The following is a 56658-nucleotide window of genomic DNA, read 5'->3' on the forward strand; positions in this document are numbered from 1 at the left end:
GGCGTCATGTCAGTCAGCAATAATGTCGACTGACATGACGCCTTCGCGGGCAAGCCTCGCTCCTACACAGAGGGGGTGTCAGCTCAGCGCTTTTTCGATCGCCTGGATGACAGCATGATCATCCGGCGCCGTTCGAGGCGAGAACCGCGCCAGCACGCGACCGTCCTTGCCCAACAGGAATTTCTCGAAGTTCCAGGTGATGTCGCCCGGGAATTCCGCGCCCTCGCCCGCCAGCAGGCGATACAACTGATGACGCTCGTGACCGTTGACTTCCAGCTTGCTGGACAACGGAAAGGTCACGCCATAGTTGAGGCTGCAGAACGCCTGGATCTCCTGCTCGGAGCCCGGTTCTTGCCCGGCAAACTGGTTGCACGGCAAGCCCAGCACACTGAAACCCTTGTCCTTGTATTGCTGGTAGAGGTTTTCCAGCGCCGCGTACTGTGGGGTCAAGCCACATTTGGAGGCGACGTTGACCACCAGCACGACACGCCCCTTGAAGGGCGCCAGAGGTAGCTCCTGACCATCCAGGGCTGTCAGTTTAAGGTCGTGAAAAGCACTCATGACGAACTCCAAATTCCTGTGTTCTTCTCAAAACAGCCACTTGGCGGCACCCACCCGGGACAGCCGCGGACTAAAAAGGCGCCCTCGGGCGCCTCTCCAGCTCTCGAAAGCTTAGCGCAGAAAATCAGTGGTGATGGCCACCTTCGCCATGGACGTGACCATGAGCGATTTCTTCTTGGCTGGCGTCACGGATATCGATGATCTTGACCTGGAAGTTCAGGCGCTGACCGGCGAGCGGGTGGTTGCCATCAACGGTGACATCGTCGCCGTCCAGATCGCGAATGGTGACGATCTGCATCTGGCCGTCCGGCGCGGAAGCGTGGAACTGCATGCCCACTTCCAGCTCGTCGACGCCTTCGAACATGCTGCGGCTCAAAGTGCTGACCAGTTCGGCAGCGTATTCGCCGTAGGCATCTTCAGGTTCTACAGCGACAGTCAGTTCGTCACCGACTGCTTTGCCTTCCAGTGCCTTTTCCAGGCCCGGGATGATATTACCTGCGCCTTGCAGGTAGACCAGCGGCGCGCCGCCGGCGGAGCTGTCGATGACCTCACCAGCGTCGTTGGTCAGGGTATAGTCGATGGAGACAGCCTTATTGGCGGCGATCAGCATGGGGCGAGACCTTTTGCATAAGAAAGATGAATGTCCAAGTTTAGCGAAGCAATCGTCCGAAAGCGAACACAACCCGGACAGACGGGGCGCAGCGAAAACTTCGATCGTCACAGGCTTTCATCAAGACGAGGATGGCCACTGGGTAGCCGAGCTTTCCTGCGGCCATACCCAACACCTGCGGCATCAGCCCCCGTGGCAATCCCGGGCCTGGGTGCTGGACCCTTCGCTGCGTAATGAAAAAATAGGCCAGCCCTTTGATTGCGGATGGTGCGCACAAGGCTCGGTTAGCGATAACCTTGACGACTGAATTTTGGTAGATCGTCAGATATAGATGATCACCTGGCGGCCACGGCTGCCCACATGCACTTCCAGAGAATCCGCATGCAAACTTTTTTTATCGCGCCCACCGATTTTGGTGTGGGTCTGACCTCCATCAGTCTCGGGCTGGTGCGTACGCTTGAGCGGGCCGGCCTCAAAGTCGGCTTTTTCAAACCAATTGCCCAGCCGCACCCGGGCGACACCGGCCCTGAACGCTCCACCGAACTGGTAGCGCGCACCCACGGTTTGAAACCGCCTCAGCCGTTAGGCCTGGCCCACGTCGAGCGGATGCTCGGCGACGGTCAGTTGGACGAGTTGCTCGAAGAAATCATCACCCTTTATCAGCAAGCCGCTGTCGGCAAGGATGTACTGATCGTCGAAGGCATGGTCCCGACCCGCAGCGCCAGTTACGCGGCCCGGGTCAACCTGCATTTGGCCAAGAGCCTTGACGCCGAGGTGATTCTGGTCTCGGCACCGGAAAACGAAGTGCTGACCGAATTGTCCGGCCGGGTGGAGTTGCAGGCGCAATTGTTCGGCGGGCCGAAAGACCCGAAAGTGCTGGGCGTGATCCTCAACAAGGTCAAGACCGACGAAAGCATGGAGGCCTTCGCCTCACGCCTGAAGGAGCACTCACCGTTGCTGCGCAGTGGCGACTTCCGCCTGCTCGGCTGCATCCCGTATCAACCGGAACTGAACGCACCGCGCACCCGTGACGTGGCCGACCTGATGGGCGCTCAGGTGCTCAACGCCGGCGATTACGAAACCCGGCGCATGACCAAAATCATCATCTGCGCCCGTACCATGCGCAACACCGTGGAGCTGCTCAAACCCGGTGTGCTGGTGGTGACCCCCGGCGATCGCGACGACATCATCCTCGCCGTCAGCCTCGCGGCGATGAACGGCGTGCCTCTGGCCGGCCTGTTGCTGACCAGCGACACCCTGCCCGACCCGCGCATCATGGATCTGTGCCGTGGCGCCTTGCAGGCCGGCTTGCCGGTGTTGTCGGTCAGCACCGGTTCCTACGACACCGCCAACCAGTTGAACGGTTTGAACAAGGAAATCCCGATCGACGACCGTGAACGTGCGGAGATCATCACCGATTTCGTCGCCAGCCATCTCGACGCCAACTGGCTGCACCAGCGCTGCGGCACGCCACGGGAAATGCGCCTGTCGCCAGCGGTGTTCCGCTATCAACTGATCCAGCGCGCCCAGGCCGCCAACAAGCGCATCGTGTTGCCCGAAGGCAGCGAACCGTTGACCGTGCAGGCCGCCGCGATCTGCCAGGCTCGGGGCATTGCCCGTTGCGTGTTGCTGGCGAAACCGGAGGACGTCGAAGCAGTCGCCCGCGCCCAAGGCATCGAGTTGCCACCGGGCCTGGAAATTCTCGATCCGGACCTGATTCGCGAGCGCTACGTCGAACCGATGGTTGCGCTGCGCAAGACTAAAAGCCTCAACGCGCCGATGGCCGAGCAGCAACTGGAAGACACCGTGGTGATCGGCACCATGATGCTGGCGCTGGATGAAGTCGACGGGCTGGTGTCCGGGGTCATTCACTCCACCGCCAACACCATCCGCCCGGCCCTGCAGCTGATCAAGACCGCACCGGGCTGCACGTTGGTGTCGTCGGTGTTTTTCATGCTGTTCCCGGAAGAAGTGCTGGTCTACGGCGACTGCGTGATGAACCCGCACCCGAGCGCCAGCGAACTGGCCGAGATCGCCTTGCAAAGCGCCGATTCGGCGGCGGCGTTCGGCATCACCCCGCGCGTGGCGATGATCAGCTACTCCAGTGGCGAGTCGGCCAGCGGCGAAGAAGTCGAGAAGGTTCGCGAGGCCACGTTGCTCGCCCACGAACAACAAAACTCGCTGTTGATCGACGGCCCGTTGCAGTACGACGCCGCCGCCAACGAAACCGTGGCCAAGCAACTGGCGCCGAACAGTCAGGTGGCCGGTCGTGCCACGGTGTTCGTGTTCCCCGACCTGAACACCGGCAACACCACCCACAAAGCCGTGCAGCGCAGCGCCGACTGCGTCAGCCTCGGGCCGATGCTACAAGGCCTGCGCAAACCGGTGAACGACCTGCCGCGCGGCGCGCAGGTCGACGACATCGTCTACACCATCGCGTTGACCGCGATCCAGGCTGCCAACCGACCTATGGATGTTTAAATGCTGGATTTTCTACCTGCACCCTTGCGCGGCGTAATCGCCTCGCTGTTGTTGGCGCTGAACACGATTGTCTGCTGCACGCCGCTGTTCGTGGTGGCGATACTCAAACTGCTGCTGCCCTTCCCCGCCGCCCAGCGTTTCACCGACTGGCTGATGGGCCATATCCACGAAACCTGGATCAGCAACAACAAGGCCTGGATGGACCTGCTTGGGCACACGCGCTGGCAGCTCAGCGGGCTGGAAGGCTTGGACTATCAGCACTCGTACCTGATCACCAGCAACCATCAGAGTTGGGTCGACATCATGGTGTTGCAGTACGTGCTCAACCGTCGCATCCGCCCGCTGAAGTTCTTCCTCAAACAGCAACTGATCTGGGTACCGGTGATTGGCCTGGCATGGTGGGCGCTCGGTTTTCCATTCATGAAACGGTACTCCAAGGCCTATCTGGAAAAGCATCCAGAGAAGAAAGGCAAAGACCTGGAAACCACCCGCAAGACCTGCGACAAGTTCCGCAATAACCCGGTGGGAATTTTCAACTTCGTCGAAGGCACGCGCTTCACCGAGGGCAAGCACGTACAGCAGAGCTCACCGTTCCGCTACCTGCTCAAGAGCGGGCGGTATTGCGTTCGTGCTGGATGCCATGGGCGATCAGCTGGAAGCCATCGTCAATGTGACCATTCACTATCCGGCCGGGCGTCCGGGTTATTGGGATTTGCTCTGTGGGAAGGTGAATGATGTGGTGGTGCATTTTCAGGAGCTGAAGATCCCACCGCAGTTCGTCGGCAAGAACTACGATCAGGATGGGGTGTATAGGCTCGAGTTTCAGGGTTGGATCAATCAGCTGTGGAATGACAAGGATGCGCTGCTGGGGCAGATGCACCGCGAGTACACCGCCAAGGTTTGAGGTGCCTGTACCGGCCTCTTCGCGGGCAAGCCTCGCTCCTACAGGTCAGGGGAACCTGTAGGAGCGAGGCTTGCCCGCGAAGGCGATCTCAAGAACACAAAAAAACCCGCAGACGATCACTCGTCTGCGGGTTTTTTATTTTCTGCTAACGCTTAGATCGCGCCACGCTGACGCAGCAGATCCAGCACTTGCTTGACGCTTTCGTCCACCGACAGCGACTGGGTGTCGATCACCAGATCGGCATTCAGCGGCACGTCGTACGGGAAGGATTCGCCCGGGATGTTGTCGTCACCCGCCGCGTACAGACCTTGCGGATCACGCTCGGCACAGACTGTCGGAGAAGCCTGGACGTAGACCGTCAGCAGACGCTCCTTGCCAATCAGTTCCCTGGCCTGCTCACGACCTTCAGCACTTGGCGCAACGAAGGCCGCCAAGGTCAGCAGACCGGCTTCGTTGAACTGCCGCGCAACGTGCGCCGCACGACGCCAGTTCTCGGTACGCCCGGCACGATCCTGCGGCAGACCTTTATTCAGGTCGTGACGCAGGTTCTGGCCATCGAGTACAAACACCGCACGACCCAGGTCGAACAGCTTGCGTTCAACGGCGTAGGCCAAAGTGCTTTTGCCAGCGCCCGACAGGCCGCTGAACAACACGGTGGCCGGTTGCTGACCAAAGCGCTGGGCACGCTCCTCGGTAGCCACGTGAGCCAGTTTGCCGTGGTGGGTACTGCTGCCATGGCTCAACGGCTGGGCGATGATCATGCCCGCCGCGACCGTGCCGTTGGTCAGTCGATCGATGACGATGAACGAACCAGTGGTGCGGTTGCTGTCGTAACCGTCCAGCGCGATAGCCGCGTCGAGGCTGATCTTGACCCGACCGATCTCGTTCAGCTGCAGCGAGCTGGCCGGCCCCTCGGCCAAGGTGTTCACGTCCACGCGATTGACGATGCTGGTGATCGAACCCGGCACGTAAGTGGTGGCGCGCTTGATGTCGTATTTCTTGCCCGGCAGCATCGGCTCTTCGGCCATCCACACCAGCATGGCGTCGAAGGCGTCAGTCACTTGCGGCTGGTTGTCGGCATGCACCAGCAAGTCACCGCGGGAGATGTCGATTTCGTCTTCCATGGTCAGCGTCACGGCTTGACCAGGACCTGCATGCTCCAGCTCGCCTTCGAAGGTGACAATGGATTTCACGCGGCTGCTCTTGCCCGACGGCAACACAACGACTTCGTCGCCCTTGTGCACGATGCCGCTGGCCAGGGTGCCGGCGAAACCACGGAAGTTCAGGTTCGGACGGTTGACGTACTGCACCGGGAAACGCAAATCGGTGTAGTTGCGGTCATTGGCGATTTCGACGGTTTCAAGGATTTCCATCAGCGACTGGCCGGTGTACCACGGCGAGCGCTCGGACTTGTTCACGACGTTGTCGCCCTTGAGCGCGGACATCGGCACGAACGCCATGGTGGTCGGCTTGAACGCGATGCCTTCGGCGAACTTCAGGTAATCGGCCTTGATCGATTCGAACACGCTTTCGTCGAAGCCGTTGAGGTCCATCTTGTTGATGGCGACAACGATGTGCTTGATGCCCAGCAACGAGGCGATAAAGCTGTGGCGACGGGTCTGGGTCTGCACGCCGTAACGGGCATCGACCAGGATGATCGCCAGGTCACAGGTGGATGCACCGGTGGCCATGTTGCGGGTGTACTGCTCATGGCCGGGGGTATCGGCGATGATGAATTTGCGCTTGGCGGTGGAGAAATAACGGTAGGCGACATCAATGGTGATGCCCTGCTCACGCTCGGCCTGCAAGCCGTCGACCAGCAACGCCAGGTCGATGTCTTCGCCGGTGGTGCCGACTTTTTTCGAGTCGCGGGTGATGGCTTCCAGGTGATCTTCGTAGATCATTTTGGAGTCGTGCAGCAGGCGCCCGATCAGGGTGCTCTTGCCGTCATCGACGTTGCCACAAGTAAGAAAGCGCAGCATTTCCTTGCGTTCGTGCTGGCCCAGATAGGCGAGGATGTCCTCGCTGATCAAATCAGATGCGTGCGACATGACAACCCCTTAGAAATAACCCTGACGTTTCTTTTCTTCCATCGAACCTGCGCCATCGTGATCGATGACTCGGCCCTGGCGTTCGGAAGTTCGCGTCAGGAGCATTTCCTGAATGATGTCGGTCAGGCTGGTGGCCTCGGACTCGACCGCACCGGTCAACGGGTAGTCGCCCAGCGTACGGAAACGGACCTTCTTCTTGACGATGCGCGCCTTGTCTTCGTCGCTCAGGTGATTGAGCAGGCGTTCGTCGTCGATCATGATCCAGGTGCCATTCATCTCGATAACGTCGCGCTCGGCGGCGAAATACAGCGGCACGATCGGGATGCCTTCGAGGTAGATGTACTGCCAGATGTCCAGCTCGGTCCAGTTCGACAACGGGAATACGCGAATCGACTCGCCCTTGTTGACCTTGCCGTTGTAGACGTTCCACAACTCGGGACGCTGGTTTTTCGGATCCCAGCGGTGCTTGGTGTCACGGAAGGAGTACACGCGCTCTTTGGCTCGGGACTTCTCTTCGTCGCGACGGGCGCCACCGAATGCCGCATCGAAGCCGTACTTGTCGAGGGCCTGCTTGAGGCCTTCGGTCTTCATGATGTCGGTGTGTTTGGCACTACCGTGGGTGAGCGGGTTGATACCTTGCGCAACACCCTCGGGATTCACGTGCACCAGCAGGTCCAGGCCGAGTTCTTCGACCATGCGGTCGCGGAACGCATACATTTCCTTGAACTTCCACCGGGTGTCGACGTGCATCACCGGAAACGGAAGTTTGCCCGGGAAGAATGCCTTGCGTGCCAGGTGCAGCATCACGGCGGAGTCTTTACCGACGGAGTACAGCATCACCGGGTTATCGAACTCGGCGGCGACCTCGCGGATGATGTGGATGCTTTCGGCCTCCAGCTGTTTCAGATGCGTCAGTTTGTCGACCATGGCTACTCACGAAAACGATCTTATGGACGGCCTGCGGGCCGTGTTCGAGCGGGGAATCCTAGCACAGCACCCTCTTCTAATCAGGACGCTGGCTAGATCGAAAGGGTATATGAATATACCCCCTCGTTTGGGCTATCCCCCCTGTAGGAGCGAGGCTTGCCCGCGAAGAACGATTACGCGGTGCATCAGGTATACCGCATAATCGTTCTTCGCGGGCAAGCCTCGCATCTACAGGGACCAGTTTTGAGATCAGATCGGATTCGGGCAATCGATGAAGATGTGCTCGAGAGCGAAACGTCGCGCCAGGTAATCGCCCAATGCCTGCACACCATAACGCTCGGTGGCGTGGTGGCCGGCGGCGATGAAGCTGATGTCGTTTTCCCGGGCGCTGTGGAATGTCTGCTCGGAGGCTTCGCCGCTGAGGTACAGATCGACACCCGCCAACACCGCCTGATCAATGTAACCCTGGCCACCACCGGTGCACCAGCCGACCCGACGAATCATCGCACTGCCTTCGATCAGCAATGGCTCACGCCCCATGACTTCCTGCACGCGACGGGCAAAATCGCGAGGGGTCATCGATTCGCTCAACGAGCCGACCAGACCAACGACTTTCAGATTGTCCGGATCCAGCGGGCCTTCAACCGTGATGTCCAGTTGCCGGGCAAGCTGCACGTTGTTACCGACTTCCGGATGCAGATCCAGCGGCAAGTGATAGGAAAGCAGGCTGATATCGTGCTTGAGCAGGGTTTTCAACCGACGCTGCTTCATGCCGGTGATGCACGGGTTTTCGCCTTTCCAGAAATAGCCGTGATGCACCAGCACCAGATCGGCCTGGGCTTCCACCGCCGCTTCCAGCAACGCTTGGCTGGCGGTCACACCGCTGACGATGCGCATCACTTGTGGCCGGCCTTCGACCTGCAAACCGTTGGGGCAGTAATCGGCGATCTTCGCACTTGCCAGGTAACGGTCGGCTTCTTCAACCAGGGTGCTCAGGGCGACGGCCATAAAAGACTCCTAAATATCCCGTTCAGAGGCGCGTGCGGCCTCGTATAATGCGCGACATTATGGGCGGTCTCACACCGCCTGCAACTTCTGTAGGACGTGCTTAATGCTCAAGGCGCTGCGTTTTTCCGGCTGGCCACTGTTGGCCGGCGTGCTTATCGCTCTATTGATTATGCAGCGTTACCCGGAATGGGTCGGTTTGCCGAACCTGGATGTCAATCTGCAACAAGCCCCGCAAACCCTCGGTCTGCAGCAGGGCCCGGTGTCCTATGCCGACGCGGTGACCACGGCCGCGCCGTCGGTGGTCAACCTGTACACGACCAAAGTGGTTAACAAGCCCAGCCATCCGCTGTTCGAAGATCCGCAGTTTCGCCGCTTCTTCGGCGACAACTCGCCCAAGCAGAAGCGCATGGAGTCGAGCCTCGGTTCAGGCGTGATCATGAGCCCCGAAGGTTACCTGCTGACCAACAACCACGTGACCAGCGGTGCCGACCAGATCGTGGTGGCGCTCAAGGATGGCCGTGAAACCCTGGCGCGGGTCATCGGCAGCGACCCGGAAACCGACCTCGCGGTGTTGAAGATCGATCTGAAAAACCTGCCGTCGATCACCGTCGGCCGTTCCGACAATATCCGCATCGGCGACGTGGCCCTGGCCATCGGTAACCCGTTCGGCGTCGGCCAGACCGTGACCATGGGCATCATCAGCGCCACCGGGCGCAATCAGCTCGGGCTGAACAACTACGAAGACTTCATCCAGACCGACGCCGCGATCAACCCCGGCAACTCCGGCGGCGCGCTGGTGGACGCCAACGGCAACCTGACCGGCATCAACACCGCGATTTTCTCCAAGTCCGGCGGCTCGCAGGGCATCGGCTTCGCGATCCCGGTCAAACTTGCGATGGAAGTGATGAAGTCGATCATCGAACACGGCCAGGTGATTCGCGGCTGGCTCGGCATCGAAGTGCAACCCTTGAGTCAGGAACTGGCGGAATCGTTTGGTCTGTCGGGACGGCCGGGGATTGTGGTCGCGGGGATTTTCCGTGACGGTCCGGCGCAGAAGGCCGGCCTGCAACTGGGCGACGTGATTCTCAGCATCGACGGCGAACCGGCCGGCGATGGTCGCCGCTCGATGAACCAGGTGGCGCGAATCAAGCCGACCGACAAGGTCACCATTCAGGTGATGCGCAACGGTAAAGAGCTCAAGCTCACGGCAGAAATCGGTCTGCGTCCGCCACCCGCGCCGGTGCCAGTCAAAGAAAAAGAAGGCGAGTAAACCGGTAACAGCTGCCGAAGGCTCGGCCCCGTTCGGACGATTATTTCGGGGACTTTGAAAGCCCAACAAAGAGCCGATCTTAACCGAACGTATTCTCATTAGGCATGTTATATTGTTTCTATATAACTATTGGAACAACATAACATGTCGTCTCGAACAATGGCTTCCCTGGCCGGCCTGGCCCTCGGTTTGCTGGGGGATCCGGTCGTCGCCGAAGAATCGCAAACCGTTGAACTGGACGCCATCAGCGTCACCTCCGAGTACGAATCCCCCACCGGCCCGGTCAAGGGTTACCGTGCCACGCGCTCTTCCAGCGCGACCAAAACCGATACGGCCATTCGCGATATCCCGCAATCGATCAGTGTGATTCCCGTCAGTGTGCTCAAGGACCTAGGCAGCACCAGCGTCGAGCGCGCCCTGGATTTTGCCGGTGGCGTGTCGAAGCAGAACAACTTCGGCGGCCTGACGCTCTACGAATACAGCGTGCGCGGCTTCACCACGTCAGAGTTTTACAAGGACGGTTTCAGCGCCAACCGAGGCTATCCAAGCACGCCGGACGTGGCCAATATCGAGCGCATCGAAGTGCTCAAAGGCCCAGCCGCCAGCCTCTATGGTCGTGGCGATCCGGGCGGTACGGTGAACATCGTCACCAAGAAACCCCAGCCCGAAGCCTTCACCACACTGCAAACCAGCGCCGGCAGCTGGGACCGCTATCGCACCGCCGTGGACGTCAATACGCCGCTGGATGATGAGGGCAACGTGCTGTCCCGGGTGAACCTGGCGGTCGAGGACAACCACAGCTTCCGCGATCACGTCGACAGCGAGCGTGTGTTTGTTGCGCCTTCCTTCAGTTGGCAACTGAGCCCGGACACCAGCCTGTTGGTGGAGAGCGAGTTCGTGCGTCACAACTCGACATTCGATCGCGGTGTCGTCGCGCCGAACAATAAATGGAGCGGCGTCTCCCGTTCGACCTTTCTTGGCGAGCCCAACGACGGCAACATCGACAACCACAATAATCTGCTGCAAGCCACCCTCGACCATCAGCTCAATGACAGCTGGAAACTGCGCCTCGCCAGCCATTACAAGGAAGGCAAACTCTGGGGCTTCGCCTCCGAAAATCGCCCCTTGAACGCTGACGGCCACACCGTCAATCGTCGCTACCGCGAGCGCGATACCAACTGGCACGACAGCATCACCCAACTCGAACTGCGCGGTTTGTTCGACACCGGCAGTTGGCAACACGAACTGCTGATCGGCAGCGAATACGAGAATTTCCGCAAGAACGAACGGGTCACGACCATTGCCGGCGCCCCTTACGCCATCGATATCTATCGACCGATCTACGGCCAGCCGAAACCCAATGGCGCACGCTCCGGGACCGACTTCTTCGAGCACATCGAAAGCCAGGCACTGAACCTTCAGGACCAGATCGTTTTCACCGACAAACTGCGCGGCATGATCGGTGCGCGCTTCGAACACTTCGAACAAAGCATCGACGACCACAGCCGTAACGCAACCAGCCACCAGCGCCACGACGCGCTGACCCAGCGAGCCGGCCTGCTCTATCAACTGACGCCCGAAGTGGGGCTGTTCGCCAACGCCTCCACCTCGTTCAAACCGAACAACGGGCTGGATGCCGCCGGCAAGTCCTTCGACCCGGAAGAAGGCGTCGGTTATGAAGTCGGGATCAAGAGCGAGCTGTTCGACGATCGCTTGAGCACCACCCTCGCCGCTTTCCATATCGAAAAGGAAAACGTCCTGGCGCTCGATCCGAGCACCGATTCCAGCCGCGCCATGGGCAAGGCCCGCAGCCAGGGTATCGACCTGCAAGTCACCGGGCAAGTGACCGATGCCGTGCGGGTAATCGGGGCTTTCGCTTACATCGACGCCGAAGTCACCCAGGGCGACAAGGTCATTCCCACCGGCAGCCGCATCCTGGGCGTGGCCAAACGCAGCGGCAGTCTGTTGGGCGTTTATGAATTTCAGGATGGCCATTTACGCGGTTCGGACCTTGGTGCAGCGTTCACCTATGTCGGCGATCGTTCGGGTGAATCCGGCAGCGATTTCGAACTGCCGGCCTATCACACCGTCGACTTGCTGGCCCATTACAAGGCCAGTGAAAACGTCACCGTGGGCCTGAACCTGAACAACCTCTTCGACGAAAAGTATTACGAGCGCTCTTACAGCAACTACTGGGTCAACCCCGGCGAGCCGCGCAATTTCACCGTCAGCCTGACACTCAACCTGTAAAAGGAAAGATCGCGATGCAACAAGCTAAATCATTGGTTCTGCTGGGTCTGTTCGGCGCGATGTTCGCCACTCACGTCTCGGCTCATGGCCTGTGGACCGAACAACGTCGCGGCAATATCGAAGCCATTTATGGTGATGGCGCCGAGGACGATGCCTTCAAGGCGCAGAAAATCAGCGGCGCTTGGGCCTATGATGCCGAGGGAAAGATGATCCCGGTTACCGTGCAACGCCTGGCCGACCACGCGCGCCTGCAGCCACTCAAACCACCCGCGGCGCTAGCAGTCGCACTGGATAATGGCATGTGGTCGCAGACCGCCGACAAAAAGTGGATCAACGAAGGACGCAGCAAAGTGCCGGGGGCCATTGAGTCGACCCAGACCTTCAAATACACCCTGGCGATTTACCAGCCGGGGGCGAAGCTGCCGAAGCTCGATCAGATGAAATTGCTGATTTTGCCAGAGGTTGATCCGCTGACCGTCGGGCCGGGCAAGTCGTTGCCGGTTCGGGTGCTGCTGGATGGCAAACCGGCGGCGGGCGTGAAGTTGGTGGGCGACTATCGCAGCGCGCCGAACACCTTGACTACCGAAACCGATGCGGATGGCCGGGCGCAGGTATTGGTGCGTAATGAAGGGTTGAATGTGATTGCGGCACAGGTGGAGATTCCGTTAAAGGATAATGCTGATGTAGCGACGCGCGGGCTGTTCACCTCGCTGACCTTCCTTGGTGAACCGCATCACGAATAACCCACCAAACTTCGTGGGAGCGTGGCTTGCCCGCGATGGAAACGCCGCGCTACAACAGGCAGACCGCGTTATCGTTCTTCGCGAGCAAGCCCGCTCCCACACTTGATCTTCTGTGAACACACTATTGGCGAGCAATGGAGATCCAGTGTGGGAGCGGGCTTGCTCGCGAAAGCGGTTTACAGGTCGCCGAGGCCGTCGATCAGTGCCTGATTCTGTTCTGGCGCGCCGATGGAAATCCGCAGGAACTGGGCAATCCGCTCTTGCTTGAAGTGCCGAACAATCACGCCCTGTTCGCGCAACTTCGCCGCCAGCGCTGCCGCATCGTGCTTGGGGTGACGCGCGAAAATGAAGTTCGCCGCCGACGGCAAGACCTCAAACCCCTTCGCCTCCAACTGCGCGACCACCTTCTCGCGACTCTCGATGACCAACCGGCAGGTCTTGTCGAAATACTCACGATCCTCAAACGCCGCCGCAGCCCCGACAATCGCCAGACGATCCAGCGGATAGGAGTTGAAGCTGTTCTTGATCCGCTCCAGCGCCTCGATCAGGTCCGGATGCCCCACCGCCAGACCTACCCGCAGGCCCGCCAGCGAGCGGGACTTGGACAGGGTCTGAGTCACCAGCAGATTCGGATAACGGTCCACCAGCGTGATCGCCGTTTCACCGCCGAAATCGATGTAAGCCTCATCCACCACCACAACCGAATCCGGGCTGGCCTTGAGGATCTGCTCAACCGCGTCCAGTGCCAGCAGGCAACCAGTCGGCGCGTTCGGGTTGGGGAAGATGATCCCGCCGTTCGGTCTGGCGTAATCGGCCGGGTTGATCTGGAACTGTTCATCCAGCGGCACCGCGTCGAATGCAATCCCGTACAACCCGCAGTAAACCGGATAGAAGCTGTAGCTGATGTCCGGGAACAGCAGCGGCTGCTCGTGCTGTAGCAGACCGTGGAAGATGTGCGCGAGCACTTCATCCGAACCGTTGCCGAGGAACACCTGATTAGTCTGCACGCCGTAGTACTTGGCAACAGCCTGCTTGAGCAGGTCGCTGTTCGGGTCCGGGTACAGACGCAGGTTATCGTTCAGTTCGGTTTGCATCGCGGCCAACGCTTTGGGCGATGGACCGTACGGGTTTTCGTTGGTGTTGAGCTTCACCAGTTTCGCCAGCTTTGGCTGCTCGCCCGGCACGTAAGGCACCAGGTTCTTGACGAAGGGACTCCAGAATTTACTCATGCTCAGTTGCCCTGCCCTTGAAAAAAGTCTTCGTCAACGATGCGGTATTCGGCGCTGCGGGCGTGAGCGGTCAGCGACTCGCCACGGGCCAGCACGGAAGCGGTTTTGCCCAGTTCGGAGGCGCCCTGCTCGGAGCAGAAGATGATCGACGAACGTTTCTGGAAGTCGTAAACACCCAGCGGCGAAGAGAAGCGCGCGGTGCCGGACGTCGGCAACACGTGGTTCGGGCCGGCACAGTAATCGCCCAAAGCTTCGGAGGTATGACGGCCCATGAAGATCGCGCCAGCGTGACGGATCTGCGGCAACCAGGCCTGCGGATCGGCAACCGACAACTCCAGGTGTTCTGGCGCAATGCGGTTGGCGACTTCGATGGCTTGTTCCATGTCGCGAACCTTGATCAGTGCACCGCGACCATTGATCGAGGTCTCGATGATTTCGGCGCGCTCCATGGTCGGCAGCAGCTTGGCAATGCTCGCAGCGACCTTGTCGAGGAACTCTGCGTCCGGGCTGACCAGAATCGCCTGGGCGTCTTCGTCGTGCTCGGCCTGGGAGAACAGGTCCATGGCGATCCAGTCCGGATCGGTCTGACCGTCACACACCACGAGGATCTCCGACGGGCCAGCAATCATGTCGATGCCGACCTGACCGAACACGTGGCGCTTGGCGGTGGCGACATAGATATTGCCCGGGCCAACAACCTTGTCGACCTTCGGCACGCTTTCGGTGCCGTAGGCCAGCGCCGCAACCGCCTGGGCGCCGCCGATGGTAAACACCCGGTCAACCCCGGCAATGCAGGCCGCGGCCAGCACCAGCTCGTTGATTTCGCCGCGCGGAGTCGGCACGACCATAACCACTTCGGTCACGCCTGCAACTTTGGCCGGAATTGCGTTCATCAGCACCGAGGACGGGTACGACGCCTTGCCGCCCGGCACGTACAGACCGGCGCGATCCAGCGGCGTGACCTTCTGGCCCAGCACCGTGCCGTCGGCTTCGGTGTAGCTCCAGGAATCCTGTTTCTGTTTTTCGTGGTAGCTGCGCACGCGGGCCGCGGCTTTTTCCAGGGCTTCGCGCTGAGGCACGGTGATGCGGGTCAATGCCAGCTCCAGGCGTTCGCGCGGCAGGATCAGGTCTGCCATGGAGGCGACTTGCAGACCGTCGAACTTCTGGGTGAATTCCACCAGCGCCGCGTCGCCACGCTCGCGCACAGCCTTGATGATGTCCAGCACCCGCTGATTGACCGAGTCGTCAGACACACTTTCCCAGCTCAGCAGATGATCCAGATGATGTGCGAAATCCGGGTCGGCAGCGTTGAGTCGGCGAATTGCAGTCGGTGCGGTCATAGCGAGAGCCTCATAGGATTGGCAAAAACTCAGGCGCCCGAAGGTGCGCTGACGTTTAATAACGGATCGCGTTGGTATTGTGGTCGTGCCAGGCAAGGCGCGGGACGAAGGTAAGGGTTGTTTCCTTGCCAAGTCCCGCAACGCAGCATGGCACGACCACAGTGCCAACCCGTAGGGCCTTGCTCCAAAAGGCAGGCCGCTACGCGATTCTTACTTGCGAGAAAAATTCTTTTATTACCATAAGTAGCCTTTTGGAGTGAGGCGCGATTCGTTATTAAACGTCGGCGCACCTTCCCCAACAGTCGATCCGCTTGGGCACCTGAGAATTCTGGCTATGAGGCGGATAGACGGCGCGACTCAAGGTCGCGCAGGTAAATCAGCCGCGGTGTCGAGACTCCACTGCCTTGCGCAGGGTGTCGATCAACGCCTGGATACGGGCGTGTTGCATTTTCATTGAAGCTTTGTTGACGATCAGCCGGGAGCTGATGTCGGCAATGAAATCCTGGGGTTCCAGGCCATTGGCACGCAGAGTGTTACCGGTGTCGACCACGTCGATGATCTTGTCCGCCAGACCGATCAGCGGCGCCAGCTCCATCGAGCCGTAGAGCTTGATGATGTCGACCTGACGGCCCTGCTCGGCGTAGTAACGCTTGGCAACGTTGACGAATTTGGTCGCCACCCGCAGACGGCCCTTGGGCTCGACATCGCCGACACGCCCGGCGGTCATCAGCTTGCAGAGGGCAATTCGCAGATCCAGCGGTTCGTACAGACCCTGGCCGCCATATTCCATCAGCACGTCTTTACCGGCGACGCCCAGGTCGGCGGCACCATGCTCGACGTAGGTCGGCACATCGGTGGCGCGCACGATCAGCAAGCGCACATCGGCCTGGGTCGTGGGGATGATCAGCTTGCGGCTCTTGTCCGGATTCTCGGTCGGCACGATGCCCGCTTCAGCCAGAAGCGGCAGGGTGTCGTCAAGGATGCGGCCCTTGGACAGTGCGATAGTCAACATGGGAAACGTCAGTCCTTATCAAGGTACTCATGTCCGGTCGCAATCGGCGCCGGACACACATCGAGGGCTCTCTAATGAGAAAGATACACTCGACTCGAAACGAATTCAGCGGGCGCGTCCCTGCGCCCATATAGCAGAAACTAGCCCGGTACGCGGCGAATCTTGGCGCCGAGCATCTGCAGTTTCTCTTCGATGCACTCGTAACCACGGTCGATGTGGTAGATGCGGTCGATCAGGGTATCGCCTTCGGCGATCAACGCCGAGATTACCAGGCTGGCCGAAGCACGCAGGTCGGTGGCCATTACTGGCGCGCCCTTTAGCTTCTCGATGCCGGTGACGATGGCGGTGTTGCCTTCGACCTGGATGTGAGCGCCCATGCGGTGCAGTTCGTAAACGTGCATGAAGCGGTTTTCGAAGATCGTCTCGATCACCGCGCCAGTGCCTTCGGCAATGGCGTTGAGGGAGATGAACTGCGCCTGCATGTCGGTCGGGAACGCCGGGTATGGAGCGGTCCGCACGTTAACGGCTTTTGGCCGCTTGCCGTGCATGTTCAGCTCGATCCAGTCTTCGCCGCAGGTGATTTCAGCACCCGATTCGCGGAGTTTTTCCAGGACGGCTTCGAGAATGGTCGGATCAGTGTCCTTGACCTTCACACGCCCGCCGGTCACCGCTGCCGCCACCAGGTAGGTGCCGGTCTCGATACGGTCAGGCATTACCTTGTAAGTGGTCGGGTGCAGACGCTCGACGCCATCGATGGTGATGGTATCGGTGCCGGCGCCAGTGATCTTGGCGCCCATGGCGTTCAGGAAGTTCGCCAGGTCGATGACTTCAGGCTCGCGAGCGGCGTTTGCCAGCACGCTGCGGCCCTTGGCCAGAGCGGCCGCCATCATGATGTTCTCGGTACCGGTCACGCTGACGGTGTCGAAGAAGAAGTGCGCACCGCGCAAGCCACCCTCAGGAGCCTTGGCCTTGATGTAGCCGCCTTCAACGTCGATGACCGCGCCCATGGCTTCGAGGCCACGGATGTGCAGGTCGACCGGACGCGAACCGATGGCGCAACCGCCAGGCAGTGCGACTTCGGCTTCACCGAAACGGGCGACCATCGGGCCCAGCACCAGGATCGAGGCACGCATGGTTTTCACCAGTTCGTACGGCGCGATCAGGGTCTTGATGGTGCGCGGGTCGATTTCGACGCTGAGCTTCTCGTCGATCACCGGCTCGATGCCCATGCGACCGAACAGCTCGATCATGGTGGTGATGTCGTGCAGGTGCGGCAGGTTGGCAACGGTAACCGGGCCATCGCACAGCAGGGTTGCAGCCAGGATCGGCAGGGCAGAGTTCTTTGCCCCGGAGATGCGGATTTCGCCATCAAGACGAACGCCGCCGGTAATAATCAATTTATCCATAAGAATCTCGACGCCCTTGGGCTCAGGTGCGCTCGGCCCAGGCCGCGCTGCTGAAAAATTTCATAGTGACCGCATGGATGCTGCCATCGACGATCCATGGGTTCAAATGGACATAGATGCTCTGCTGACGCTTCACCGGGCTCAACGCCGCCAGTTCATCGCTAATCACGTTCAGCTGAAAGTTGCAGCCTTCGCCCTCAACTTCTACCTGAGCTCCGGGCAGCTTTCCTTCAAGAAAGCTCTTCACTTCGTAGGCCTGCATGCTCAACCTCAATCGGCGCCCTGTGCGCGCGGGTCGGACATCATACAAAAAAGCCCCGCGCCTGCGAACCCCGCGAAGCAGGACTCTGACGGGGGGCTTCTTTATAGATGCGGTTCAGGGGTGCGCCAACAGCTCGGTCAATTCGCTGACCTGAGCGATTTCACGCATGTCGTCGGGCATCGCACGAATGCTCAGGGCCTTGCCGGCCGCCTGAGCATCGCGCATGAAGCACAGCAGCAGCGACAAGCCGACACTACTGGACTTCTCCACCGCGGAGCAATCGACCACCAGCGCAGCCGCGTTGCTGGACTTGATCAGCGCCTGCCCCTGCTTGCGCAGGTTCGGGCCTGTGCGGTAATCCAGCACGCCACTGAGCAGCAGCTCGCCGGTTTCGCTCATGCGAATGACCGACTCACTCATTGGGTCTGGTTCTCGGTGGATTTCTCGGTGACTTCCTTGGCTTTGGCGACTTCCCCGGCCCAACCGTTGATGGTTTTGTCCAGGTCGTTGCCATTGCGCTGCATTGCATCAGCGAACTGATCGCGGAACAGCTTGCCAATGTTGATGCCGTTGATGATCACGTTGCGCAGCTTCCACTCACCATTGATCTTTTCGAGTGTGTAAGACACAGGGTAGACCGCGCCACTGCTGCTTTTGACCGTCATGCCAACGCTTGTACGGTCTCCCGATTCATCCTTGGCAGGGTCAACGGTGATGCTTTCGTTGTCGTACTCAAGCAAAGCATTGCCATAGAACTGGAACAGGCCCCGTTTGAAGTTTTCGACAAACTTCTGCATCTGCTCGGGTGTTGCCTTGCGTGAATACTTGACCGTCATGATGCTTTTGGAAATACCTTCGGCATCCACCACCGGTCCGACGATGGTATCCAGCGCCGTATAAAAGTCTTGGGGGTCCTGCTTGTACTTTTCCTTGTTGGCGGAAAGATCGGCCAACAACCGGTTGGTGGTGTCCTGTACCAGTTCGTGCGCCGAAGGTGACGCCACAGCGTTAGCCATCAACGGCAAGGCCGCGAGTATCACCAACAGGCCACGTCGCAAGATAGAGATCATTCAAAAGCTCCTCATTTGGCGTCTTTGCTAACGGTATTGAGCAGGAATTTACCGATCAGGTCTTCGAGCACCAGCGACGACTGCGTGTCGTGGATGGTTCCCCCCTCCTTGAGCAGGGTTTCTTCCCCGCCCACGCTGATACCGATGTATTTCTCACCCAACAGGCCAGCGGTCAGGATAGATGCAGTGGAGTCAGTCGGCAGGTTATCTACGCGTTTTTCCAGTTGCATGGTCACCCGACCGGTGAAGCTGTCTCGATCCAGATCGATTGCGGTGACCTTACCGATGGTGACACCGGCCATGGTCACTTTAGCTCTGACCGTCAAACCGGCGATATTGTCGAAATATGCATAAAGTTTATAAGTATCGGTGCTCGCCGTCGGAGCCAGACCACTGACCCGCAGGGCCAACAGCAGCAAAGCCAGGATGCCAGCCAGCAAGAAAAGGCCGACACCGATTTCCAGGGTGCGGTTTTGCATCAGAAATCTCCAAACATCAAGGCGGTCAAAATAAAGTCCAGGCCGAGTACAGCCAAAGAGGCATACACCACGGTCTTGGTAGTGGCACGACTGATCCCCTCGGAAGTGGGCTCGCAGTCATAGCCTTGGAATACGGCGATCCAGGTTACGACGAAGGCAAAAACGATGCTTTTGATAACGCCGTTGAGCACATCGTCGACAAACGTCACGCTGTTTTGCATGTTCGACCAGTAGGAGCCTTCATAGACACCCAGCCAGTCGACGGCCACCCATGAACCGCCCCAGATACCCACCACGCTGAAAATCATCGTCAGCACCGGCAAGGAAATGAAGCCGGCCCACAGGCGCGGGGCAATGATGTACTTGAGCGGGTCGACCCCGATCATTTCCAGGCTGGACAATTGCTCGGTGGACTTCATGTTGCCGATTTCGGCGGTCAGCGCCGAACCTGCGCGCCCGGCGAACAGCAAGGCCGTGACCACCGGCCCCAGTTCACGCAGCAGCGTCAACGCAACCATCTGCCCGACGGCCTGTTCCGAACCGTAGCTGGACAGAATGTTGAAGCCCTGCAGGGCCAGCACCATGCCGATGAACACCCCGGAGACCACAATGATCACCAGGGACATCACGCCCACCGAATGCAGTTGCTTGACCAGCAAGCCGAAACCGCCGCCGATGCCGCCACGACCGAGCAAGGCATGAAACAGGAACAACGCCGAACGGCCGAATACGGCCATCACATCGATGCCGCCATAACCGAAACGACGTACCCTTTCTATCAATGAAATCTTGCGCATCAGCGCTTCCTCAGAAGATCTGCGCGGTAATCCGTCGCTGGAAAATGGTAGGCGACCGGGCCGTCGGGTTCGCCAGTCAGGAATTGACGAATACGTGGCTCATCCGATTTCATCAAATCCTTGGGTGCGCCCTGCCCCAACACTTGCCCGTCGCCCACCACAATGAGGTGGTCAGCGATGCTCGCGGTCTCGGCCAGGTCGTGGGAAACCACAATGCTGGTGATGTTCAGCGCATCGTTGAGCAGGCGGATCAGGCGCACCAGCACGCCCATGGCGATCGGGTCCTGGCCGACGAAAGGCTCGTCGTACATAAGGATTCGCGGATCGAGAGCAATTGCCCGTGCCAGCGCGACGCGACGTTTCATACCGCCGGACAATTCGTCAGGCATCAGGTCGATGGCGCCACGCAAGCCCACTGCCTGCAATTTGAGCAGGACAATGTCGCGGATCATTTCTTCCGGCAGCGCCGTATGAACACGCAGCGGAAAGGCGACGTTCTCGAACACATCAAGGTCGGTAAACAGCGCGCCGCTCTGAAACAACACGCCCATGTGCTTGCGCGCATCGAACAGATCGTTGCGAGACAACGTTGGCAGGTTCTGGCCGTTGACCCAGACTTCGCCGCTGGTGGGACGCAATTGTGCGCCTATCAGCCGCAACAGCGTGGTCTTGCCACACCCGGAAGGCCCCATGATGCCGGTGACCTTGCCGCGCGGTATGCGGATATCGACGTTATTGAAAATGCTGCGCGAACCGCGCTTGAAGGTCAGTCCCTTCAGCTCGACCGCGTAGGCGTTATCGGCACTCATCTAAACTCCTTGCGATGCAGCCTCTCACTCGGACGCCTGGCTTTCTGGCGAAAGCACATACCTTCCCGGGCAGGCCGAACTGGCGGCGAACTATATCACTGCAAAGCTCAAGCGCCCAAGGCCCAAGCCGGGCATGTTCAGCAACATGACCGCCTGAAATCATCTATTTAGAGAGATTCGGTAACAAGGAATGACAAACCGCGACGAACTTGCGTGAGGGTTTTGATCATTACCGCTATAATCGCCGCCTTTTCATCAGGCTATTCGATTTCCGACATGAACCAATCCAACGACCTGATTCAATCCGCACAACGTACCATCCGCCTCGAACTGGAAGCCGTACAAGGCTTGCTGCCCCATATCGATGCGGATTTCGTACGTGCTTGCGAGATGATTCTGGCCAGCAAGGGCCGCGTGGTCGTGGTCGGCATGGGCAAATCGGGGCACATCGGCAACAAGATCGCCGCCACTCTGGCCAGCACCGGCACCACGGCTTTTTTCGTGCACCCGGCCGAGGCCAGCCATGGCGACATGGGCATGATCACTCGTGATGACATCATTCTGGCGCTGTCGAACTCCGGGTCCACCAACGAGATCGTCACCTTGCTGCCGCTGATCAAGCGCCAGGGCATTCAAATGATCAGCCTGACCGGCAACCCCGAGTCGCCGCTGGCCAAGGCAGCGGAAGTCAACCTCAATGTAAGCGTCGAACACGAAGCCTGTCCGCTGAATCTGGCACCTACTTCGTCGACCACCGCAGCACTGGTCATGGGCGACGCTCTCGCCGTTGCCTTGCTTGAAGCTCGCGGCTTTACCGCTGAAGATTTCGCTTTTTCCCATCCGGGCGGCGCCCTTGGCCGTCGACTGCTACTAAAAGTGGAAAACGTCATGCACGCCGGCACCGAGTTGCCGCAAGTAATGTGCGGTACGCTGCTCAAGGATGCCCTGATGGAGATGACCCGCAAGGGGTTGGGCATGACCGTTGTACTGAGCCCGGATGGAAAGCTCGCCGGGATCTTCACCGACGGCGACCTGCGCCGCACCCTGGACCGCACCATTGATATCCACAACACGACCATTGATGAAGTGATGACCGCCCACGGCAAGACCGCCCGCGCCGAGATGCTCGCCGCCGAGGCGCTGAAAATCATGGAAGACCACAAAATCAGCTCACTGGTAGTGGTCGACAACGAAGATTGCCCGATCGGCGCATTGAACATGCACGACTTGTTGCGCGCAGGAGTAATGTAATGAGCACGGACCTGCTGCAACGCGGCAAACAGATCAAACTGGCGATATTCGACGTCGACGGCGTGCTGACCGACGGGCGTCTGTACTTCCTCGAAGACGGTAGCGAATTCAAGACGTTCAACACCCTCGACGGCCAAGGCATCAAAATGTTGATGGCTGCCGGCGTACAGACTGCGATCATCAGCGGCCGCAAGACCCCGGTGGTTGAACGGCGTGCGAAGAACCTCGGTATTCCACACCTTTATCAGGGTCGCGAAGACAAACTGGTGGTGCTCGACGAACTTCTTGGCCAGCTCAACCTAAGCTATGAACAAGTGGCCTACCTCGGCGACGACCTGCCAGACCTGCCGGTGATTCGCCGCGTCGGCCTTGGAATGGCGGTGGCCAGCGCTGCCAGTTTCGTGCGCGAACACGCTCACGGCATCACCCAGGCCCGCGGTGGCGAGGGCGCTGCTCGCGAATTCTGCGAATTGATCCTGCGCGCCCAGGGCCGCCTTGATGCGGCCAACGCCGCGTACCTGTGAGCCCATCATGCTGAGCAAAAAAATTCGCAACATCCTGGTGTTCGGTTGCATCGCAGCGATTTTTGCGGCAGTCGGCTACTGGAACATCAGCCCGGAACGCTTCCTCGACAAACCGGTGGTGAAGGTCGATGAAAGCGCGATCGACTATTACGCCATCAACGCCCACAGCGTGCAGTACCTGCCCGACGGCAAACTGCAATACGAGATGACGTCGGACAAGGTCGAACACGTGAAAGTGAGCGAGGTGACGTTGCTGACCAATCCTGACCTGAACATGTACCGTGGCACCGAATTCCCCTGGCACGTCCAGAGCGAGCGCGGCGAAGTCAACCCGGACGGCACCCAGGTCGAGCTGATTGATTCGGTGCGTATCACGCGTTTCGACGAAAAAAACCGCAAAACCCTGATTACCACCACCCGTATGACAGTGTTCCCGCAGCAGGAATATGCGCAGACCGATCAACCCGTTAGAATCGACGGCGCTGGCGGTGTATCGACAGGCAACGGAATGAAAGCGTACTTGAAAGAAAGCAGGATACACCTGCTATCGAACGTAAGAGGACAGTATGAGGCTCGTTAAAACTCTCCCTATTTTGCTCAGTCTGGGCGCAGCACTGGGAAGCGTGAGCGCCTGGGCTCTGCCGAACGATCAAGAGCAGCCTATCCGCATTCAGGCCGACGATGCCCAACTGGACGACAAGAATGGCGTTGCCACCTATAAAGGCGACGTGATCATCACCCAGGGCTCGATGAAGGTTACCGGCAACACTGTAACCATCACCCGCACCCCGGCCGGCGACATCGACGTGGTGACTTCGGTGGGCAACCTCGCCTACTTCGAGCAACTGCAAACGGCGGGCGACACCAAGCCGGTTCAGGGCTGGGGCGTCACCATCCAGTATCACGCTTCGCAAGACCGCGTCGTGCTGATCGATCGCGCTAAAGTCGTCGATAAAGATGACAACGTCACCCAAGGCGAAAAAATCGTCTACGACACCAACAAAAAGCTCGCCAGCGCCGGTCGTGCAACGGGCTCCAAGGTCACCGAGGCACGCCCTCGCATCGACATGGTGATCCAGCCGAAGAAGAAAACCGACGAGCAAAAGGCCCAGTAATGGCAACTCTGAAAGCTCAGCATCTGGCCAAGAGCTACAAGAGCCGCCAGGTTGTGCGCGACGTCAGCCTGTCCATCGACAGCGGTCAGATCGTCGGCCTGCTTGGCCCTAACGGCGCCGGTAAAACCACCTGTTTCTACATGATTGTCGGCCTGGTACAGGCCGATCAGGGCCGCGTACTGATTGACGACCTGGACGTCAGCCACCAGCCGATGCACGGTCGTGCGAAGGCAGGTATCGGCTATCTTCCGCAAGAAGCGTCGATCTTCCGTAAACTGTCGGTGGCCGACAACATCATGGCCATCCTCGAGACCCGCAAGGAGCTCGACAAGGCCGGTCGTCGCCAGGAGCTGGAAAGCCTGCTGCAGGAATTTCACATCCACCACATCCGCGACAACCTCGGCATGAGCCTGTCCGGTGGTGAGCGCCGCCGCGTGGAAATCGCCCGGGCACTGGCTACCAACCCGAAATTCATCCTCCTCGACGAACCCTTCGCCGGTGTGGACCCGATTTCGGTCGGCGACATCAAGCAGATCATCCATCACCTCAAAGCCAAAGGCATTGGCGTGCTGATCACGGACCACAACGTCCGCGAAACCCTGGATATCTGCGAAACCGCCTACATCGTCAACGATGGTCAACTGATCGCTGAAGGTGACTCCGCCACCATCCTGGCCAATGAACTGGTCAAGGAAGTGTATCTGGGCCACGAGTTCCGCCTGTAAGCACCCGAGGTGCCCGGGTCGCCGAGAGGGCGCTCGCTTCAATAAAAAATCAACAATTTTTTATTGTTACAGCGCTCTAGGCAAACACTTCAGTTTCAGGCATATAATTTGCTTATGTTTGGCGCTTCGGCGCCCTGTAGTGGATGGCGCATGTGCGCCGGCGAATAAGGTGTTAAGCCCCTGCCATGAAACCATCGCTAGTCTTGAGAATGGGCCAGCAGCTGACGATGACACCGCAGCTGCAACAGGCCATCCGCCTGCTCCAATTGTCGACCCTGGACCTGCAACAGGAAATCCAGGAGGCCCTGGAGTCCAATCCGATGCTCGAACGCCAGGAAGAAGGCGACGACTTCGATAACGCAGACCCCTTGGCCGATAGCGCCGAACAGAAACCCAACGCCGATGTTCAGGAACCCTCCTACCAGGAAACCGCCCCGACGGTGGATAACCTTGAGGAAAGCGACTGGAACGAGCGAATTCCCAACGAATTGCCCGTCGACACCGCTTGGGAGGACGTCTACCAGACCAGCGCCAGCAGCTTGCCGAGCAACGATGACGACGAGTGGGATTTCACCACCCGTACGTCGGTCGGTGAAAGCCTGCAAAGCCATTTGCTCTGGCAGCTGAACCTGGCACCGATGTCCGACACCGATCGTCTGATCGCCGTAACCCTGATCGATTGCATCAACAATCAGGGCTACCTGGACGAAACCCTCGAGGAAATCCTCGAAGCGTTCGACCCGGAACTGGACATCGAACTGGACGAAATCGAAGCCGTCCTGCACCGTATCCAGCAATTCGAACCCGCAGGCATCGGCGCCCGCAACCTCGGGGAATGCCTGCTGCTGCAACTGCGCCAGTTGTCTGCCAAGACCCCTTGGCTGGCCGAGGCCAAGCGCCTGGTCACCGATTACATCGACCTGCTCGGCAGCCGCGACTACAGCCAGCTGATGCGCCGCATGAAGCTCAAGGAAGATGAGCTGCGCCAGGTCATCGAATTGGTCCAGAGCCTCAACCCACGCCCGGGCTCACAGATCGAGTCCACCGAGGCCGAATACGTCGTTCCCGACGTAATCGTGCGCAAGGACAACGAGCGCTGGCTGGTGGAGCTGAACCAGGAATCGGTGCCACGCCTGCGGGTCAACGCCCAATACGCCGGTTTCGTGCGCCGCGCCGATACCAGCGCTGATAACACCTTCATGCGTAATCAGTTGCAGGAAGCGCGCTGGTTCATCAAGAGCCTGCAAAGCCGCAATGAAACCCTGATGAAAGTCGCCACCCAGATCGTCGAGCATCAGCGCGGCTTTCTTGAATACGGTGACGAAGCCATGAAGCCGTTGGTGCTGCATGACATCGCCGAAGCGGTGGGCATGCATGAATCGACGATTTCACGGGTGACCACGCAAAAATTCATGCATACCCCACGGGGCATCTATGAACTGAAATACTTTTTTTCCAGCCACGTCAGTACCTCCGAAGGCGGTGAATGCTCGTCCACAGCGATCCGCGCGATCATCAAAAAACTGGTTGCCGCGGAAAATCAGAAAAAGCCGTTGAGTGACAGCAAGATCGCTGGTTTACTGGAGGCACAAGGCATTCAGGTAGCCCGTCGCACCGTCGCCAAGTACCGCGAATCCCTGGGGATCGCGCCTTCCAGCGAACGGAAGCGGTTGATGTAGCCGCCGGGCTCGCCACAGCGTTCCAGTGGCAGGCATTTCTGCCTGCCGCTTTATGCACTGGCAACGAAGGAGAAGCTGTATGCAAGTCAACATCAGTGGACACCAACTGGAAGTGACCGAACCCCTGCGCACCTACATCGGCGAAAAACTCGACCGATTGGAGAGGCATTTCGACAAGATCACCAATGTGCAAGTCACGATGAACGTCGAAAAACTGCTGCAGAAGATCGAAGCCACGCTGCATATTCCCGGCGGAGAAGTGGTCGCCAATGCCGAGCATACGGACATGTATGCCGCCATCGACCTGCTGACCGACAAGCTGGATCGCCAACTCAAAAAGCATAAGGAAAAGACCCAGAGCCTCCTCCAGGGCGCGACCGGTCGTTAACACCCCCAATCCATGATCCGACTAGAAACCATCCTGACCCCCGGCCGTTCCCAAGTGAACGCGCCGGGTGGCAGTAAAAAGAAAGCCCTCGAGCAAATTGCCAACCTTATCCACCGCGAAGTACCGGATCTGGAAATGCAGGACGTCTTCGAGGCCCTGATTGCCCGTGAGAAACTCGGTTCTACCGGTTTCGGCAACGGCATCGCCATCCCCCATTGCCGGCTCAAAGGCTGCACCTCGCCAATCAGTGCGCTGCTGCACCTGGAAGCCCCTATCGATTTCGACGCCATCGACGGTGCCCCGGTTGACCTGCTGTTCGTACTGCTGGTCCCGGAAGCCGCCACCGATGCACACCTGGAATTGCTCCGCCAGATCGCCAGCATGCTCGATCGCAAGGAAGTGCGTGAAAAACTGCGCCGCGCCCCGAGCAACGAAGCCTTGTATCAGGTTGTCCTGGACGAGCAGAACGGTCACTAATCATGCGCTTGATCATCGTCAGCGGCCGCTCTGGCTCAGGTAAAAGCACCGCCCTCGATGTTCTCGAGGACAACGGTTACTACTGCATCGACAACCTGCCTGCCGGCTTGCTGCCGGAACTGGCCGAACGCGCGTTGATTCACACCGAACTGGCACAACCGCTGGTGGCCGTGTCCATCGATGCACGTAACTTGCCGAGCCACCTGTCACGGTTTCCCGAATTGCTGGAAGAAGTCCGCAGCCGGCATATCCAGTGCGATGTGCTGTACCTGGACGCCGACGAAGAAACCTTGCTCAAACGCTTTTCGGAAACTCGCCGTCGTCACCCACTGAGCAGCGCCAATCGCTCATTGGCGGAGGCGATCCAGGACGAAACCAATCTGCTGGGGCCTATTGCCGATCTGGCCGACCTCAAGGTCAACACCACCAATCTGAACCTGTATCAGCTACGCGATACCATCAAGTTGCGCCTGCTGAATCAGCCGGAGCCCGGTACTGCGTTCCTGGTGGAATCTTTCGGGTTCAAGCGTGGCATGCCAGTGGACGCCGATCTGGTGTTCGACGTGCGCTGCCTGCCCAACCCTTACTGGAAGCCGGAGCTACGGGCACAGTCCGGGCTCGATCAATCGGTGGTCGAATACCTGGCGGCACAGCCAGACGTCGAAGAGATGTTCCAGGACATTTCCTCATATTTGCTCAAGTGGCTACCCCGCTTTGCCGCCAGCAATCGCGCCTATGTCACCATTGCCATTGGCTGCACCGGCGGGCATCACCGCTCTGTCTACCTGACCGAACGTCTGGGTCAGGTCCTGCAAAAAACCCTGAAGAACGTCCAGGTCCGCCACCGCGACCTCAGCTAAAGGATTCACATCGCGATGCCTGCTCTGGAAATCGAAATCATCAACAAGCTGGGCCTGCATGCCCGCGCGTCCGCCAAATTCGTTGGGGTCGCCGGTGAGTTCAAGGATTGCACGATCAGGGTAGGACGCACTCCCGAATCCACGGTCGATGGCAAAAGCATCATGGCCATGATGATGCTCGCTGCCGGCAAGGGCACCAGAATCCACCTGATTACCGAAGGCGAACAGGCGCAGGAAGCGCTGGATGCGCTGGCAGACTTGATCAACCGTTACTTCGACGAAGGCGAATAAAAGTCAAAAGATCGCAGCCTCGTTTCACTCGACAGCTCCTACAAAGATCGGCATACAGTAGGAGCTGTCGAGTGAAACGAGGCTGCGATCTTTTTCAGGCCAACGCAGTATCCATCACCATCATCAGGCAAAACCCGATCAGCAGTCCTAGGCTCGCCAGTTTGTCGTGACCATGGCGGCGCGATTCGGGAATGACTTCGTGAGTCACCACCAGCAACATTGCCCCGGCCGCCAGGGCCAAGCCCAAAGGCAACACCAATTCGGCCAGGCTCACCAGCCAAGCGCACAACAATGCAAAGACCGGCTCGACCAACCCTGACGCAGCACCAATCAGGAATGCCTTGACCCGCGACATTCCTGCTCCCGCCAACACCAACGCAATCACCAGCCCCTCCGGTACATCCTGCAAGGCAATGCCCATGGCCAGGCTGTCGGCGTCAGGCATGCCACCACCCGCCGAGACACCGACCGCCATGCCTTCGGGGATGTTGTGGGCGATGATGGCAAACACAAACAACCAGATCCGTGGTGGAATCACCGATCTCTCCAGTGGCCCAACAAGTATTTCAGGCGTGGCGCCAGATACCTTGCGATCCACCAGAAACAGCCCGAATGCGCCCAGCAGGATGCCGAAGCTGATCAGGCCGCTGGCCGCCCAAGGGGTCAGCCCGAGGTTTTCGGCCGCGGCAATGCCCGGCACGATCAGCGAAAACGCCGTCGCCGCGAGCATCACCCCGGCTCCGAAACCGAGCAATATGTCGCTGACTGCCTGAGGCATCTGCCGAATCACCAGCACTGGCACCGCGCCCAAAGCCGTACCCAAGGCGCAAATCGCCCCGCCTTGCAGGGCGCGCTGCAGTTTCGGTTCGAGGTCCAGCCAGCTCAGCCCTTGAGCAGCCAATAACGTCATGCCCGCCAGCAGTAACAACGATCCCAGTGCGTAACGAAACATTCGTCCACTTCCGACCGCCAGTGTTTCAGTACCCATAGTCAGCCCTGGATTGTTTTTATAGAAGACTTAAACCAGCGGAGCCTGATAACGCGCCGCGACTTCGGGCCAATTGATCACCTTGTAGAACGCATTGATGTATTCCGGACGGCGGTTCTGATAGCGCAGGTAATAAGCGTGCTCCCAAACGTCCAGGCCGAGGATCGGCGTATTACCGTTCATCAATGGGCTGTCCTGGTTGCCGCTGCTTTCAACGATCAAGGTCTTTTGCGGCGTCACACTCAACCAGGCCCAACCGCTGCCGAAACGAGTCAGCGCAGCTTTAGTGAAGGCTTCCTTGAAGTTGTCGAGACCACCCAGTTGCTCATCGATAGCCTTGGCCAGCGCACCTTCAGGCTGGCCATCACCGTTGGGCGCCATGACTTTCCAGAACAACGAATGGTTGGCATGCCCACCGCCCTGATTGATCACTGCCGCGCGGAGTTTTTCCGGCAATTGCTGGACAGCCGCCACCAGTTTTTCCACCGGCCATTCAGCAAATTCAGTGCCTTCGACCGCAGCGTTGAGGTTGTTGATGTAGGTCTGGTGGTGTTTGGTGTAGTGAATTTCCATGGTCTGCGCATCGATGTGCGGTTCCAGGGCATCGTAGGCGTACGGCAAGGCAGGCAAGGTAAAAGCCATTTCAATGAACTCCATGTTGTAAGGGCACGGGTTGACGCGAGGCCGACGCGGTGTCGGTGTGCAGTAAACGGTGGGTGCGCGGATACTCGCCGTGATCGCTGATGAAATTCAGCAGTTCGACATAGGTTTTGCTGCTCTGGCGCAGCGCGGCTTCACGCAAAGCGGGTGCCAGTCGCGGGTCCTGCATGGTCTGCAACAGTCGTTGATGGATCGCGCACAGGTACTCGGCGCTCTCCTCCGGCTGGTTCAGACGCAAGTGCAGGTCCGCGAGGTTGTGGTGGGAAATCACGCAGGCCGCCACCGCTTCGTCAGCATCAGCCCAGCGCTCGAACAACACTTGGGCCAGGGCCAATGCCTGCAAGTAGGCTTCGCGGGCATCGACCAGCTCGCCCAGCATGGAACAGCGATTTGCTCTTTCGATCGTGCGTTTCCAGTGCTCCATGGTGAGCCTCCAAAGCGGTTGCAGTAATTACACGCCGCCTGCGGTGAGTTTCTCTGGGTTGAGCAATTCTTCCAGTTGGCTGCGCTTCAGGTCGGTGTGTTCCAGGGCGACATCGATCACCGGCCGGCCCTGCTGATAAGCCTTCTTGGCAATCTCAGCGGCTTTTTGGTAACCAATGATCGGGTTGAGTGCGGTAACCAGAATCGGATTGCGCGACAACGCTTCCTTGAGCCGGGCCTCGTTGACCTTGAAGGTGGCGATAGCCTTGTCGCCCAGCAGACGGCTGACATTGGCCAGCAATTCAATACTGCTCAGCAGGTTCTGGGCGATGATCGGCAGCATGACGTTCAGCTCGAAATTGCCCGACTGACCGGCGACGGTGATCACCGTGTCATTGCCGATCACTTGAGCGGCGACCATCGCGGTAGCTTCCGGGATCACCGGATTGACCTTGCCGGGCATGATCGACGAACCGGGCTGCAACGCTTCGAGTTCGATTTCACCGAGACCGGCCAACGGGCCGGAATTCATCCAGCGCAGGTCGTTGGCGATTTTCATCAAGGAAACCGCTGTGGCCTTGAGCTGCCCTGAAACGCTGACCGCCGTATCTTGCGAGCCGATCAGCGCGAACAGGTCCTTGCCCGGTGTGAACTGCACCTGGGTCAGTTGACTGAGTTGTTGGCTGAAGCGCGCCGCAAATTCCGGATGGGCATTGATCCCGGTGCCCACCGCCGTGCCGCCCTGGGCCAGCGATTGCAGGCTCGGCAGCAGATCCTGCAAGTGACCGATATTGGCCTTGAGCTGTTGCGCCCAACCATTGAGCACCTGACTCATGCGCACGGGCATGGCGTCCATCAAATGGGTACGCCCGGTTTTGACGAACGGATGAACCTGCTCGGCTTTGTGTTCGATCACCTGCACCAGATGCACCAGCGCCGGCAGCAACTGCTCATGCAAGCTCAATGCGGCACTGACATGGAGGGTGGTCGGGATGATGTCATTGCTGCTTTGGCCGCAATTGACGTGATCGTTGGGATTCACCGGCTCGCCCAACAAGCGGCTGGCCAGAGTGGCGATCACTTCGTTGGCGTTCATGTTGGAACTGGTGCCGGAACCGGTCTGGAAGATATCCACCGGGAAGTGCTGCATGAAGTCGCCTTCAAGCAGCCCTTGAGCGGCGTCGACGATGGCTTTGCCCTGGGATTCGCTGATCTGCTTGAGATCGACGTTGGCTCGGGCGGCCGCAGCCTTGGCCAGAATCAGCGCGCGGATGAACTGCACGGGCATCGGTTTGCCGCTGATCGGGAAGTTATCCACTGCGCGCTGGGTTTGCGCGCCGTAAAGAGCGTCCATCGGGACTTGCAGCTCACCCATGCTGTCGCGTTCGATACGTGTGTTACTCATCGGGGAATCCTTGCACCAGTTCTATGAGAGGAATCGAGGGCTGCAACTCGCACGTCGCTAGTTGCCATGTGTAGCTTTGCCAGCGCTTGAGGCGGCATTTGCGGAGGGAAAGGCGCTCGAGATCGCGCAACGGCCGCCAGGCTTGGTCTAGACACAGGCTGCGCCAGTGCCAGGGCAGCACGACGTCAGCGGCAGTGTCGAGCAATAAACGGAAGGAAGTTTCGGCGATGGTCCAGGGAGAGGTGGCCGTGCAACAGGCCAGATACCGGCCTTCGGCGAGGTAATGCTCGATCAGGCGCGGCTCATCGGGGTCCATGGCGCAACGGATCTGGCGACTCATCCAGCGCCAGCTTTCGAGGTAAGGCTGCTCGTGCAAGGCAGAACTCATGATCCGGGCTCATTCGGTAATGAGATTTATTATTAGATGATAATGAGAACCAAAACAAGCTCAGCAATACACTGAGCACTTTGTGGGAGCGGGCTTGCCCGCGATGACGATTGAAGATTCAACATTGATGTTGACTGAAATGACGCTATCGCGGGCAAGCCCGCTCCCACAGGATCTGTGTTGCGGCCCATAAAAAAAGCGCGCCACCCAATTGGGTGACGCGCCTTTTTGTGCGGCGGTCGGAGGTTAGCTACCCGCCACCGTCATCCGCTCGATCAACACCGAACCGGTGCGAATGTTGCTGCGTAGTTCCAGGTCATTACCGACCGCAATGATCTGCTTGAACATGTCGCGCATGTTGCCGGCGATGGTCACTTCTTGCACCGCGAACTGGATTTCGCCGTTCTCGACCCAGAAACCCGCCGCACCACGGGAGTAATCGCCGGTGACCATGTTCAGGCCCTGCCCCATCAGTTCGGTGACCAGCAGGCCGCGGCCCATGCGACGCAGCAAGGCGGCCTGATCTTCGTCGCCATGAGTCACGAACAGGTTGTGCACGCCGCCGGCGTTGGCGGTGCTCGGCATGCCTAGCTTGCGGCCGGAGTAGGTGCCGAGTATGTAGGACACCAACTCGCCCTTCTCCACGAACGGCTTGGCGTAAGTCGCCAGGCCATCGCCGTCGAAGGCCGAACTGCCTAAGGCGCGCATCAAGTGCGGGCGCTCATCGAGGGTCAGCCATTCCGGAAACAGCTTCTGCCCCAGGGTGCCCTCAAGGAACGACGATTTGCGGTACAGACTGCCACCGGAGATCGCCGAGAGGAAACTGCCGAACAAGCCACCGGCCAGTTCCGCGGAAAACAGCACCGGCACTTCGCAGGTCGGCACCGGACGCGCGCCCAGACGGCTCGCCGCCCGTTGCGCGGCACGCTGGCCGATACTCTCCGCAGAGGCCAGCAAATTACCCTGACGATTCACGTCATACCAGTAATCGCGCTGCATCTGGCCATCGGCTTCGGCGATCATCACGCAACTTAGACTGTGACGAGTCGACGCGTAACCACCGATAAAACCGTGGCTGTTACCGTAAACCCGGCAGCCCTGGTGAGTACTGAGGGTGGTGCCGTCGGCATTCTTGATCCGGCTGTCGGTGGCAAACGCCGCCGCTTCACAGGCCAGAGCCTGCTCGATGGCTTGCTCTGGGGTAATGCCCCATTGATGGAACAGGTCGAAATCCTGCAAATCCTTGGCCATCAGCGCGGCATCCGCCAGGCCCGAGGCTTCGTCTTCCGAGGTGTGCTTGGCAATGGCCAGCGCGGCGGCGACGGTTTCGCGAATCGCGTCCGAACCGCTGGCCGAGGTGCTGGCCGAGCCTTTGCGCTGTCCCACATACAAGGTGATGCCAAAGCCCTGATCGCGATTGAACTCAACGGTTTCGACTTCCCGCTGACGCACCGTGGTCGACAAGCCCTGCTCCAGCGACACGGCCACTTCACAGGCACTGGCGCCCTGGCGCTTGGCTTCAGCGATGATCTGCTCGACTTGTTCTTGCAGTGCCGGCAACGCTTGTGGGCCGACGCTTTCAACTGCACTCATGCTGTTCTCCACTCAAATTCTGCTTTCGGCTAGGGCCTTCGAGCGACCGGGCCGGACAAGCGGCCCCCGACTGGTTATCATGGCGGCGTTTCTTTGCGGACGGCCACCATGGTTGATTCTTACGACGACTCCCTCGATACGGGAGAAAAAAGCAAATCCCAGGTTAAACGCGAGCTCCATGCTCTGGTTGACCTCGGCGAGCGCCTTACAACGCTCAAGCCTGACTTGCTGGCAAAACTGCCGTTGACCGACGCTATGCGCCGGGCCTTGGCCGATGCGCCCAAGCACACCGCGAATATCGCGCGTAAACGGCACCTTATGTTCATCGGCAAACTGATGCGCGATCAGGACACTGACGCCATTCTGACTCTGCTCGATCAACTGGATGCCTCCACCCGGCAGTACAACGAACGTTTCCATGGCCTGGAACGCTGGCGCGATCGCTTGATCGCGGGCGACGACGGCGTCCTGGAGAAGTTCGTGCTCGACTACCCGGAAGCTGATCGTCAGCAATTGCGCTCCCTGATCCGTCAGGCCCAGCACGAATTGGCGACCAACAAGCCACCGGCTTCGAGCCGTAAAATCTTCAAGTACATCCGTGAGCTGGACGAGACTCAACGCGGTCTGCGCTGAGTCACCGCAGCCCTTGTAGGAGCTGCCGCAGGCTGCGATCTTTTGATCTTTTAAAAAGCAAAGATCGCAGCCTGCGGCAGCTCCTACAGGGGTTGTATTTCCTTACGATCCTGTGCCACCCACGGTGATCGCATCAATTTTCAGCGTTGGCTGGCCGACACCCACCGGCACCGACTGCCCATCCTTGCCACACGTTCCCACACCGCTGTCCAGCGCCAGATCGTTACCGACCATCGACACCTTGCTCATGGCTTCCGGCCCGTTGCCGATCAACGTCGCGCCTTTGACCGGGGCAGTAATCTTGCCGTCTTCGATCAGGTACGCCTCGCTGGTGGAGAACACGAATTTTCCGCTGGTGATGTCCACCTGACCGCCGCCGAGGTTGGCGCAGTAGATGCCCTTTTTCACCGAGGCGATGATTTCCGCCGGGTCGCTTTCGCCACCAAGCATGTAAGTGTTGGTCATGCGCGGCATCGGCAGGTGCGCATAGGATTCGCGACGACCGTTGCCGGTGCGGGCTACGCCCATCAGGCGCGCGTTGAGCTTGTCCTGCATATAACCTTTGAGCACACCGTTTTCGATCAGCGTGGTGCACTCGGTCGGCGTGCCTTCGTCGTCGACGCTCAGCGAACCACGGCGCCCGGCGAGGGTGCCATCATCGACGATGGTGCAGAGCTTCGAGGCAACCATCTCGCCCATGCGCCCGCTGTAGGCCGAACTGCCCTTGCGGTTGAAATCGCCTTCCAGACCATGGCCGACGGCTTCGTGCAATAACACACCGGACCAACCCGAACCCAAGACCACCGGCAACGTACCGGCCGGGGCCGGGATCGCTTCCAGATTCACCAGCGCCTGACGCAACGCTTCGCGGGCATAGCTCATTGCGCGGTCATCGCCGAGGAAATAGCGGTAGTCGGTACGACCCCCACCGCCATGACCACCGCGCTCACGACGGCCATTCTGCTCGACGATCACGCTGACGTTGAAACGCACCAGCGGCCGCACATCCGCCGCCAGGCCGCCGTCGGTGGAAGCAACCAAAATCCGTTCCCAGACCCCGGCCATGCTCACGGTGACTTGCTGGATACGCGAGTCGAGGGCGCGAGTCGCCACATCGATGCGCTTGAGCAGTTCGACTTTTTCGGCACGGGTCATCACTTCCAGCGGGTTATCCGGCCCGTACAATTGGGCGACATCCTGCGTGGTAAACGCCTGCACGGTGCCATTCTGCCCGGCCCGGGAGATCGAACGGGCTGCACGCGCTGCCGCGCCCAGCGCTTCGAGGGTGATCGCGTTGCTGTAGGCGAAACCGGTCTTTTCACCCGATTGCGCACGCACGCCGACACCCTGGTCGAGGTTGAAGCTGCCTTCCTTGACGATCCCGTCTTCCAGTGCCCAGGATTCGGAAATCTGCCCCTGGAAATACAGGTCGGCGGCATCGATGCCCGGGCCAGCCAGATCGCCGAGCACACCTTGCAGGCTCTCTATCGTTACGCCGCCGGGCGCCAGGAGGTGTTCACTGACGGAGGACAACAACTCGCTCATATGCTTTACGCCTTAAATTCGTCGTTCTGATGCAGGTCGCTGGGCGCCCTGCGAGAAAAAGCGCCGGTGAGTGGACACCGGCATCCGCGCCCTGATGGACGCCTGTTCGCTGCTGTCGCGTTGGGCCAGCAGCACGGCCTCGCCCTGATCCTGTTGTGCCAGCACGCGCCCCCATGGGTCGACAATCGCGGCATGACCAAAGGTTTCTCGTGGTCCCGGATGCGTCCCGCCCTGGGCTGCCGCGAGCATGTAACACTGAGTCTCGATGGCCCGCGCGCGAATCAGCACATCCCAATGGGCCGCGCCGGTCACCGCGGTAAAGGCCGACGGTGCGGTAATCAACTCCGCGCCAGCCGCACGCAATTCGCTGTACAGCTCCGGAAAACGCAGGTCATAACACACCGTAAGGCCGACTCGACCGACCGGCGTGTCGGCAATAACCACACCACTGCCATAAGCATAGTCATCTGATTCGCGATAACGCCCGCGATTATCCGCCACGTCTACGTCGAACAGGTGCAGCTTGTCATACCGTGCAACGGTTTCGCCCCGGTCATCCACCAACAACGAGCACGCATGCACTTTGGCCGTCGGTTGATCCACCGGTGGCAACGGCAATGTGCCGGCCACTATCCATAACTTGAGGTCGCGGGCGGTCTGTTTCAACCACGGCAGGATCGGGCCTTCGCCCAAGGCTTCGGCGCGGCCGATGTCGGCAATGTCGCGACGGCCCATGGCGGCGAAGTTTTCCGGCAGCACGGCAAGCCGCGCGCCACCGGTCGCCGCCTGCTCAAGCAGACGACGGGCCTGGGCCAGATTGGCCAGCACGTCGCTCTGGCTGACCATTTGAATCACCGCTACAGACATGGCCTGTTCCTTACTCAAAACAACACATACCTGTAGGAGCGAGGCTTGCCCGCGAAGGCGTCTTTCCTGACGCACCGTGGCGCGTCGGTTCGCGGGCAAGCCTCGCTCCTACAGGTGCATTAGAACGTAGGGACATGCTACTCCATAGGCCCAAAGAGTGCTTTTTCAAAAGAATTCAAAAAGGCTTGTCGAAGGTGATTTTCGGTTCTTTCCATGGGCCTTTGACGGTGTATTTGACGCTGGCAAAGCGCGCCACGCGGTCACCGATCAGCTTATCGATCAGGAACAGCGCCCCGCCGATGGCCGGTGCACCGACGATCAGCGCGGCAATCGGCAGATTGTTGGTCACCGGTAAAGTCACCAACAACTTGGCATCGACCTGATCAGCCACCAGGTCCAGCGTGCCGTTGAGCTCCACATTGCTCGACGGCCCGGTCAGCAGAATGGGTTCACGGGTCACGTAGACCCCGTTACTGGCGACCAGCAGGCCTTTGACCCGGTCATAACTCAAGCCTTTGCCGAACAGGTCGGAAAAGTCCAGGCGCAAGCGGCGCCCGATGGAGTTGAAGTTGAGCAGACCAAATACCCGTAGCGCCTGAGCACCGCCCTCGACTTCAACAAACTGACCTTTATTCAGTGACGCATCAAGGCTGCCGGAGAAGCGTTTGGTCGCCAGCCACGCGGGTGACCCAGGCCAGCGACCATCGACATCCATATGAAATTCTTCACTGGTGACGCTCGGTGCAAAACCCCAGCCCTTGAGCACGTCGGCAAGGTTCCTGCCACTGACTCGGCCCTTATACCAACTGCTGGAATTACCCGGGATGCCTTCCCAGCCACCGCTGCCCCGCAAGAGGATGCCCTTGAGGCCCAGATCAAGGGCATTGAAGGCAATGCCCTTGGGGGTCGGTCGAACTTTCAGGTGCCACGCGCCCACCAGATCCGGCCCCTGGAACAGCTGATTGATGGTGAGATCCAACGCCGGAATCTTCGTCGGGTCCACCGTGGCCAGCGGATCCGGCGAATTCTCGTCAGCCAGCGCCGCAGGGTCTCGTGCCGGCAAACGTACATATTGCAGATTGACCGCAATCGGTGCGGCTTTCGCATCGGCAATTGCGACGCTGCCCTTGGCCTGCTGACTATCGAGTTGCAGGGCCCATGCGGCCGGTTTGCGTGCCAACTTCACCGACGCCTGATCGAGGGTGGTGCCAAAACCGCTGAGCTTGCCAATCTTCAAATCCGCGCCACTGAGCAACTGCTTGGCACTGCCGCCCGGATCCTGGCCAGCATATTTGTTCATCAGGTCCTGCCAAGGGGCAATATCCAGCTCGGACAGTACGCCACGCACGCGCAAGCCTTTGGCACCGGGCAACACCGCACTGCCGCCACCGAGAAGCAACTCGCCGCGACCGTCGGCGAAATTGGCGGTCGGTGCCGCAAACGTGAAGCTTGCCAGTTCACCATAGGTGGCCCAGTAACGCCGCTCGGCTCCTTGCAGGGTCATGCGGAACACGGTATCGCGCCCGACATCGGCTGCCATGCCGAATGGTGCCGGCAAATCCACCGCCACACCTTTGAGATTGGAACTGACCATCAATTGACTGTCGGCGCCATCAAGGTTCAGTTGCAGTTGATAAGGAATCGTCCCCGTCACCGGCAATGGCTGAGTGACATTCAGCCATTCAGTCAGTTTTTTGACCTCGACCTCACTCGCCGCCGCGACCCGAGTGTTGAGCTTGCCCGGGCTGCCTTGAGCGAATATTTGTGCGGTCACCGGTTTGTCGAAGGCTCGCGCCGTGATCTTTTGCCCGCTCAGACCTTTGGTGCTGTCGAAACGGAAATCGCCCTTGAGTTGCGTCAGTTCCAGGGTGGGCTCACTGAGCTTCAAACGGGCCTTGGCGGTCTTGAAGTCGACGAGGATTTTCGGCTGCTCGCCTTTGACCAGCGGGATATCCAGTTTGAGCTTGCCTTGTAGATCGCCCTCGCCTTCCCAGCCAGCGAACGTGTCGGCGGTGCCGATCGGCGCTTCCTGCAAAATTTTCAGGCCATCGCCCAACCCGCCAGCGAACGCACCGTCGAGAAATAGATGAGGACTCTGCCCGACAGGCGCACGCGGAATATTGACGTAGACATCGCGGACGTGGGTGTCGAGCAATTGGCCCTTGCTGGCGAGGATCCGCACGCCGCTGTCTTCGATGAACACATCGCCGCTGACCTTGCTGACATGCGGCCAGCCCGGCTGAAACGCCAGCTCGGCATCGTGAACCTTGAAAAACAGGCTGATGCTGCGCGCCGTATCGGCGGCGCCGTGGTTCAGCGAACCTTGGTACTGGAAGAAGCCTTCATCCACCGCGCCTTTGAGAATCGCGGTGCGCAGCCATTCGTCCAGCCCCGGGCTGAGAACCGTCGGCAGATACTTGGCGGTGTAGCGACCGTCGCCATCGACCAGGCCGACCCGCAGGTCCATGTAGTCTTCCTGGGTGTGATCGAAATGCAGGCGGATCAGGAAGTCACCGGCAATCTTGCCCTCCTCGCCCAACACCTTCAGGTAAGGCGAGATCAGGGTGAAACCTTCTTTGTCGAGTTTCCAGGTCAACCGGGCATTGGCCTGAATGTACTGCCATGGCTTGGCGAAAAGCGGGTCCAGGTGCAGGGAGAAATCCTTGCTGTCCATGCGCAACTCGCCCTGCCCGAGGTCGCCGCTGATGCTGCCACTGACATTTCGCACCGCCGGTGCACCGCGATAAGCGTCGAAGCCGACTTTTTCCAGATTGGCGGCAAAGCTGAATATGCTGTCATCGGTCGCCTTCGGTCGCACGTCAATCAGCACATTGCGCAAAACACCGGTGACCTTGAGGCGCTCGACCGCCGTGGCGACACCTTCGGGCAGTGGGCCCAGTGCGTTCAGCAGCGGAGTGAGCGGTGTGAGATCGAGACGGTCGGCTTGCAGATGCAAGAGCTCTGGCGCCTTGTCTGTCGCGGCAGTTTGTTGAAATTGCAGTTTCGATTCCCAGCGGCTGTCGCCCAGGCTCATGGCCAGAGAATCCAGGGTCATCTGGACGCCTGTGGAACTGCGCTGAAAATACCCGTTCAGCGCCAGATTATTGATCTGGATCGGCTTGCGCTCAGCATAGGCACCCTTGAGTTGCGGCGCGTTCAAACGGATCGCGGCACTTTGCAGAGTGCCCTTGCTCCAGTTTGCCCAGAGCTCGCCACCGGCCTTGATCTCGGAAAAATTCCATTGCTGGGTCAGGCGCTCGGGCAACCATTTTGACCAATCACTCTGCGGCAGGCTCAGGTAAGCGTCCGCTTCGCCGTCCTTCCATTGGGCGGCGCGCAAACGGGTACGCAGGCTCATCGCAACCGGTTGGCCGTCGGGCAGGGTCAGTCGGGCATCGAGCCGCTGGCGGGATGGACCGGTTTTCAGATTCAGGCCGACGTACGTCAGGGTTAGCGGCGATTCTCTCAATGGCTGCAAGGTGATCTGGCTGTCGAGCACCGACAGTTGCTGAACCATCTGCATGCGATTGAGCAGTTGCTCCGGATTCAGCGGCTGGTCCTGCTGCACCGGCAACCCTTCCAGCGCCCAATGACCGTCTTCACCTTCTTTGAGGCTGATCTTCAGGCCGTTGAGTTCCAGATGTGCGATGCGCACTTCGCGTGCCAGCAGGCTGGCCCAGAGATCCGGCACCGCGCGCACCTGATCCAGGCGCAAGGCATTGGAGCCCTCGCCGACCATTACGTCATGGGCCAGCAGAACCGGGGCGAGGCCGCTCCAGCTGCCTTCAAGCGTGCCGATCCGCAGGGGCATGCCCAAGGTATCGCTGGCTTTGTCTTCGACGTCGGTACGGTACTCGGCCACCAGCGGCGTCAGTTCCCGGCCGAGGCTGACGAACAGCGCCATCAGCACTAAAACCAACGCACACAGGCCCAGACCCCAGCGGGTCAGTGCGGCCAAAATGCGTGTCAGACGTTCCATGTCAGTTGGCTCCCATGGCAAAAATACTGCAAAAAGCTGAGGCCAGCCGTTCTAGTACAGGTGAAACACAACGATTCAGAGCAGCACCACGTCGTATTGTTCCTGGGAATACATGGTTTCCACCTGGAACCGAATGGTGCGCCCGATAAAGCCTTCGAGCTCGGCGACGTTGCCCGATTCTTCATCGAGCAAACGGTCGACCACTTTCTGATTTGCCAGCACGCGATAGCCTTCTGCCTGATAAGCCCGGGCCTCGCGCAGGATTTCGCGGAAGATCTCGTAGCACACGGTTTCCGGAGTCTTGAGTTTGCCTCGCCCCTGGCAACTGCTGCACGGTTCGCACAGCACTTGCTCAAGACTTTCGCGGGTGCGCTTGCGGGTCATTTGCACCAGGCCCAACTCGGTGATGCCGATGATGTTGGTCTTGGCGTGATCGCGTTCCAGTTGCTTCTCGAGGGTGCGCAACACCTGACGCTGATGTTCTTCATCTTCCATGTCGATGAAGTCGATGATGATGATCCCGCCCAGGTTGCGCAGACGCAGCTGACGGGCAATGGCGGTGGCGGCTTCGAGGTTGGTCTTGAAGATGGTTTCTTCGAGATTGCGATGACCGACAAAGGCCCCGGTGTTGACGTCAATGGTGCTCATGGCTTCCGCCGGATCGACCACCAGATAACCGCCGGACTTGAGCGGCACCTTGCGTTCCAGGGCTTTCTGGATTTCGTCTTCGACACCGTACAAGTCGAAGATCGGTCGTTCGCCGGGGTAATGCTCCAGGCGGTCGGCGATTTCCGGCATCAGTTCGGCGACGAATTGCGTGGTTTTCTGGAAGGTTTCCCGGGAGTCGATGCGGATCTTTTCGATCTTCGGGCTCACCAGGTCACGCAAGGTGCGCAGCGCCAGGCCGAGGTCTTCGTAGATCACACTCGGCGCGCTGATGGTTTTGATCTGTTCGTTGATCTGGTCCCAGAGCCTGCGCAGGTAGCGGATGTCCATGAGGATTTCATCGGCCCCGGCCCCTTCTGCAGCGGTGCGCAAAATGAAACCGCCGGCTTCCTTGATGCCTTCTTTGGCCACGCAGTCGGTAACCACTTGCTTGAGACGTTCGCGCTCGGCTTCGTCCTCGATCTTCAGGGAAATGCCGACGTGGGCGGTGCGCGGCATGTACACCAGATAGCGCGACGGAATCGACAGTTGCGTGGTCAGGCGTGCGCCTTTGGAACCGATCGGGTCCTTGGTGACTTGCACCACCAGGCTCTGACCTTCATGAACCAGCGCGCTGATGCTTTCCACCGTCGGGCCTTCGCGAAGGGAAATCTCCGAGGCATGAATGAACGCGGCGCGGTCCAGACCGATATCGACGAAGGCGGCCTGCATGCCTGGCAATACCCGCACGACCTTGCCTTTATAGATGTTGCCGACGATCCCGCGCTTTTGCGTGCGCTCGACGTGGACCTCTTGCAGCACACCGTTTTCGACCACCGCCACGCGCGATTCCATCGGCGTGATGTTGATCAGGATCTCTTCACTCATGGCAGGGTCTCGTTCAGGCATGTTCACGATAATGGCCGCATCTTGTCAGTACGACGCTCAGCGCGCGTTAAGGGTTTGCCAACAGGGTATGCCGAAATGGCCGAGCAGCTCGCAGGTTTCGCACAGGGGCAATCCGACCACCGCCGAATAGCTGCCGTTGAGCCCGGCGACGAACACCGCGCCCAGTCCTTGAATCCCATAGCCGCCAGCCTTGTCCCGGGGTTCGCCGCTGGCCCAGTAGGCCGCTGCTTCGTCGCAGTCGATGGTGCGAAAACGCACCAGACTGCGCACCACCAAAGACTCGCAACGCGCGCCATCGCGCACCGCAATCGCTGTCAGCACTTCATGTTCGCGCCCGGACAACAGCATAAGCATGGCGCATGCGTCGGCTTCGTCCACCGGCTTGCCGAGAATTTTCCCGTCCAGCACCACGGCGGTGTCGGCACCCAGCACGCAGAAATCCGCGTCGGACACGACCGTGCCATGCCCGGCCTCGGCCTTGCCGCGCGCCAGACGCTCGACATAGGCCGATGGGCATTCTTCAGGTAAAGGGGATTCATCAATGTCCGCGCTGATGACGGAGAACGACACGCCGATCTGCGTGAGTAGTTCACGCCGACGCGGCGAGCCTGAGGCGAGGTACAGCTGTTTCATCAAGACATCTCCCTGCTAGCGCCCTGTCTCACAAATACTGTTCCTTTTTGTCGAGACAGGGCACCGGTGCGAGCACATGCCTGACCGAATTAATTGATTTTGTAGCGTCGACGCAAACCGCGCAAACCGTAGCTGATCCAAGGCCAGAGCAACGCGCTGACCAGTGCCGGCAACACCAGCGCCAGGGTCGGCTGACGATTGCCGGTCAGGGCGCTCAGCCACAACTGAACCAGTTGGGCGAGGCCGAAGATCACCAGGATCACCAGGCTCTGTTGCCACATCGGGAACATGCGCAGGCGCTGTTGCAGCGATAGCACCAGGAAGGTAATGAGCGTGAGGATCAACGCGTTCTGGCCCAGCAACGTGCCATACAGCACGTCTTCGGCCAGCCCCAGGCACCAGGCAGTCACCATGCCGACTTTCTGTGGCAGGGCCAACGCCCAGAAGGCCAACAGCAAGGCCAGCCACAGAGGACGCAGCACTTCCATGAACTGCGGCAACGGCGAAACGCTGAGCAGCATGCCGATGGCGAAGGTCAACCAGACCATCCAGCCGTTTCGGGAGGAAGTTGCACCACCCATTATTCTCTTCCCCCAGTGGTGGCCGGCGCGGAGACAGGCGGTTTGGCAGCAGGCTTCACGGCAGCGGGGGCCGACGCGGGTGGCTTGCCGGCAGCATGGGCAGCGACAGGTTTTGCCGGGGTCGCGGCAGCAGGTGCAGCCGCCGGAACAGCCGGAGCCGCCACGGCAGCCGGTATCACCGACACGGCAGGTTTGGGCACGGTCGCGGGAATGATCGGCCCACCGCCATGCTGGTCCAGCGCTTCCTGAGCCTGGGCGGCGTCATTGGCGCGCTCCTCAGGTGTGCGCCCGTCACTGAATACCAACAACAGATAACGGCTGCGGTTTAACGCAGCGGTCGGCACCGCACGGACGATGGCGAACGGCTGACCGGAATCGTGAATCACTTCCTTGACCGTCGCCACGGGGTAACCCGCCGGGAAACGCTGACCGAGGCCGGAGCTGACCAGCAGATCGCCTTCTTTAATGTCGGCGGTATCGGCCACATGCCGCAGCTCAAGGCGTTCCGGGTTACCGGTGCCGCTGGCGATCGCCCGCAGACCGTTACGGTTCACCTGCACTGGAATGCTGTGGGTGGTGTCGGTCAGCAACAGTACGCGGGAGGTGTATGGCATCAACTCCACCACCTGCCCCATCAGGCCACGGGCATCGAGCACCGGCTGACCGAGGACCACACCGTCGCGCTCACCTTTATTGATGATGATCCGATGGGTAAAGGGGTTGGGGTCCATGCCGATCAACTCGGCCACTTCGACCTTTTCGTTGACCAGCGCGGAAGAGTTGAGCAACTCGCGCAGCCGAACGTTCTGCTCGGTCAGGGCGGCCAGCTTTTGCATGCGCCCCTGCAACAGCAGGTTTTCGGTTTGAAGTTTTTCGTTTTCGGCGACCAGCTCGGTCCGGCTGCCAAATTGGCTGGCCACACCTTGCCATAGCCGCTGCGGCAGGTCGGTGACCCAGTAAGACTGCATCAGCACCAGCGACATTTGGCTACGCACTGGCTTGAGCAGTGTGAAGCGGGCATCGACCACCATCAGCGCGACCGATAGCACGGCCAGCACCAACAAGCGCACGCCCAGTGAGGGGCCTTTGGTGAAAAGCGGTTTAATAAGCCGCTCCTCCCAGGCAAATGTTCTCTTTATTCATACGGCATCAAACCGGCCTGGATGCAGACTGACAGAAGATAAACGCAACAGGCAGCACTGCAAAGTGCTGCCTGCGCGCTCAACAGCATAGAGGCGATCCGGCGACTTATTCGCTGGAAAGCAGATCCATGGTGTGTTTATCCATCATTTCCAAGGCACGGCCACCGCCGCGAGCAACGCAGGTGAGCGGGTCTTCGGCGACGATCACCGGCAGACCGGTTTCCTGGGCCAGCAACTTGTCGAGGTCGCGCAGCAAGGCGCCACCACCGGTCAGTACCAGACCACGTTCGGCGATATCCGACGCCAGCTCCGGAGGCGATTGCTCCAGTGCACTTTTCACTGCCTGAACGATAGTGGCCAGGGACTCTTGCAGAGCTTCCAGCACTTCATTGGAGTTCAGGGTGAACGCGCGTGGAACGCCTTCGGCCAGGTTACGGCCACGAACGTCGACTTCACGAACTTCACCGCCCGGGTAGGCCGTACCGATTTCCTGTTTGATGCGCTCGGCGGTGGATTCGCCGATCAGGCTGCCGTAGTTGCGACGCACGTAGGTGATGATCGCTTCGTCGAAGCGGTCGCCGCCAACCCGTACGGATTCGGCATAGACCACACCGTTGAGGGAGATCAGCGCGATTTCAGTGGTACCGCCACCGATATCGACAACCATCGAACCGCGAGCTTCTTCAACCGGCAGACCGGCACCGATCGCAGCAGCCATCGGTTCTTCGATCAGGAACACTTCACGGGCACCGGCACCAAGGGCCGATTCACGGATGGCACGACGCTCAACCTGGGTCGATTTGCATGGAACGCAGATCAGCACACGAGGGCTAGGCTGCAGAAAGCTGTTTTCGTGAACCTTGTTGATAAAGTACTGCAGCATTTTTTCGCAGACGCTGAAGTCGGCGATCACACCGTCCTTCATCGGACGAATGGCAGCAATGTTGCCCGGCGTACGACCGAGCATGCGCTTGGCCTCGGTGCCGACAGCAACGACACTTTTCTGGTTACCGTGTGTCCGAATAGCCACAACGGAGGGCTCATTCAGGACGATACCGCGCTCGCGCACGTAAATAAGGGTGTTGGCAGTGCCCAGGTCAATGGAAAGATCGCTGGAAAACATGCCACGCAGTTTCTTGAACATGGGAAAGGGACCCTAGGCAACGCGTGGGTAAAAAAGTGCGGCAAACTCTAACAACGACAGGGATTTTGGGCAAGGCGCCAATATGTTAAATTGGCTGCTTTTCTGTGCACCAAGCACCACAATCGCGGCCTTGAGACCGTAGATATGCGGTAGTGTTCCGACAATCTAACACACGGACGCCGTCCGTTTTGTTTTCCACTGGAGAATCCCATGGCGCTTGAACGCTCCGACGTGGAAAAAATCGCTCATTTGGCCTGCCTTGGCCTCAATGATGCCGATCTTCCACACATCACTTCGGCCCTGAACAGCATTCTCGGGCTGGTCGACGAAATGCAAGCGGTCAATACCGACGGTATCGAGCCGCTGGCCCACCCATTGGAAGCGAGCCAGCGCCTGCGTGCAGACGTCGTGACCGAAACCAATCATCGCGAGGCCTATCAGTCCATCGCACCAGCGGTCGAAAACGGCCTGTATCTGGTTCCGAAAGTCATCGACTAAAGGGAAAGAGCCTGCAATGCATCAATTGACTCTGGCCGAGATCGCCCGCGGACTCGCCGATAAAAAGTTTTCTTCCGAAGAGCTGACCAAAGTCCTGCTGGCGCGTATTACCCAGCTCGACCCGCAGCTCAACAGTTTCATCAGCCTCACTGAAGACCTGGCGCTCCAGCAGGCGAAAGCCGCTGACGCTCGTCGGGCCAATGGTGAGAGCGGCGCCCTGCTCGGCGCGCCGATCGCCCACAAAGACCTGTTCTGCACCCAGGGCATCCGCACCAGCTGCGGCTCGAAGATGCTCGACAACTTTAAAGCACCGTACGACGCCACCGTGGTCGCCAAACTGGCTGCTGCCGGGGCCGTGACCCTGGGCAAGACCAACATGGACGAATTCGCCATGGGGTCGGCCAACGAGTCGAGCTATTACGGCGCGGTGAAAAACCCGTGGAACCTGGAACACGTTCCGGGCGGCTCGTCTGGCGGTTCGGCTGCTGCGGTAGCCGCTCGTCTGTTGCCAGCGGCGACGGGCACCGACACCGGCGGTTCGATTCGCCAGCCCGCCGCGCTGACTAACCTCACCGGCCTGAAACCGACGTACGGTCGAGTTTCGCGCTGGGGCATGATCGCCTACGCGTCCAGCCTCGATCAGGGCGGCCCATTGGCCCGCACCGCCGAAGACTGCGCGATCCTGCTGCAAGGCATGGCCGGTTTCGATCCGCAGGACTCCACCAGCATCGACGAGCCCGTGCCTGATTACAGCGCCGGCCTCAACGGCTCACTGCAAGGCCTGCGCATCGGCGTGCCGAAGGAATACTTCAGCGCCGGTCTCGACCCACGCATCGCCGACCTGGTCATGGCCAGCGTTGAAGAGCTGAAAAAGCTCGGCGCCGTGGTCAAGGAAATCAGCCTGCCGAACATGCAGCACGCAATCCCTGCGTACTACGTGATCGCCCCGGCGGAAGCATCTTCCAACCTGTCGCGTTTCGACGGCGTGCGTTTCGGCTATCGCTGCGAAGACCCGAAAAACCTGGAAGACCTGTACAAGCGTTCCCGTGGCGAAGGTTTCGGCCCGGAAGTGCAGCGTCGGATCATGGTCGGCGCCTACGCGCTGTCGGCCGGTTACTACGACGCCTACTATTTGAAGGCGCAGAAAATCCGTCGCCTGATCAAGAACGACTTCATGGCGGCCTTCAATGAGGTCGACATCATCCTCGGCCCAACCACGCCGAACCCGGCCTGGAAGCTCGGCGCCAAGAACAGCGACCCGGTCGCTGCGTACCTGGAAGACGTCTACACCATCACCGCCAACCTCGCCGGTCTGCCGGGCTTATCCATGCCTGCAGGTTTTGTCGATGGCCTGCCGGTCGGCGTGCAATTGCTCGCCCCGTATTTCCAGGAAGGCCGCCTGTTGAACGTTGCCCATCAGTATCAGCAGAACACTGACTGGCACACCCGCACCCCAACCGGCTTCTGAGGAGAAACACATGCAATGGGAAGTCGTGATCGGGCTGGAGATCCATACCCAGCTCACCACCCGGTCGAAAATCTTTTCCGGTAGTTCCACCACCTTCGGTTCCGAGCCGAACACCCAGGCCAGCCTGGTTGACCTGGGCATGCCCGGCGTATTGCCGGTGCTGAACCAGGAAGCGGTGCGCATGGCGGTGATGTTCGGTCTGGCCATCGATGCCGAGATCGGTCAGCACAACGTGTTCGCCCGCAAAAACTATTTCTACCCGGACCTGCCCAAGGGCTACCAGATCAGCCAGATGGAATTGCCGATCGTCGGCAAGGGCCACCTGGACATCGCCCTGGAAGACGGCACGGTCAAACGCGTCGGCATTACCCGCGCGCACCTGGAAGAAGATGCCGGTAAAAGCCTGCACGAAGAGTTCAACGGTGCCACCGGCATCGACCTGAACCGCGCCGGCACGCCGTTGCTGGAAATCGTTTCCGAGCCGGACATGCGCAGCGCCAAGGAAGCCGTGGCTTACGTCAAGGCTGTCCACGCGCTGGTACGTTACCTCGGCATCTGCGACGGCAATATGGCCGAAGGCTCGCTGCGTTGCGACTGCAACGTGTCGATCCGTCCAAAGGGCCAGGCTGAGTTCGGTACACGCTGCGAGATCAAGAACGTCAACTCGTTCCGCTTCATCGAGAAGGCGATCAACACCGAAGTGCAGCGTCAGATCGAGCTGATCGAAGACGGCGGCAAGGTGATCCAGCAGACCCGTCTGTACGATCCGAACAAGGACGAAACCCGTCCGATGCGCAGCAAAGAGGAAGCCAACGACTACCGTTACTTCCCCGATCCGGACCTGCTGCCGGTGGTCATCGAGGACTCGTTCCTCAATGATGTGCGCGCCACCCTGCCGGAACTGCCACCGCAGAAGCGCGAGCGTTTCCAGGAACAGTTCGGTCTGTCGGTCTACGACGCCAGCGTCCTGGCCACCAGCCGCGAGCAAGCCGATTACTTCGAGAAAGTCGTGAGCATCGGCGGCGACGCCAAACTGGCGGCTAACTGGGTGATGGTTGAACTGGGCAGCCTGTTGAACAAGCAAGGCCTGGACATCGACCAGTCGCCGGTTTCGGCCGAGCAACTGGGCGGCATGCTGCTGCGCATCAAGGACAACACCATCTCCGGCAAAATCGCCAAGGTGGTCTTTGAAGCCATGGCCAATGGCGAAGGCAGCGCGGACGAGATCATCGACAAGCGCGGCCTCAAGCAAGTGACTGACACCGGCGCGATCTCGGCGGTGCTGGACGAAATGCTCGCGGCCAACGCCGAGCAGGTCGAACAATACCGCGCGGCAGACGAAGCCAAACGCGGCAAGATGTTCGGCTTCTTCGTCGGCCAGGCCATGAAAGCCTCCAAAGGCAAGGCCAACCCGCAACAGGTCAACGAATTGCTTAAAAGCAAGCTCGAAGGCTGATGAGAATGGAGCCAGCATTCAAACTTGGCTCCATTCCCTGTGGGAGCGAGCTTGCTCGCGATAGCGGTCCGGCACTCAACACAAAGTTGACTGTCTGAATGCCAATCGCGAGCAGGCTCGCTCCCACATTTGTTCCGGGAACATACTTTATGAAGCATCTGCTCAGTGCCTGCGCCCTGCTCTCTTTGCTGGCCGGTTGTGCCAGTACGGATGTTGTTGATCCACACGGCTACGACAAGACCGGCGTAGCTTCGTATTACGGCGCCAAACACCATGGCAAACGCACCGCCAGCGGCGAGCGTTTCAACCAGCACGGCCTGACCGCCGCCCATCGCCAGTTGCCGTTCGGCACCCGGGTGAAGATTACCAACCTGAATAACGACAGGTCCTGCGTGGTGCGCGTCAACGATCGCGGGCCATACTCTCGTGGGCGCCTGATCGACGTGTCACGTGAAGCGGCCGAACAGTTGGGCATGCTGCGCAGTGGCACCGCGAAAGTTCGCGTGCAAGCCCTCGACGACTGATAGACGGAGCGCTGACTATTTTCGGACTTGCCGATTTACCCCTGATCAGCGTGATTGAATTGTTCAGCGGTCTGTTTTTACTGATCGCCGGCGCCGAACTGATGGTGCGCGCCGCCGTGCGCCTGGCCGCGCGACTGCATGTGCGGCCGCTGATCATCGGCCTGACCATCGTGGCCCTCGGAAGCAGCGCACCGCAGATGGCGGTCAGCCTGCAAGCCACCCTGGCGCAAAACGCTGACATCGCCGTCGGCAGCGTGATCGGCAGCAGCATCTTCAACATCCTCGTCACCCTTGGGCTCTCGGCGCTGATTATTCCGTTGCGGGTTTCGCGGCAGTTGGTGCGCCTGGATATTCCACTGATGATCGGCGCCAGCCTGCTGGTGTTCGTACTGGCGTGGAACGAAGACCTGAACCGCATAGACGGCATTATTCTGCTGGGCGCGCTGGTGCTGTACCTGGGCTTGCTGCTGCGCCAGTCGCGGCACTCGGCCCGTCCGCCATCGAGCGCTCATGACGCACCGCAGGCACCGTGGTTCAGCAGCTTGCTGATGATTGTCGCCGGGCTGGCGATGCTGGTGTTCGCCGGGCATTTGCTGCTCGGCGCCGCGGTGGCGGTCGCGACCGACCTGGGGTTGTCGGAGCGGATCATCGGCCTGACCATCGTCGCCGTCAGCACCTCCCTGCCGGAGCTGGCCACTTCGTTGATCGCCGCGTTGCGCGGTGAGCGGGACATCGCGGTAGGCAACGTGATCGGCAGCAATCTGCTCAACCTATTGGGCGTGCTCGGGCTCACCGCATTGATCGCGCCGTCGCCGCTGTCGGTCTCGCCGAACGCTCTGGATTTCGACCTGCCGGTAATGCTTGGTGTCGCGGTGCTGTGCCTGCCGGTGTTCTATTCCGGCTACCGGGTGACGCGCGCCGAAGGCCTGCTGTTTTTGGGTTTGTACCTGGCCTATGGGCTGCACGTGGTGTCGTTCACCACCGGCATGCCACTGGCCGGCAAGCTTGAACACCTGATGCTGTTTTTCGTCTTGCCGGCGCTGGGGGCGTTTTTGCTGTTCACGTCGCTGCGCGCCTGGCGTCGCCAACACCACAAGAGGGAATTGCCGTGAGCACTGATAAAAAGTCTGGGGTTGAAGTCCGCCGCCAAGTGATGGGCGACGCTTTCGTCGACCGCGCCTTGGGCAACGCCACCGAGTTCACCCAGCCGTTGCAGGACTTCGTCAATGAACACGCCTGGGGCGGTGTGTGGAATCGCGAAGGTCTGCCGCTGAAAACCCGCAGCCTGATCACTCTCGCTGCGCTCACCGCCCTGAAGTGCCCGCAAGAATTGAAAGGCCATGTGCGCGGCGCGCTGAACAACGGCTGCACCGTTGAAGAAATTCGTGAGGCGCTGCTGCATTGCGCGGTGTATGCCGGCGTGCCAGCGGCGATCGATGCGTTCCGGGCGGCGCAGGAAGTGATTGATAGCTACCAGAAGCCGGAGTAATCGTTGGAATTTGTGTTGATTGTTCTGCCGTCATCGCGGGCAAGCCCGCTCCCACAGGTTTCAGTGGTTGTTAATCAAATTTAGTGAACACCGAAGATCCCTGTGGGAGCGGGCTTGCCCGCGATGAGGCCTTGAAGAACACCGCAAAACCTTCGGTTAAACCCACCCACCCCACTGCAACAAAAAGATCCCGACGTTGGTAGTGACCGCCGCCATCAGCGTGGTAATCACGATGATCGCCGCCGCCAGTTCATGATTGCCATTGGCCGCTCGTGCCATGACGAAACTGGCCGCGGCGGTCGGACTGCCGAAGTACAGAAACAGAATCCCCAATTCCGCCCCGCGAAAACCCCAGAGCCAGGCACCGAGTGTCGCCAGCACCGGCAGGCCGATCATCTTCACCAGGCTGGAACTCAGCGCCATCGTGCCGCTTTTGCGCATCGCCGCCAGCGACAACGTGCCACCGATGCAGATCAACGCCAACGGCAAGGTGGTTTGTGCCAGGTACTGCCCGGATTTTTCCAGCCACCCCGGCAAACCGATTTCGAAATACGCAAATGGCGCCGCCGCAAACACGCTGATGATCAACGGGTTGACCATCACGCTCTTGCAGATGCTCCACGGATCAGACTTGATCACCGGGCTGTAGACCGCGAGCACGATGGTCGAGAGCGTGTTGTAGAACAGGATCACCAACCCCGCGAGGATTGCCCCGAGGGAAATCCCGTAATCGCCGTACATGCTCGCCGCCAGTGCCAGACCGATAACGCCGTTGTTGCCGCGAAACGCGCCTTGGGTATAAATCCCCCGATCTTCGCGCGGGCATTTCCAGATCGCCCAGCCCCAGGCAATCGCAAAGCACGCCAGTGTGGCAATCGAGAAATAGATCAGCAGTGCCGGTTGCAGCGCGGCATGCAGGTCGGCATGCAAGATGCCCAGAAACAGCAACGCCGGCATGGAGACATTGAACACCAGGGCCGACGCGGTATGGATGAAGTTGTCATTGATCCAGTCGATGCGCTTGAGCAACACCCCCAGAAACAGCATGGCAAACACCGGTGCGGTGATGTTCAGGGTTTCGAGGAAGATAGCCAGCATGCCGGGAGGAACCTTGGGTGGGCGTCGTTAGGGGGCTAATGATAAGCCACCAAGTCCCCTGCCGTCTGGTAGATCGCCATCGCGGGCAAGCCCGCTCCCACAGTGATCTTCGGTGTTCACACAATTTGTGCAACAAAGAAGCCCCTGTGGGAGCGGGCTTGCCCGCGATGAACGATAACGCGGTCTTACGTGATCGGCGCCGGGTTGAACAAGGTGATGTCGTTATGCAGCTTATGCTGCTGCGCCCACGTCTGTTTCTTGCCGCTGGCCACGTCCAGGTAGTAGTGGAACAACTCCCAGCCAAGCTCTTCAATCGAAGCTCGCCCGGTGGCAATCCGCCCGGCATCGATATCGATCAAATCCGGCCAGCGCTGCGCCAGTTCTGTGCGGGTCGACACCTTCACCACCGGCGCCATCGCCAACCCATAAGGCGTACCCCGCCCGGTGGTGAACACATGCAGGTTCATCCCCGCCGCCAACTGCAACGTTCCGCAGACAAAATCACTGGCCGGGGTCGCGCAGAAAATCAGCCCTTTACGCTTGAAGCGCTCGCCAGGGCCAAGCACTCCATTGATCGCACTGCTGCCGGATTTGACGATCGAGCCCAGGGACTTCTCGACAATGTTCGACAACCCGCCCTTCTTGTTCCCCGGTGTGGTGTTGGCACTGCGATCCGCTTCGCCCTTGGCCAGGTAACGGTCGTACCAGTCCATTTCCCGCACCAGTTCCTGAGCCACTTCCTCGGTTTCGGCGCGGGACGTCAGCAGGTAAATCGCATCGCGCACTTCGGTGACTTCGGAAAACATCACCGTCGCCCCCGCCCGCAACAACAGATCTGAGGCATAGCCGAGTGCCGGGTTGGCAGTGATGCCAGAGAACGCATCGCTGCCACCGCACTGCATGCCGAGGATCAGCTCGGACGCCGGCACGGTTTCCCGACGACGCAGATCGAGCTTCTTCAAACGAGTCTCGGCCAGCGCCATGATCTGCTCGATCATCTCGGTGAAACCATGACTGGAATCCTGCAAGCGGTACAACCACGGCTCGCTGAGATCGACCGAACTGTCGTTCTCGTGCATCACCTGCCCGGCCTGCAATTTCTCGCAGCCCAGGCTGATCACCAGCGCTTCACCCCCCAAATTCGGGTTGCGCGCCAAGTTGCGCACGGTGCGGATCGGGATGTACGCGTCGGTGGCGGTGATCGCCACGCCGCAGCCGTAACTGTGGGTCAGCGCCACCACGTCATCGACGTTCGGGTACTTGGGCAGCAACTCGTCCTTGATGCGTTTCACCGCATGATCGAGCACCCCGGTGACGCACTGCACGGTGGTGGTGATGCCCAGAATGTTGCGCGTGCCGACAGTGCCGTCGGCGTTGCGATAGCCTTCGAAGGTGAAGCCTTCCAGCGGTGCCTGCGAGGCCGGCACTTCAGTGGACAGCGGCAGGCTGTCCAGCGGTGGCGCGGTCGGCATGCGCAGTTGATCTTCCTTGACCCAACTGCCGCGAGGAATCGGCTGCAACGCATACCCAATGGTCTGGCCGTAACGAATCACCTGGCCGCCCTCGGGAATGTCCTCGAGCGTGACCTTGTGGCTCTGCGGCACAAAATCCACGGTGACCAGGCCATCGGGAAATTCAGTGCCGGCCGGCACGCCCTGATCGTTGACCACGATCACCACATTGTCCCGCTCATGGAGGCGGATGTAGCGCGGCGAGTCGGAATGTTCAATCAACTGCATGACGCCGCTCCTCAGGAATGCGCTTCAGATAACTTATTGTTGGTTTCAGGACCGCTGACAGGTGGCTCCTTGAGCACCACACGTTTGATCGGGCCAACGATCACCAGATAGCTGAAGACGGCTACCAGCGCGTTGCAACCAACGAACACCAGCGCCCATTTGAACGAGCCGGTGGAGCTGATGATGTAACCGATAACGATCGGCGTGGTGATCGACGCGATGTTGCCGAAGGTGTTGAACAGGCCACCGCTGAGACCGGCGATCTGTTTCGGCGAGGTGTCAGACACCACCGCCCAGCCCAATGCACCGACGCCTTTGCCGAAGAACGCCAAGGCCATGAAGCCGACGACCATCCATTCAACATCTACATAGTTGCAGGCCACGATGCTACTGGAAACCAGCAGGCCGGCGATGATCGGCGCCTTGCGGGCGAAGGTCAGCGAGTGGCCCTTGCGCAGCAGGTAATCGGAAATCACCCCGCCAAGCACACCACCGATAAACCCGCAGATCGCCGGCAGCGAGGCAATGAAGCCGGCCTTGAGGATGGTCATGCCGCGCTCCTGCACCAGGTACACCGGGAACCAAGTGAGGAAGAAGTAAGTGATGCCGTTGATGCAGTACTGGCCCAGGTATACGCCGAGCATCATGCGGTTGGTCAGCAGTTGGCGGATGTAATCCCACTTCGGACCGTCGCCCTTTTTGCCTTTGCCTTTGTCCTGGTCCATGTCGACCATGCCGCCGTTGTCGGCGATGTGCTTGAACTCGGCGTCGTTGATCATCGGGTGTTGGCGCGGGCTGTAGATCACCTTCAGCCAGATCCCCGAGAAGACGATGCCGATCACGCCCATGACGATGAACACATGCTGCCAACCGAAGCTGTAGACGATCCAGCCCATCAGCGGCGCGAACAACACGGTGGCAAAGTATTGCGCCGAGTTGAAGATCGCCGACGCTGTCCCGCGTTCTGCGGTCGGGAACCAGGCCGCCACGATGCGTGCGTTGCCGGGGAAGGATGGCGCTTCGGCCAGGCCCACCAAAAAACGCAGCATGAACAGCGCAACCACCGCAGTGGATATGCCGAACTCTCCGACATAGCCCTGCAGCAAGGTGAATAGCGACCAGGTGAAAATGCTCAGCGCGTAGATTTTTTTCGAACCGAAACGGTCCAGCAGCCAGCCACCGGGAATTTGCCCGGCTACGTAGGCCCAACCGAATGCGGAGAAGATGTAACCGAGGGTGACGGCGTCGATGCCGAGGTCTTTTTGCAGGCTGGAGCCGGCGATTGCGATGGTGGCCCGGTCGGCGTAGTTGATCGTGGTCACCAGAAACAGCATGAGCAGGATCAAATAGCGGACGTGAGTCGGCTTGGTCGATTGCATTGTAGATGTACTCCCACTGATTATTTTTATGCGCGGGTGAAGCTGTTTTTGCCCGGTGTAGGAGCTGCCGAAGGCTGCGATCTTTTGATCTTTAGCGCCTTCAAACGCGCCGAAAATCAAGATCGAAAGATCGCAGCCTGCGGCAGCTCCTACGTCGGTTTGCGGTATCGGCACCACCGGGGTGGCACCCGATACCGCGGTGTTTCCTGTCAGGAGCCGATGTAGCTGGTCTTCACGACCGTGTAAAACTCTTGCGCATAGCGACCTTGCTCACGTGATCCATAGGATGAACCTTTACGCCCACCGAACGGAACGTGGTAATCCACGCCGGCGGTCGGCAGGTTGACCATCACCATCCCGGCCTGGGAGTGGCGTTTGAAGTGGTTGGCGTACTTCAGCGACGTGGTAGCGATGCCCGCCGACAGTCCGAACTCGGTGTCGTTGGCCATGGCCAGCGCTGCCTCGTAATCGGCGACGCGAACGATGTTGGCCACCGGGCCGAAGATCTCTTCGCGGCTGATGCGCATCGCCGCTGTGCTGTCGGCAAATAGCGTCGGGGCGAGGAAGTAACCTTCGGTCTCACACGTCACCAGACCACCGCCGCTGACCAGACGTGCACCTTCGGACTGGCCGATGTCGATGTACTTCATGTCTTGTTCAAGCTGAGCCTGCGAGACGACCGGACCGATATCAGTGCCGGTTTTCAGCGCGTGACCGACCTTGATCGACTTCATGCGCTCGGCCATGGCTTCGACAAATTTGTCGTGAATCCCGGCGGTGACAATGAAGCGGCTCGACGCGGTGCAACGCTGGCCGGTGGAATAGAACGCGCTCTGTACCGACAGCTCGACCGCTTGCTTGAGGTCGGCGTCATCCAGAATGATCTGCGGGTTCTTGCCGCCCATTTCCAGCTGAACCTTGGCCTGACGCAATACGCAGCTGACAGCGATCTG

55 protein-coding genes and 1 pseudogene (1 of these 56 only partly in view) are annotated in these 56658 nt (G+C 59.7%); 23 read left to right on the forward strand and 33 right to left on the reverse strand.

The annotated features are described in order from the left end of the window. Window positions 1-78: 78 nt before the first annotated feature. A complete protein-coding gene (locus tag NHU87_RS24785) occupies window positions 79-561 on the reverse strand; it encodes a glutathione peroxidase (RefSeq protein WP_253553208.1) in 483 nt (160 codons plus the stop codon). A 124-nt stretch (window positions 562-685) separates the two neighbouring features. Continuing rightward, the gene (locus tag NHU87_RS24790) at window positions 686-1171 is read right to left on the reverse strand and encodes an FKBP-type peptidyl-prolyl cis-trans isomerase (RefSeq protein ID WP_007901600.1); all 486 of its coding nucleotides are present in this window, start codon (window positions 1169-1171) and stop codon (window positions 686-688) included. Between NHU87_RS24790 and NHU87_RS24795 the strand changes: the two genes are divergently transcribed. From NHU87_RS24795 to NHU87_RS24805, 3 genes and pseudogenes are all read left to right on the forward strand, one after another. Then, window positions 1140-1478 carry a DUF3565 domain-containing protein gene (locus NHU87_RS24795; protein WP_253553209.1) on the forward strand — a complete coding sequence of 113 codons (339 nt, stop codon included), beginning with the start codon at window positions 1140-1142 and terminating at the stop codon, window positions 1476-1478. The genes NHU87_RS24790 and NHU87_RS24795 overlap by 32 nt on opposite strands. Window positions 1479-1552: 74 nt before the next feature. After that, a complete protein-coding gene (gene pta / locus NHU87_RS24800; RefSeq protein WP_253553210.1) occupies window positions 1553-3652 on the forward strand; it encodes a phosphate acetyltransferase in 2100 nt (699 codons plus the stop codon). Continuing rightward, a pseudogene (locus NHU87_RS24805) lies at window positions 3653-4556 on the forward strand (acyltransferase). Between the two features lie 152 nt (window positions 4557-4708). Here the strand turns inward: NHU87_RS24805 and cysN are convergent. From cysN to NHU87_RS24820, 3 genes are all read right to left on the reverse strand, one after another. Next, a complete protein-coding gene (gene cysN, locus NHU87_RS24810; RefSeq protein ID WP_253553211.1) occupies window positions 4709-6607 on the reverse strand; it encodes a sulfate adenylyltransferase subunit CysN in 1899 nt (632 codons plus the stop codon). A 9-nt stretch (window positions 6608-6616) separates the two neighbouring features. Further along, window positions 6617-7534 carry a sulfate adenylyltransferase subunit CysD gene (gene cysD / locus NHU87_RS24815; RefSeq protein ID WP_030128620.1) on the reverse strand — a complete coding sequence of 306 codons (918 nt, stop codon included), beginning with the start codon at window positions 7532-7534 and terminating at the stop codon, window positions 6617-6619. A 249-nt stretch (window positions 7535-7783) separates the two neighbouring features. Continuing rightward, the gene (locus NHU87_RS24820; protein ID WP_253553212.1) at window positions 7784-8542 is read right to left on the reverse strand and encodes a Nif3-like dinuclear metal center hexameric protein; all 759 of its coding nucleotides are present in this window, start codon (window positions 8540-8542) and stop codon (window positions 7784-7786) included. A 103-nt stretch (window positions 8543-8645) separates the two neighbouring features. Between NHU87_RS24820 and algW the strand changes: the two genes are divergently transcribed. From algW to NHU87_RS24835, 3 genes are all read left to right on the forward strand, one after another. Beyond that, a complete protein-coding gene (gene algW, locus NHU87_RS24825; RefSeq protein ID WP_253553214.1) occupies window positions 8646-9812 on the forward strand; it encodes a Do family serine endopeptidase AlgW in 1167 nt (388 codons plus the stop codon). Window positions 9813-9956: 144 nt separating this feature from the next. Further along, window positions 9957-12062 carry a TonB-dependent siderophore receptor gene (locus tag NHU87_RS24830; protein WP_253553216.1) on the forward strand — a complete coding sequence of 702 codons (2106 nt, stop codon included), beginning with the start codon at window positions 9957-9959 and terminating at the stop codon, window positions 12060-12062. A gap of 14 nt (window positions 12063-12076) precedes the next feature. Then, window positions 12077-12805 carry a DUF4198 domain-containing protein gene (locus tag NHU87_RS24835; protein ID WP_253553218.1) on the forward strand — a complete coding sequence of 243 codons (729 nt, stop codon included), beginning with the start codon at window positions 12077-12079 and terminating at the stop codon, window positions 12803-12805. A 176-nt stretch (window positions 12806-12981) separates the two neighbouring features. Here NHU87_RS24835 and hisC read toward each other — a convergent pair whose 3' ends face one another. From hisC to NHU87_RS24885, 10 genes are all read right to left on the reverse strand, one after another. Beyond that, window positions 12982-14034 carry a histidinol-phosphate transaminase gene (gene hisC / locus NHU87_RS24840; protein ID WP_253553220.1) on the reverse strand — a complete coding sequence of 351 codons (1053 nt, stop codon included), beginning with the start codon at window positions 14032-14034 and terminating at the stop codon, window positions 12982-12984. A gap of 2 nt (window positions 14035-14036) precedes the next feature. Beyond that, window positions 14037-15374: a histidinol dehydrogenase gene (gene hisD, locus NHU87_RS24845; protein ID WP_030128002.1), complete on the reverse strand. Its 1338-nt coding sequence runs from the start codon at window positions 15372-15374 to the stop codon at window positions 14037-14039. Window positions 15375-15750: 376 nt separating this feature from the next. After that, a complete protein-coding gene (hisG, locus tag NHU87_RS24850; protein ID WP_007901570.1) occupies window positions 15751-16386 on the reverse strand; it encodes an ATP phosphoribosyltransferase in 636 nt (211 codons plus the stop codon). Between the two features lie 140 nt (window positions 16387-16526). Then, window positions 16527-17792 carry a UDP-N-acetylglucosamine 1-carboxyvinyltransferase gene (murA, locus tag NHU87_RS24855; RefSeq protein WP_007901567.1) on the reverse strand — a complete coding sequence of 422 codons (1266 nt, stop codon included), beginning with the start codon at window positions 17790-17792 and terminating at the stop codon, window positions 16527-16529. A 22-nt stretch (window positions 17793-17814) separates the two neighbouring features. Continuing rightward, window positions 17815-18054, reverse strand: coding sequence for a BolA family protein (locus NHU87_RS24860; protein WP_253553222.1), 240 nt, complete (start codon window positions 18052-18054; stop codon window positions 17815-17817). Between the two features lie 114 nt (window positions 18055-18168). Continuing rightward, window positions 18169-18474 carry an STAS domain-containing protein gene (locus NHU87_RS24865; protein WP_253553224.1) on the reverse strand — a complete coding sequence of 102 codons (306 nt, stop codon included), beginning with the start codon at window positions 18472-18474 and terminating at the stop codon, window positions 18169-18171. Then, window positions 18471-19124 carry an MlaC/ttg2D family ABC transporter substrate-binding protein gene (locus tag NHU87_RS24870; protein WP_253553226.1) on the reverse strand — a complete coding sequence of 218 codons (654 nt, stop codon included), beginning with the start codon at window positions 19122-19124 and terminating at the stop codon, window positions 18471-18473. Before NHU87_RS24870 ends, NHU87_RS24865 begins: the two co-directional genes overlap by 4 nt. A gap of 11 nt (window positions 19125-19135) precedes the next feature. After that, window positions 19136-19603, reverse strand: coding sequence for an outer membrane lipid asymmetry maintenance protein MlaD (gene mlaD, locus NHU87_RS24875; protein WP_008070583.1), 468 nt, complete (start codon window positions 19601-19603; stop codon window positions 19136-19138). After that, window positions 19603-20400 (reverse strand): lipid asymmetry maintenance ABC transporter permease subunit MlaE, encoded by a 798-nt coding sequence (gene mlaE, locus NHU87_RS24880; protein ID WP_253553228.1) that lies wholly within the window; start codon window positions 20398-20400, stop codon window positions 19603-19605. Before mlaE ends, mlaD begins: the two co-directional genes overlap by 1 nt. After that, window positions 20400-21209 (reverse strand): ATP-binding cassette domain-containing protein, encoded by an 810-nt coding sequence (locus NHU87_RS24885; RefSeq protein ID WP_253553229.1) that lies wholly within the window; start codon window positions 21207-21209, stop codon window positions 20400-20402. The genes mlaE and NHU87_RS24885 overlap by 1 nt, the downstream gene beginning before the upstream one ends. A 276-nt stretch (window positions 21210-21485) precedes the next feature. Here NHU87_RS24885 and NHU87_RS24890 point away from each other — a divergent pair, with 276 nt between their 5' ends. From NHU87_RS24890 to NHU87_RS24935, 10 genes are all read left to right on the forward strand, one after another. Next, on the forward strand, window positions 21486-22460 hold the full coding sequence (locus NHU87_RS24890) for a KpsF/GutQ family sugar-phosphate isomerase (RefSeq protein WP_253553230.1): 975 nt from the start codon (window positions 21486-21488) through the stop codon (window positions 22458-22460). Continuing rightward, on the forward strand, window positions 22460-22984 hold the full coding sequence (locus NHU87_RS24895; RefSeq protein ID WP_253553231.1) for a KdsC family phosphatase: 525 nt from the start codon (window positions 22460-22462) through the stop codon (window positions 22982-22984). The genes NHU87_RS24890 and NHU87_RS24895 overlap by 1 nt, the downstream gene beginning before the upstream one ends. A 7-nt stretch (window positions 22985-22991) precedes the next feature. Further along, complete coding sequence (gene lptC / locus NHU87_RS24900; RefSeq protein ID WP_253553232.1) at window positions 22992-23564, forward strand: LPS export ABC transporter periplasmic protein LptC; 573 nt, start codon at window positions 22992-22994, stop codon at window positions 23562-23564. Next, a complete protein-coding gene (lptA, locus tag NHU87_RS24905) occupies window positions 23551-24099 on the forward strand; it encodes a lipopolysaccharide transport periplasmic protein LptA (RefSeq protein ID WP_253553233.1) in 549 nt (182 codons plus the stop codon). Before lptC ends, lptA begins: the two co-directional genes overlap by 14 nt. Next, on the forward strand, window positions 24099-24824 hold the full coding sequence (lptB, locus tag NHU87_RS24910) for an LPS export ABC transporter ATP-binding protein (RefSeq protein WP_030128011.1): 726 nt from the start codon (window positions 24099-24101) through the stop codon (window positions 24822-24824). The genes lptA and lptB overlap by 1 nt, the downstream gene beginning before the upstream one ends. 185 nt (window positions 24825-25009) lie before the next feature. Beyond that, window positions 25010-26503 (forward strand): RNA polymerase factor sigma-54, encoded by a 1494-nt coding sequence (locus NHU87_RS24915; protein ID WP_253553235.1) that lies wholly within the window; start codon window positions 25010-25012, stop codon window positions 26501-26503. A 79-nt stretch (window positions 26504-26582) separates the two neighbouring features. Then, the gene (gene hpf, locus NHU87_RS24920) at window positions 26583-26891 is read left to right on the forward strand and encodes a ribosome hibernation-promoting factor, HPF/YfiA family (protein WP_003178005.1); all 309 of its coding nucleotides are present in this window, start codon (window positions 26583-26585) and stop codon (window positions 26889-26891) included. Between the two features lie 12 nt (window positions 26892-26903). After that, on the forward strand, window positions 26904-27368 hold the full coding sequence (gene ptsN / locus NHU87_RS24925) for a PTS IIA-like nitrogen regulatory protein PtsN (RefSeq protein WP_253553237.1): 465 nt from the start codon (window positions 26904-26906) through the stop codon (window positions 27366-27368). A gap of 2 nt (window positions 27369-27370) precedes the next feature. Then, complete coding sequence (gene rapZ / locus NHU87_RS24930) at window positions 27371-28228, forward strand: RNase adapter RapZ (protein WP_253553239.1); 858 nt, start codon at window positions 27371-27373, stop codon at window positions 28226-28228. 15 nt (window positions 28229-28243) lie between these two features. Continuing rightward, window positions 28244-28519, forward strand: coding sequence for an HPr family phosphocarrier protein (locus tag NHU87_RS24935; protein WP_253553243.1), 276 nt, complete (start codon window positions 28244-28246; stop codon window positions 28517-28519). Window positions 28520-28613: 94 nt separating this feature from the next. On the opposite strand, the gene NHU87_RS24940 is transcribed toward NHU87_RS24935, so the two are convergent. The 6 genes from NHU87_RS24940 to pmbA all read right to left on the reverse strand — a co-directional run bounded on the left by NHU87_RS24940 (window position 28614) and on the right by pmbA (window position 33976). Continuing rightward, window positions 28614-29507 (reverse strand): ZIP family metal transporter, encoded by an 894-nt coding sequence (locus NHU87_RS24940; protein ID WP_253553247.1) that lies wholly within the window; start codon window positions 29505-29507, stop codon window positions 28614-28616. Between the two features lie 30 nt (window positions 29508-29537). Continuing rightward, window positions 29538-30149 (reverse strand): superoxide dismutase, encoded by a 612-nt coding sequence (locus NHU87_RS24945; RefSeq protein ID WP_253553250.1) that lies wholly within the window; start codon window positions 30147-30149, stop codon window positions 29538-29540. Between the two features lies 1 nt (window position 30150). Continuing rightward, window positions 30151-30591, reverse strand: coding sequence for a hypothetical protein (locus NHU87_RS24950; protein WP_253553252.1), 441 nt, complete (start codon window positions 30589-30591; stop codon window positions 30151-30153). A gap of 27 nt (window positions 30592-30618) precedes the next feature. Then, on the reverse strand, window positions 30619-31995 hold the full coding sequence (locus tag NHU87_RS24955; protein WP_253553254.1) for a class II fumarate hydratase: 1377 nt from the start codon (window positions 31993-31995) through the stop codon (window positions 30619-30621). Further along, window positions 31988-32383, reverse strand: coding sequence for a FagA protein (locus tag NHU87_RS24960; protein ID WP_253553256.1), 396 nt, complete (start codon window positions 32381-32383; stop codon window positions 31988-31990). The genes NHU87_RS24955 and NHU87_RS24960 overlap by 8 nt, the downstream gene beginning before the upstream one ends. Before the next feature lie 246 nt (window positions 32384-32629). Continuing rightward, on the reverse strand, window positions 32630-33976 hold the full coding sequence (gene pmbA, locus NHU87_RS24965; RefSeq protein WP_253553258.1) for a metalloprotease PmbA: 1347 nt from the start codon (window positions 33974-33976) through the stop codon (window positions 32630-32632). A 108-nt stretch (window positions 33977-34084) separates the two neighbouring features. On the opposite strand from pmbA, the gene yjgA reads away from it, so the two are divergent. Continuing rightward, on the forward strand, window positions 34085-34609 hold the full coding sequence (gene yjgA, locus NHU87_RS24970) for a ribosome biogenesis factor YjgA (RefSeq protein WP_064679728.1): 525 nt from the start codon (window positions 34085-34087) through the stop codon (window positions 34607-34609). 102 nt (window positions 34610-34711) lie between these two features. Here the strand turns inward: yjgA and tldD are convergent, their stop codons facing one another. The 8 genes from tldD to mreB form a co-directional block, all read right to left on the reverse strand. Then, window positions 34712-36154, reverse strand: a complete 1443-nt coding sequence (tldD, locus tag NHU87_RS24975) for a metalloprotease TldD (RefSeq protein WP_253553260.1) — start codon at window positions 36152-36154, stop codon at window positions 34712-34714. A gap of 12 nt (window positions 36155-36166) precedes the next feature. Next, window positions 36167-37021: a carbon-nitrogen hydrolase family protein gene (locus tag NHU87_RS24980; RefSeq protein WP_253553263.1), complete on the reverse strand. Its 855-nt coding sequence runs from the start codon at window positions 37019-37021 to the stop codon at window positions 36167-36169. Window positions 37022-37196: 175 nt separating this feature from the next. After that, the gene (locus NHU87_RS24985; protein ID WP_253553266.1) at window positions 37197-41000 is read right to left on the reverse strand and encodes a YhdP family protein; all 3804 of its coding nucleotides are present in this window, start codon (window positions 40998-41000) and stop codon (window positions 37197-37199) included. 75 nt (window positions 41001-41075) lie between these two features. Next, window positions 41076-42533 (reverse strand): ribonuclease G, encoded by a 1458-nt coding sequence (gene rng, locus NHU87_RS24990; protein ID WP_008067330.1) that lies wholly within the window; start codon window positions 42531-42533, stop codon window positions 41076-41078. Between the two features lie 57 nt (window positions 42534-42590). Further along, window positions 42591-43187 carry a Maf family protein gene (locus NHU87_RS24995; protein ID WP_253553269.1) on the reverse strand — a complete coding sequence of 199 codons (597 nt, stop codon included), beginning with the start codon at window positions 43185-43187 and terminating at the stop codon, window positions 42591-42593. Between the two features lie 89 nt (window positions 43188-43276). Continuing rightward, window positions 43277-43768 (reverse strand): rod shape-determining protein MreD, encoded by a 492-nt coding sequence (mreD, locus tag NHU87_RS25000; RefSeq protein ID WP_253553272.1) that lies wholly within the window; start codon window positions 43766-43768, stop codon window positions 43277-43279. Next, entirely contained in the window at window positions 43768-44874 is a 1107-nt protein-coding gene (gene mreC / locus NHU87_RS25005; RefSeq protein ID WP_367399062.1) for a rod shape-determining protein MreC, read from the reverse strand. The genes mreD and mreC overlap by 1 nt, the downstream gene beginning before the upstream one ends. Before the next feature lie 142 nt (window positions 44875-45016). Next, window positions 45017-46054, reverse strand: a complete 1038-nt coding sequence (gene mreB / locus NHU87_RS25010; protein WP_002555108.1) for a rod shape-determining protein MreB — start codon at window positions 46052-46054, stop codon at window positions 45017-45019. 210 nt (window positions 46055-46264) lie between these two features. Here mreB and gatC point away from each other — a divergent pair, with 210 nt between their 5' ends. From gatC to NHU87_RS25040, 6 genes are all read left to right on the forward strand, one after another. Then, the gene (gatC, locus tag NHU87_RS25015) at window positions 46265-46552 is read left to right on the forward strand and encodes an Asp-tRNA(Asn)/Glu-tRNA(Gln) amidotransferase subunit GatC (protein ID WP_007901429.1); all 288 of its coding nucleotides are present in this window, start codon (window positions 46265-46267) and stop codon (window positions 46550-46552) included. Window positions 46553-46568: 16 nt separating this feature from the next. Continuing rightward, entirely contained in the window at window positions 46569-48020 is a 1452-nt protein-coding gene (gatA, locus tag NHU87_RS25020) for an Asp-tRNA(Asn)/Glu-tRNA(Gln) amidotransferase subunit GatA (RefSeq protein ID WP_253553279.1), read from the forward strand. A 10-nt stretch (window positions 48021-48030) separates the two neighbouring features. Next, window positions 48031-49476: an Asp-tRNA(Asn)/Glu-tRNA(Gln) amidotransferase subunit GatB gene (gene gatB / locus NHU87_RS25025; protein ID WP_253553283.1), complete on the forward strand. Its 1446-nt coding sequence runs from the start codon at window positions 48031-48033 to the stop codon at window positions 49474-49476. 149 nt (window positions 49477-49625) lie between these two features. Next, window positions 49626-50000 carry a septal ring lytic transglycosylase RlpA family protein gene (locus NHU87_RS25030; RefSeq protein ID WP_007901418.1) on the forward strand — a complete coding sequence of 125 codons (375 nt, stop codon included), beginning with the start codon at window positions 49626-49628 and terminating at the stop codon, window positions 49998-50000. Between the two features lie 50 nt (window positions 50001-50050). After that, entirely contained in the window at window positions 50051-51112 is a 1062-nt protein-coding gene (locus NHU87_RS25035; protein WP_253553286.1) for a calcium/sodium antiporter, read from the forward strand. 41 nt (window positions 51113-51153) lie between these two features. Continuing rightward, on the forward strand, window positions 51154-51489 hold the full coding sequence (locus NHU87_RS25040) for a carboxymuconolactone decarboxylase family protein (RefSeq protein WP_301271563.1): 336 nt from the start codon (window positions 51154-51156) through the stop codon (window positions 51487-51489). 156 nt (window positions 51490-51645) lie between these two features. Here the strand turns inward: NHU87_RS25040 and NHU87_RS25045 are convergent, their stop codons facing one another. The 4 genes from NHU87_RS25045 to NHU87_RS25060 all read right to left on the reverse strand — a co-directional run. After that, on the reverse strand, window positions 51646-52587 hold the full coding sequence (locus tag NHU87_RS25045) for an AEC family transporter (RefSeq protein ID WP_253553292.1): 942 nt from the start codon (window positions 52585-52587) through the stop codon (window positions 51646-51648). Between the two features lie 185 nt (window positions 52588-52772). Then, window positions 52773-54326 (reverse strand): galactarate dehydratase, encoded by a 1554-nt coding sequence (gene garD, locus NHU87_RS25050; RefSeq protein ID WP_253553296.1) that lies wholly within the window; start codon window positions 54324-54326, stop codon window positions 52773-52775. 11 nt (window positions 54327-54337) lie between these two features. Next, window positions 54338-55705, reverse strand: a complete 1368-nt coding sequence (locus NHU87_RS25055; protein WP_253553299.1) for an MFS transporter — start codon at window positions 55703-55705, stop codon at window positions 54338-54340. A 209-nt stretch (window positions 55706-55914) separates the two neighbouring features. Continuing rightward, a protein-coding gene (locus tag NHU87_RS25060) for an aldehyde dehydrogenase family protein (RefSeq protein WP_253553302.1) crosses the window boundary here: on the reverse strand, window positions 55915-56658 show its 3' portion. 702 nt of this gene lie beyond the right edge of the window; 744 of the gene's 1446 nt are visible here — the last part of the coding sequence; its start codon lies off the right edge, out of view; it ends in the stop codon at window positions 55915-55917.

The sequence above is a fragment of the Pseudomonas mandelii genome (assembly GCF_024138395.1).
GTDB classification, from domain to species: Bacteria; Pseudomonadota; Gammaproteobacteria; order Pseudomonadales; family Pseudomonadaceae; genus Aquipseudomonas; species Aquipseudomonas mandelii_E.

Coding starts and splice junctions, on each gene's coding strand:
- NHU87_RS24785 (WP_253553208.1), bottom strand. CDS start 561: ATGAGTGCTTTTCACGACCTTAAACTGACAGCCCTGGATGGTCAGGAG.
- NHU87_RS24795 (WP_253553209.1), top strand. CDS start 1,140: ATGGAGACAGCCTTATTGGCGGCGATCAGCATGGGGCGAGACCTTTTG.
- NHU87_RS24790 (WP_007901600.1), bottom strand. CDS start 1,171: ATGCTGATCGCCGCCAATAAGGCTGTCTCCATCGACTATACCCTGACC.
- pta (WP_253553210.1), top strand. CDS start 1,553: ATGCAAACTTTTTTTATCGCGCCCACCGATTTTGGTGTGGGTCTGACC.
- cysN (WP_253553211.1), bottom strand. CDS start 6,607: ATGTCGCACGCATCTGATTTGATCAGCGAGGACATCCTCGCCTATCTG.
- cysD (WP_030128620.1), bottom strand. CDS start 7,534: ATGGTCGACAAACTGACGCATCTGAAACAGCTGGAGGCCGAAAGCATC.
- NHU87_RS24820 (WP_253553212.1), bottom strand. CDS start 8,542: ATGGCCGTCGCCCTGAGCACCCTGGTTGAAGAAGCCGACCGTTACCTG.
- algW (WP_253553214.1), top strand. CDS start 8,646: ATGCTCAAGGCGCTGCGTTTTTCCGGCTGGCCACTGTTGGCCGGCGTG.
- NHU87_RS24830 (WP_253553216.1), top strand. CDS start 9,957: ATGTCGTCTCGAACAATGGCTTCCCTGGCCGGCCTGGCCCTCGGTTTG.
- NHU87_RS24835 (WP_253553218.1), top strand. CDS start 12,077: ATGCAACAAGCTAAATCATTGGTTCTGCTGGGTCTGTTCGGCGCGATG.
- hisC (WP_253553220.1), bottom strand. CDS start 14,034: ATGAGTAAATTCTGGAGTCCCTTCGTCAAGAACCTGGTGCCTTACGTG.
- hisD (WP_030128002.1), bottom strand. CDS start 15,374: ATGACCGCACCGACTGCAATTCGCCGACTCAACGCTGCCGACCCGGAT.
- hisG (WP_007901570.1), bottom strand. CDS start 16,386: ATGTTGACTATCGCACTGTCCAAGGGCCGCATCCTTGACGACACCCTG.
- murA (WP_007901567.1), bottom strand. CDS start 17,792: ATGGATAAATTGATTATTACCGGCGGCGTTCGTCTTGATGGCGAAATC.
- NHU87_RS24860 (WP_253553222.1), bottom strand. CDS start 18,054: ATGCAGGCCTACGAAGTGAAGAGCTTTCTTGAAGGAAAGCTGCCCGGA.
- NHU87_RS24865 (WP_253553224.1), bottom strand. CDS start 18,474: ATGAGTGAGTCGGTCATTCGCATGAGCGAAACCGGCGAGCTGCTGCTC.
- NHU87_RS24870 (WP_253553226.1), bottom strand. CDS start 19,124: ATGATCTCTATCTTGCGACGTGGCCTGTTGGTGATACTCGCGGCCTTG.
- mlaD (WP_008070583.1), bottom strand. CDS start 19,603: ATGCAAAACCGCACCCTGGAAATCGGTGTCGGCCTTTTCTTGCTGGCT.
- mlaE (WP_253553228.1), bottom strand. CDS start 20,400: ATGCGCAAGATTTCATTGATAGAAAGGGTACGTCGTTTCGGTTATGGC.
- NHU87_RS24885 (WP_253553229.1), bottom strand. CDS start 21,209: ATGAGTGCCGATAACGCCTACGCGGTCGAGCTGAAGGGACTGACCTTC.
- NHU87_RS24890 (WP_253553230.1), top strand. CDS start 21,486: ATGAACCAATCCAACGACCTGATTCAATCCGCACAACGTACCATCCGC.
- NHU87_RS24895 (WP_253553231.1), top strand. CDS start 22,460: ATGAGCACGGACCTGCTGCAACGCGGCAAACAGATCAAACTGGCGATA.
- lptC (WP_253553232.1), top strand. CDS start 22,992: ATGCTGAGCAAAAAAATTCGCAACATCCTGGTGTTCGGTTGCATCGCA.
- lptA (WP_253553233.1), top strand. CDS start 23,551: ATGAGGCTCGTTAAAACTCTCCCTATTTTGCTCAGTCTGGGCGCAGCA.
- lptB (WP_030128011.1), top strand. CDS start 24,099: ATGGCAACTCTGAAAGCTCAGCATCTGGCCAAGAGCTACAAGAGCCGC.
- NHU87_RS24915 (WP_253553235.1), top strand. CDS start 25,010: ATGAAACCATCGCTAGTCTTGAGAATGGGCCAGCAGCTGACGATGACA.
- hpf (WP_003178005.1), top strand. CDS start 26,583: ATGCAAGTCAACATCAGTGGACACCAACTGGAAGTGACCGAACCCCTG.
- ptsN (WP_253553237.1), top strand. CDS start 26,904: ATGATCCGACTAGAAACCATCCTGACCCCCGGCCGTTCCCAAGTGAAC.
- rapZ (WP_253553239.1), top strand. CDS start 27,371: ATGCGCTTGATCATCGTCAGCGGCCGCTCTGGCTCAGGTAAAAGCACC.
- NHU87_RS24935 (WP_253553243.1), top strand. CDS start 28,244: ATGCCTGCTCTGGAAATCGAAATCATCAACAAGCTGGGCCTGCATGCC.
- NHU87_RS24940 (WP_253553247.1), bottom strand. CDS start 29,507: ATGGGTACTGAAACACTGGCGGTCGGAAGTGGACGAATGTTTCGTTAC.
- NHU87_RS24945 (WP_253553250.1), bottom strand. CDS start 30,149: ATGGCTTTTACCTTGCCTGCCTTGCCGTACGCCTACGATGCCCTGGAA.
- NHU87_RS24950 (WP_253553252.1), bottom strand. CDS start 30,591: ATGGAGCACTGGAAACGCACGATCGAAAGAGCAAATCGCTGTTCCATG.
- NHU87_RS24955 (WP_253553254.1), bottom strand. CDS start 31,995: ATGAGTAACACACGTATCGAACGCGACAGCATGGGTGAGCTGCAAGTC.
- NHU87_RS24960 (WP_253553256.1), bottom strand. CDS start 32,383: ATGAGTTCTGCCTTGCACGAGCAGCCTTACCTCGAAAGCTGGCGCTGG.
- pmbA (WP_253553258.1), bottom strand. CDS start 33,976: ATGAGTGCAGTTGAAAGCGTCGGCCCACAAGCGTTGCCGGCACTGCAA.
- yjgA (WP_064679728.1), top strand. CDS start 34,085: ATGGTTGATTCTTACGACGACTCCCTCGATACGGGAGAAAAAAGCAAA.
- tldD (WP_253553260.1), bottom strand. CDS start 36,154: ATGAGCGAGTTGTTGTCCTCCGTCAGTGAACACCTCCTGGCGCCCGGC.
- NHU87_RS24980 (WP_253553263.1), bottom strand. CDS start 37,021: ATGTCTGTAGCGGTGATTCAAATGGTCAGCCAGAGCGACGTGCTGGCC.
- NHU87_RS24985 (WP_253553266.1), bottom strand. CDS start 41,000: ATGGAACGTCTGACACGCATTTTGGCCGCACTGACCCGCTGGGGTCTG.
- rng (WP_008067330.1), bottom strand. CDS start 42,533: ATGAGTGAAGAGATCCTGATCAACATCACGCCGATGGAATCGCGCGTG.
- NHU87_RS24995 (WP_253553269.1), bottom strand. CDS start 43,187: ATGAAACAGCTGTACCTCGCCTCAGGCTCGCCGCGTCGGCGTGAACTA.
- mreD (WP_253553272.1), bottom strand. CDS start 43,768: ATGGGTGGTGCAACTTCCTCCCGAAACGGCTGGATGGTCTGGTTGACC.
- mreB (WP_002555108.1), bottom strand. CDS start 46,054: ATGTTCAAGAAACTGCGTGGCATGTTTTCCAGCGATCTTTCCATTGAC.
- gatC (WP_007901429.1), top strand. CDS start 46,265: ATGGCGCTTGAACGCTCCGACGTGGAAAAAATCGCTCATTTGGCCTGC.
- gatA (WP_253553279.1), top strand. CDS start 46,569: ATGCATCAATTGACTCTGGCCGAGATCGCCCGCGGACTCGCCGATAAA.
- gatB (WP_253553283.1), top strand. CDS start 48,031: ATGCAATGGGAAGTCGTGATCGGGCTGGAGATCCATACCCAGCTCACC.
- NHU87_RS25030 (WP_007901418.1), top strand. CDS start 49,626: ATGAAGCATCTGCTCAGTGCCTGCGCCCTGCTCTCTTTGCTGGCCGGT.
- NHU87_RS25040 (WP_301271563.1), top strand. CDS start 51,154: ATGGGCGACGCTTTCGTCGACCGCGCCTTGGGCAACGCCACCGAGTTC.
- NHU87_RS25045 (WP_253553292.1), bottom strand. CDS start 52,587: ATGCTGGCTATCTTCCTCGAAACCCTGAACATCACCGCACCGGTGTTT.
- garD (WP_253553296.1), bottom strand. CDS start 54,326: ATGCAGTTGATTGAACATTCCGACTCGCCGCGCTACATCCGCCTCCAT.
- NHU87_RS25055 (WP_253553299.1), bottom strand. CDS start 55,705: ATGCAATCGACCAAGCCGACTCACGTCCGCTATTTGATCCTGCTCATG.